This window comes from Paenibacillus sp. JT22N12, assembly GCF_056269365.1.
This window is the reverse complement of sequence record NZ_JBWDNU010000002.1, coordinates 1,207,841-1,264,568: the sequence shown is the minus strand read 5'-3', so window position 1 is coordinate 1,264,568 and position 56,728 is coordinate 1,207,841. Positions and strand designations below refer to the sequence as shown.

Sequence of the window (56,728 nt, the reverse complement as noted above, 5' to 3'; positions counted from 1 at the left end):
CTTCATACTCCTCCAAAACATGCTCCACGGAAGATATAAGTTTGGCGGTGCCTGTTCGGATAAGCATATTCGTGCCTCCGCTCTTTGGTGACGATATCGGCCCCGGCACGGCAAAAACCTCTCTGGACATATCAAAAGCCTGATCGGCCGTAATGAGTGAACCGCTCCTCTCGGCTGCTTCAATGACGATTGTTCCCAGCGACAAACCGGCAATGATCCTGTTGCGCAGCGGAAACAAGCCGGGATGAAAAGGTGTGCCAAGCGGTACTTCCGACACGATCAAGCCATTGCCTCCATATCCAATCTCGCGATATAGTGAACGGTTCTCGGCAGGATACACTTTATCAATAGGCGTGCCCAGCACAGCGATGGTGCCTCCTGGTGAAGGGAGCGCCCCTACGTGGGCAATGCTGTCTATGCCTCGAGCAAGGCCGCTGACAACGGTCAGCCCGCACCTTGATAACTGACCGGATATATCGGCTGCCGCCCGTCTACCATACGATGTAGGGCCTCTGGTGCCTACGATTGCCATCGTCGACCGGTACAACAGATCTATGTGCCCGATTAAATATAAGACCCATGGAGGCTGCGGTGTGTGCGCCAGAAGTGTCGGGTAGCCAGGGTCAAAGAAAGTCATAACCTTTATACCAAGCTTCTCGAAACGCTCTCTGCGGGTATTTTTGTCCAATTGCCGGAAGGCTTCTGTAATTTTCTTCGCCTGTTCCGGCTTCAGGCCAACCGACGAGCACCAGGCCTCCTCCGTAAATCGTTCGTAGCAGGACCAGGCGCCGTAAGAAGCCGCTTTTTGAATTGTATGCCAGCCAACACCCGGCGTTTCATGCAAGGTGATCAGAACTTCTCTTCGCATCTCTTCATTAAAGTTATCATTCAACATAATCGTTATCGCCCCTTGGTGAGGGGCTCACATCCTTACCCTATTTTGCTTGACATGGAATCAGAATGCAAGCCGCCCTGAATAATAGAAACAAAAAAAGCAACCTTTCGAGCCCGATACGGGCTGGCGAAAGGTTGCTTACCTTTAGGTTGAAGCTTATTTTAGCCAATCGAAAAGGTTACATTCGGTACCCTCTCCGCAATCATTGACGGATAAGCTTATTTATTGGTTGTGCATTTCTCCAGAAGTCCTTGCTCCTCCAGAACGCTTACCAAAGTTGATCCCATTTCAGAAGGCGTAGGCGCAACTTTGATGCCGCATTTCTCAAGAGTGGCAATTTTCTCGGCTGCCGTTCCCTTACCGCCGGAGATAATCGCGCCGGCATGGCCCATGCGTTTGCCTGGAGGCGCCGTTGCGCCCCCGATGAAACCAACGACAGGTTTCTTCATGTTGGCTTTGACCCACTCGGCCGCTTCTTCTTCTGCGGAACCGCCGATTTCACCGATCATGATCACGGCATAGGTGTCCGGATCGTTATTGAACATATCCAAAATATCGATAAACTCGGACCCTTTGACCGGGTCTCCGCCGATACCGACAGCAGATGACTGGCCGATACCGCGCGCAGTCAGCTGATGAACCGCTTCATAAGTAAGTGTTCCGCTTCGCGAAACGACGCCTACATGGCCTTTGGTGTGAATATAACCCGGCATAATACCGATTTTACATTCACCCGGAGTAATGACGCCTGGGCAGTTAGGACCGATCAGACGCGTTTTGCGTCCTTCAAGGTAACGGGTTACCTTGATCATGTCAATAACCGGAATGCCTTCCGTAATGCAGATGACCAAATCCAGTTCGGCGTCGATCGCTTCAAGGATGGAGTCTGCCGCAAATGCCGGCGGAACATAGATGACAGATGCCGTAGCGCCTGTTTTGGCAACCGCGTCAACAACGGTGTTGAAGACCGGCAGAGAAACGGTTTCGCCGTTCTCCAGCGTAATATCAACGTTCGTTCCGCCTTTGCCCGGCGTTACACCGCCAACCATCTGTGTGCCGTATTCAAGGGCGCCTTTCGCATGAAACAGCCCGGTAGCGCCTGTTATACCTTGGGTGATTACTTTTGTATTCTTGTCGACCAAAATACTCATCGAAACTCACATCCTCTAAAATGAATTCGTATGCCGCAATGCTTATGAAGAGAAAACGACTACTTCACCAGCGCGACGATTTTTTGTGCGCCGTCGGCCATGGAGTCTGCGGCCACGATGTTCAATCCGGATTCGTTCAACATTTTTTTGCCCAGCTCCACATTTGTTCCCTCAAGGCGAACAACGAGCGGACGATCCAGTCCAAGTTCTTTGGCAGCTGCAATAACGCCATCAGCAATGATGTCGCATTTCATGATTCCGCCAAAAATGTTAACGAAGATACCCTTCACTTTTTCATCGGAAAGAATGATTTTGAAGGCCTCCGTGACTTTCTCCTTCGTAGCACCGCCCCCTACATCGAGGAAGTTGGCCGGGTCTCCGCCATAATATTTGATAATGTCCATCGTCGCCATAGCAAGTCCCGCACCGTTGACCATACAGCCGATATTGCCGTCCAGGGCGATATAGCTAAGGTCGAATTTGGAAGCTTGAATTTCTTTGGCGTCCTCTTCATCCAGATCGCGGAGCTCAAGGATATCCTTGTGACGATAGAGCGCATTGGAGTCAAAGTTCAGTTTGGCGTCAAGCGCCATGACATTGCCGTCGCCTGTGACAACGAGTGGATTGATTTCCGCAATGGAGCAATCCTTGTCCACAAAAGCCGCATAAAGCGCAAGCATGAACTTGGCTGCTTTATTGACCAGCTCATTAGGAATGTTGATGGCGTAAGCCAGCTTCTTCGCCTGGAATGGCTGCAGCCCGATAGCCGGATCAATCACTTCTTTAAAGATTTTCTCCGGGGAGTGCTCGGCGACTTCTTCAATCTCAGTGCCGCCCTCTTCGGAAGCCATCATGACAATACGGCCTGTTCCACGGTCCACCACGACACCGACATAATATTCTTTCTTAATGTCGCAGCCTTGCTCGATCAGCAGGCGCTTCACTTCTTTACCTTCAGGACCTGTCTGGTGCGTTACCAGCACTTTACCCAGGATTTCGCCCGCATATGCGCGAACCTCGTCCAAATTTTTGGCTACCTTGACGCCGCCTGCTTTACCGCGTCCACCTGCGTGGATTTGGGCTTTTACCACAACAATCGGTGTTCCGAGCGCTTCGGCAGCTTCTACCGCTTCATCGACAGAAAATGCCACTTTACCCTCTGGAACGACGACCCCGTACTGTTTCAAAAGCGCTTTTCCTTGATACTCATGGATATTCATTACGAGAATCCTCCTATCCGCAGTCAAATCCTACGATCTCTAGACAAAAGAATAACAAGCAAAGTACAGCAGAAGCGGCAGATTCCAAGTGGAAAGGAAAGCCGGCCTCTTACGGACCTTACTTATATTTCTGTGGGGAAGAAAACTGCTCGAACATCATCAGATGCCAGTGCGGCTTTCCCTTGTCTTCGCTTAAAACCCTTACTATTGTAGCACGTTTAGGCAGGGCTTTCCTAATTATTTGTGATAAAGATCGAGCTTTTTTGATATTAGTTCCATCTCGAATCGAGATGGGATTTCAGGCAATTGACCTTAATATTGGACGGCTTGAACGTCTGATTCTCGTCCGCTATATTATGACCTATTGTCAGAAATATATCGGCCATGAATTGATATCCATTTGCCTCTTCACACAAAGGAGCTAATATTGACAACCATTTATGGTCTGGACTATTATGGGGAAATAGCAAGCTTGATACGGACACGTGAGGAAGCACCTTCATCCGATATGACGATGGGGGTGTTTTTTTGTATGTACGGAAGTATGTTCAGCGCCAGTGTGTACGGAGTTGAAGGCAGACTGATTACGGTTGAGGTGGATATCTCGAACGGCCTCCCGCAGGTAAATGTAGTGGGGCTCCCCGACCCGGCGGTACGCGAATCCATCGAGCGCGTCAGAGCCGCTGTCAAAAACTGCGGATTTAAATTTCCTATGGAGCGGATTACGGTCAATCTTGCCCCTGCGGATTTGCGCAAGGAAGGTACTGCCTTTGATCTGGCCATTGCCGCCGGCATCCTGTCCGCGAGCGGCCAGCTTCTGCCGGAGCTGTATCAGGGTACGCTTGTGCTGGGCGAGCTGTCCCTAAGCGGGGAAATCAGAACTGTTAACGGCGTGCTTGCCATGGTGGAGCAGGCAAGAACAGCCGGTATGGGGCGTGTTCTTCTGCCGGAGGAGAACGCTGCGGAAGCCGCTTGCATTGACGGTTTGGAATTGTTCGGTATCCGGCATTTACGCGAACTGGGGGATTCCCGGCAAAATGGAACAAAACTCGGCAATTGGGAAGCTCTCCGCTACGATCACAGAGCCGCATCGCGGCTTCGCCATCCGGATGGCGAAGCTGGCAAGCAGCAGTTTGAACAAGGCGACTACGGCGATGTCCTTGGTCAGCACCATGCCAAGCGAGCCATGCTCATTGCCGCTGTTGGCCAGCATAATGTGCTGCTGTCCGGTCCGCCGGGTACGGGCAAAACCATGCTTGCCCGCAGGCTCCCGGGCATTATGCCTCCTCTTGAGGAAGCGGAGGCACTCCAGGTGACCAAAATTTACAGCGCAGCCGGCAAGCTCGGACACGGACCGGCCTTGATGAGGGAGCGTCCATTCCGGACTCCCCATCATACGATATCGGCTGCAGGCCTTATCGGGGGAGGATCAGTTCCAAGACCCGGCGAGGTCACGCTTGCACATCGCGGCGTTCTGTTTCTGGACGAGCTGCCCGAGTTCTCGCGGACTGCTCTGGAGGTGCTCAGGCAGCCGCTTGAGGATCGGGAGGTTACAATCGCCAGATCCAGAGCCGTTTTCCGCTTTCCGGCTCATTTTCTGCTGGCAGCTTCCATGAATCCATGCGCATGCGGCTATTATGGGCATGAAACAGATGACCATCTATGCCAGTGCAGCCCCCAGCAGATCGCCCGCTACCGCACCAAAATTTCCGGACCTCTGCTCGACCGCATCGACATGCATATCGAGGTGCCTCGGCCGCCGACAACCGAAGGACTGAAAACCGGAATGAACTCATCACAAATGCGGGGTATCGTTCTGGAAGCATCCGCACGCCAGCAGGAGCGGATGAAAGGCTTGCGTCCAATCGCAGAGCTGGCAGGCGATTCGCTGAGGCGTGCCGTCGATTTGACACAGGAAGCCGACCGGATGCTCAAGCTGGCTTTTGATTCACTCGGCGTAAGTCTTCGCGCCCATGACCGGATATTGAAGCTTGCGCGGACAATCAGCGATATTGAGCAATCCGATCTGGTGGAGGCCGAGCATATCGCGGAAGCGGTTGGCTACCGCAGCCTCGACCGGAATTTGCTTACATTATAAAGAGCAGGCATAAATCATGAAAAGCACTCGTAAAGCTTCCGGGTCAGGAAGCTATACGAGTGCCTTTGTCAGTAATAGGAGAACGTATAAATTCCATTACACGCTGGATATTTTTTGTGGGAATGAAATCTGGATTGCCCCCAGAGGCAGGCAGCCGTTTCTTCCTGCAGCGTGCATTTTAGAACGCCGCTTCTATATGATTCAGTTCTACGACGCTGCCGCTGCCGCGGTCGACCATCACGGCAATTACATCGAAACGGACAGGCATCCCATGCGTCCCGGTTGCCTGCATATAAACCTCGGCAATGGTGCGTACCTGCCGCTGTTTGCGCGCATCCACCGATTCTGCCGCTGTTCCAAAGCGTCCGCCGCTTTTTCTTGTTCTAACCTCCACAAACACAAGCTCAGCACCCTGTCTGGCGATAATATCCAGCTCGCCGAAGCGGCAACGCCAATTGCGGTGCAGAATGGTGCAGCCTTCCTGAAGCAGCAGCTCCACAGCTGCTTCCTCACCCTGCCTGCCGGTAGCGCCTCTGTCGTCCGGCTTCAACGGATTGCGTCTGTTCCTGGAATTGTTCACTTCCCGATATCCCCCGCTCTTCGGTCCGAACGATAGACGAAGGACAAGATTTCTGCCACCAGCGTATACAGCTCAGGAGGTATTTCCTGATCGATATCGAGCTTAGACAGCACCTCGACAAGTGACGAATCATGCTGGACCGGGATGCCGTTTTCTGCCGCCTTGCTTAAAATCGATTCCGCAATCGTTCCGCTGCCCTTGGCGATAACGACAGGCGCACTGCGCTCGCCCGGTTCATATTTCAGGGCCACCGCTTTCTTGATCGTCCCTTTCTCTTTTGCCTGCCTCATGCGCGGAAGTCCACCCCTTTGTATGGCTTCATTGACCAAGCCGGAACAGCGGCAGCGGAGGAATCCTCCACCGATGACCCGTCTCCACCCTGCCGGCTTCTGTCGGGCATCGGCGTTGCACGCAGCGACAAAAGCTGGAAGCCCGCTTTCTGAAGCGACTCGTTCATCTCGGGTCTGGATGATTCAAGCAGCTCCGCAATTGCAGGATGATCATTCCATAGATTCAGACTGACTATTTTATTGACTACCTGTACATCAACAACTGTCTCTCCCAGCGTGTTCATGCGCAGATCAAATAAAAGCCGGCAGTTCTCCGCATCCAGCTCCCCCTTGCGCCCGCGGCGTGTCTGGATATGTACGGATGCGGTTTGGCTTCCATCCTGCCCCTGCATCGGAATGAACAGGGTGACATGCGAAAATAGCGAGGCGGTACGTTCAGGACTCAGCAGAAGCTGCTGTCCGGTAATATGCTGGACCAGCTGCTGTGCGGTATCTTTCAGCGCCTGCGGCACGTCATCCCCGGCAGCAAGCGTGATCAGCGCGCTCTTGAGGGTATCTGCAGCGGCTGGCTTATCAGCGGTTGATTGCGCAGGCCCTGGCAGAGCTCCTTCATCTGCGGCAGCATGAACCAGCAGCGAAGAGGAACCTGGCTGACGGGACATATCCGCCGGCGAAGGAATATTGGCGCCTTTCTGCTCAAGGGGAGCGTGGGTCTCTTGATGAGCAGCGGCAACAATCCGCGCAGGCTGCTGCTGGTTGTTCTCTGGCGGTTTGGATGCACGCGCCTCGTTTGCGGGCGGCTCCGCCACTGTCCCGTCTTTTGGGGACGACCCGGCGGAGGCAGCCAGCAGATGCTCGTGATCGACGCCAAGCCATTTGATAAGCTGGCCGACCCAGCCGCCTGCGCGCTGCGGGCTCCCCGCCGCAGCGGAATCTTCGGCCGCTGCGCTCGGAGCTTGCTGCGCCGGTCCTGCGGATGCTGGCTGCGCGGCTGGAGCGGGCTTGGCGCCTCCAGAGGCTGCAGAGGCGCCAGCCGCCTGCGCCCCCGCTGCTGCGCGCTCAGCGGGGGCCGCCCCGGCCGCGCTGCCGGGTACCGGCGCGGCCATTGCTGCGCTTCGCGCAGCTGAAGGAGCAGCAGCTTCGCCCGCTGCTCCCGCCTCGGGCGCGGCGGCTGTGCCCGCGCCCGGACCTGCGGCGGGCGGCTGCGCCCCGCCCGCGCCCTGCGCTGCGCGCATCAGCGCTGCCCCTTCGGGCAGCAGCGCCGCCAGCTTCGCTGCAGCCGCCTGCGCCGCAGTACGCGGCTGCGCGGGGTCGTCCGCGTTATCACCCGCGGATGCGCCGCTCCAGGCGGCCAGACCCTGCTCCAGCGCCTCCAGAAGAGCATGCGCCTGCGTACCGCTCAACACCTGCTGCAGCGAGCCGATCGTCGCTGCGGTCATCGGCAGGCCGCGCTTATAGCCAAGCGCAGCCGCCTGCATCCACAGCCTGGCGTCGCCGCCGGCAGGCATGGCGGCCTTGGCTTCTTGAAACTGCGCCGCTGCATCCTTAAAGGGAGCCGCGCCTTCCCGGCGCAAATCGCGAACCAGCGCAAGGGACCATTTCCGATCCGGAAGCCCCAGCGCCTTTACCCATTCCTTCAGACTGCCCTCCTGCAGATCAGCGGCCTGCTGGTCAACGGGCTTCAGCACCAAAGAGCCGCCGCCAGACTGGGGCTGCACCTGGAGCAGCGTGGACTGGCCCGGCTGCAGGGGCACCTCCAGCTTGGCGCGAACCTGAACGCCATTGATCTGCACCAGAGCATCCTGATTATCCAGCACCTGCAGCAGAACGCCGCGCACAATTTGTCCGATTTTCAGCTCCAGCGCCTTGCTGTCAACCGGCTGGGCATCGCCAATCAGCCCTCTCATCAATTGTCCGATATTCATTAACCGCCACTTCCTTCCCTTAGCCGCAGCTACGCAACCACCGCTTTATATGGCCCAATCATTCGCTGATATCCTTATCCTTTCAATATCGGCTGAATCCTCTATCTGCATTAACATATAGGTATATGGCGGACAAAAACCGCCCTCACGATGGCGGCAGTAAACCCCGATAAGGGCCTATTGCCGCCATAACAGGCGGTTTTGGTTTGGTTTGAATTATTGAAAAGCCGGTCCTTTAAAACAACACCTGCTGTTCCACGAACAGCTTGCCCAGGAAGGACTGCCGGTGCATGGGACTGGGGCCGTATTCCAGCAGTTTTTCCCGATGCTGCCTGGTTGCGTATCCTTTATGTATGGCAATACCGTAAGCGGGATATAAGGCATCCCATTCCTTGACGCACAGCCGGTCGCGGGTCACCTTGGCCAGGATGGAAGCTGCGGCAATGGACTGGCTTCTGGCATCCCCTTTAATAATGGCCAGCTGCGGAATATCGCAGTCTACCTTCTCAGCGTCGACCAGCAGATGGTTTGGCTGCACACAAAGCTGCGAGACCGCCTGCTTCATAGCAAGACGTGCCGCCTGCTTGATATTAATTTCATCCACGGTTGCCGCATCGACTCTGGATACAGCCCACGCGACGGCATGGTCGATAATGACAGAATAAAGCTCCTCGCGTTTCTTCTCTGAAAGTTTCTTGGAATCGTTAATGCCTTCGAGCACCAGCCCTTCCGGCAAAATAACGGCAGCTGCCACAACATCCCCAAACAGGCAGCCCCGTCCTACTTCATCGATCCCGGCAATATAAGGACAGCCCTGCTCCCACAAGGGCTGTTCAAATTCCAGCATCCGCTTCTCCCCGTTTCCCCTCTTTACGCAAAAGTGCCGAGCGCGAAAGATTAATTCCCCCATCTATGTATACAGTATCAATAGCTTGCCCGTTCAGGTTTTCCCTTGATTTTAGCACAAACGGCCGCCCTCATGAACAAGGCAGCCGTCATTGTTTCCTGAATCCGGTGGCCTTATTTCAGGTCATCCGGCGTTTCCAGCGAAATCCGGCCCAGGCTGCCTGAACGCAGCTCGCGCAATATAATGCCGGATACCTTCTCCAAATCGACGCGCCCGCCGCTGATGAGACAGCCCCGCTTGCGGCCGATATCCTCCATCACCCGGACGATTTCATCAGCATCGTCAAGATCCTTGGGAGGGTCGGTAATCCCAAACCGCTCCGAAGTCGGCCCCCAATAACGCTTGACCAATTCCTTAACGGCAAAGAAGGCGATATCCTCCACGTTAAGGATTTGCTCCCTGATCGCGCCGGTCATCGCAAGGCGGTATCCCACCAGAGCATCCTCGAATTTGGGCCACAGAATCCCCGGTGTATCGAGCAGCTCCATCTCCGTGCCGACCTTGATCCACTGCTGGCCCTTGGTGACGCCCGGCCGGTCTCCCGTGGCGGCGATATGCCGTCCGGCCAGACGGTTAATGAGCGTGGACTTCCCCACATTGGGTATGCCGACGATAAGCCCCCGCACCGCTCGGGGATTCACTCCCTTGGCGATTTGCCGCGCGATTTTCTCATGCAGCAGCTGCTTCGCGCGGACCGGGATTTCATTCACCCGCGTCCCCGTCGACGAATCCACCGCCAGAGCGGCATGTCCCGCTTTTGTAAAAAATGCGATCCATTGCTCCGTCGTACGGCTGTCCGCCAGATCTGCCTTGTTCAGCACAATAAGACGCGGCTTATCCTTGAGGATTTCATCAATCATGGGGTTACGGCTCGAAATCGGTACCCGGGCATCCAGCAATTCTATCGTTAAATCGATCAGTTTAAGCTTGTCTTGAATTTGTCTCCGGGCCTTCGTCATATGACCGGGAAACCATTGAATTGTCATGCAAACAGCCACCTCATCCGTGTTTCACAAACGTAATTTTGCTCATCGGCCAGAAAATCACATCTGCCCTGCCAATAATTTGCTTGTCCGATACATAGCCAATCATCCTGCTGTCCCGGCTGTTCCGGCGGTTATCTCCAAAGGCCAGAATCGTGCCGTCAGGCACAATATCCGTCTGGAAATTTTCATTCGGGAAGTTGCGGTCAGCACCCTGATTATTAAATATTTCGCCCTTTGCTATGGCCGCATCAATGGATTCCTTCAGATAAGGCTCTTCCACCTTCTCGCCGTTTATGTACAAATTATCGCCATCATATTTCACTTTGTCTCCGGGCACGCCGATAACCCGTTTAATGAAATCGCGATTTTCTTCCGGCACGTGGAAAACGACGACTTCACCATGCCTCGGCTGGCGGATATCGTAAATGATTTTGTTTACAATCAGACGCTCGCCTGTATAAAAGTTAGGTTCCATCGAAGGGCCGTCGACAATAAACGGGGCAAACAAAAAGTAGCGAATGACAACCACCAGTATCGCGGCAATCGCCAAAGCCTTGACCCATTCAAAAACTTCCTTTTGCGCCTTGCCGCCGCCTTGCTTGGCTGGTGGGGTTATCGTCTCCACCTCCTTATGCCCGGTAGTTGGGGTTTCATTTGATTTTGTCGTCATTTCATTCAACTGCTGACCATTCTCATCAAAATTATGCGGTTGATCCATGATTTACACCCTCTTCTGCAGCAAGTTCATTACGTCGTCCTGTACGTCCGATGCAAGTATCTTCCCTTTGAAATATCAGAAAAGTATTCAAACGAACCTTATGCTTTCTGATATATGAAAAAACGAAAAGGGACTTGTTTGAGCAAGCCCCTCTCCAGTCGTTACATTAACGAATTTCTTTAATTCTCGCAGCTTTACCGCGAAGATTGCGAAGATAATACAGTTTAGCACGGCGTACTTTACCGCGACGCATAACTTCGATCTTCTCGATTTTCGGCGAGTTAAGCGGAAAAGTTCTTTCCACGCCTACACCATACGAAATTTTACGCACGGTAAACGTTTCGCTGATGCCGCCGCCGCGACGTTTAATAACGACGCCTTCGAAAAGCTGGATCCGCTCACGAGTTCCCTCGATAACTTTAACGTGTACCTTCAGCGAATCGCCTGGGCGAAAGTTAGGAAGATCCTTACGTAAATTTTCTTGAGCAATCAGTTGTACAAGATTCATTGTAATCACTCCTTCCACCATAGACGTTCATATAAGCTCATCGGCCCCTCATATGGACCGGATCATCGCTTAGTAGCGGACCGTCCGACTATACAAAAGCAACACCAGAAATTTTACCACAATTGCTTGTATAAAACAATGACTTTATTCCCAGAATCCAAACGGGCGTCAATCGGATGACTCCCAATAACACCCTCAGCTGGAAATCAAGTCATTACAGCCTATTTCTGCGCTTTTCCGGTTTCCCGGTCAGCCATCAAACGGCGTAGCCACTCCCGTTCCTTCTTGCTTAATTCTACCTGCTCCAGGAGCTCGGGACGACGCTGCAGCGTGCGAAGGAGAGATTGTTCCCGTCTCCATGCCGCCACGTTCGCGTGATGGCCGGACAGGAGCACATCCGGAACCTCCATATCGCGGAAAACAGCCGGTCGCGTATAATGCGGATGCTCAAGCAGCCCTGTGCTGAAGGAATCGGTAACAGCCGAATTCTCATTGCCCAGAACGCCAGGCAGCAGCCGGACGACACTGTCAATGACAACCATCGCGGGCAGCTCCCCGCCGGTGAGCACATAATCGCCGATGGACAGCTCATCTGTCACCAGATGCTCGCGGATCCGCTCATCGTAGCCTTCATAGTGGCCGCACACAAATATAAGATGCTCGGCAGCCGACAGTTCTTCTGCTTTACGCTGCGAGAACGTCTCTCCCTGCGGGCACATCAGAATGATACGCGGGGGCGTGGAGCCTTCGGGCTTCAAATCTTCGACAGCTGCAAAAATCGGCTCAGGCTTAAGCACCATTCCGCCGCCTCCGCCATAAGGGTAATCATCCACCGTATTATGCTTATTATTGGCATATTCACGAAAGTTAATCGCCTGAAGACTGACCAGTCCCTTGTCACGCGCTTTCCCCAAAATGCTGGCTCCGAATACGCCATCGAACATTTCCGGGAACAGGGTTAACACGTCGATTCGCATCCCTTTAAATCAACCCTTCCATCAGGTGCACCGTGACCGTTTTCGTCTCAATATTGACATCCAGAAGCACATCATCGATCACCGGTATGAGAATTTGTCTGCCCTTGGGCTTTTGCTCCTGTACAACCCACACATCATTTGCGCCCGGCACGAGGATCTCTGTAATGATGCCAAGCTCCTCACCCTCATCCGTCACAACCCGGCAGCCGATAATCTGATATTGATAATACTCGCCTTCTTCAAGCTCAACCATGTCGTCCTTGGTTACAGCAAGCACCCAGCCTTTATATTTCTCCACATCATTAATGTTATCGAAGCCTTTCAGCTTCACGATAAACATATTTTTCTGCGGTCTGGCGGTCATGATTTCCACGATCAGCTTCTGCCCGGTCTCCTGATTCATCAGCGTCAGCTTGTTGCCTGCCGCAAAACGCTCCTCCGGAAAATCCGTCTGGGAATACACTTTCACTTCCCCGCGTATGCCATGCGTGTTGACCACCTTGCCAACCATCAGCCATCCTTGTTCCATCGCTGTTACCTTCCTCTTTCCATTTATCCGCTTATCGTATGCTTGTACCCCGTACAAGGCTAAAAAAAAGGGCTAGGACGTTGATCCTAACCCTCTCTTGATGTACGATCTATGAAATAATATCAACGATCACACGTTTTTGTGATTTCACGGCAGCCGATGTTACCACCGTCCGCAGCGCTTTCGCAATCCGTCCCTGCTTGCCGATTACTTTGCCGATATCGCTGGCATGAACCGACAGCATGTAGACCGTGCCGCGATCGTCTTCCTTCACATCGACGCGTACATCCTCCGGGTAATCCACTAAAGCCTTAGCTATGACAAGAATCAAATCTTTCATCATCAAGGCCCCCCGTAAAAGTGTCCTACTTCTGAAGTTTCAGCTCATGAAGCTTCGTCATAACACCAGCTTTGGAAAGCAGGTTACGAACGGTATCGGATGCTTGCGCTCCGTTTTGAAGCCATTTCAATGCCTTCTCTTCATCAATGTTCACCTGAGCCGGTTGGGAAACCGGATTGTATGTGCCGATCTCTTCAATAAAACGACCATCACGCGGGGAACGGGAATCGGAAACAACGACGCGATAAAAAGGCGCTTTGTGCGCTCCGATACGTTTCAAACGAATACGTACTGCCAAGAAAATCACCTCCTTCAAAAATTTACAAAAGTAAACGTTCAATATCGGGCTGGATACCTGCCGAAATCAATATTCAATGTAGAATCTGCTTCATGAATGACTTCGTAAACAATATTGAATTTGAATATCACTCAGAAAGGAAACTTCATGCCTTTGGGAAGCATCCCTTTAAGACCCTTCATTCCGCCTTTTGGTCCCTTAGGCCCCATCATCGAGGAGAACTGCTTCATCATTTTGCGCATATCGTCAAACTGCTTGATCAGCCGGTTCACATCGGCCACTGTCGTGCCGCTGCCTGCCGCTATGCGCTTGCGCCGGCTATGATTGAGAATCTCCGGTTTGCGCTTCTCATCCTTGTTCATCGATCTGACGATCGCTTCTACCCGGTTGATTTGCTTTTCATCCACCTTGAGATTTTTCATTTCTTTCATTTTGCCCATGCCGGGCATCATGTCCATCAGCTGGTCCAGCGGACCGAGCTTGCGGACCTGTTCCATCTGTTCCAGGAAGTCATCGAATGTAAATTCGGCCGTACGCATCTTCCGCTCCATCTCGGCGGCTTTATCCGCGTCGATGCTGGACTGCGCTTTCTCGATCAGGGACAGCATATCGCCCATGCCCAGGATACGGGAAGCCATCCGCTCCGGATGGAACGGCTCAAGCGGCTCGATCTTCTCGCCGGTAGCCACGAATTTGATGGGACAGCCCGTTACGGCCTTGACCGACAAAGCGGCACCGCCGCGCGTATCGCCATCAAGCTTGGTCAGTACAACGCCGGTCAATTCAAGCTGGCTGTGGAAGCTCTGTGCCACATTGACCGCTTCCTGCCCCGTCATCGCATCCACGACAAGCAGCACTTCATCGGGCTGCGTCACTTCATGCACCTGACGAAGCTCATCCATCAGGGCTTCATCAATGTGAAGCCGTCCGGCCGTGTCCAGAATGACATAATCCAGTCCGTTATCCTTGGCATGCTGAAGTCCGGAACGGGCAATTTCGACCGGAGAGGTCTGATCACCGAGCGTAAACACCGGCACTCCGATTTGCTCGCCAAGCACCTGAAGCTGCTTGATCGCAGCTGGACGGTAAATATCTGCCGCCACAAGGAGCGGCTTATGGTTGCTCTTCTGGAGCATCTTGGCAAGCTTCGCAGAGGAGGTTGTCTTACCGGCCCCTTGCAGACCCGCCATAAGAATAACGGTCGGCGGCTTGTTGGCTTTGGCAAGCTTGCTTTGGGTTCCGCCCATCAGTTCCGTCAACTCTTTGTTGACGATGTCGACAACAACCATGCCGGGAGTGAAGCTTTTTGCCATCTCCAGACCGATTGCCCGTTCCTTGACCTTGGCGATAAAATCTTTCACGACTTTGAAGTTAACGTCGGCTTCCAGCAGCGCCAGACGCACTTCACGCATTGCTTCGTTTACGTCTTCCTCCGACACCTTGCCCTTGCCCCGCAGCTTGCCGAACACATTCTGCAGCCGGTTGGATAACCCTTCAAACGCCATTTTCATCACCTCTAAAAGTTCTGCTTACATATCCCGGATGCCTTGAGCAATCCGCCTCAGCTCATCTGCCAGATCATCCATCCCGCTCAGACCGTCTGCGCAAGCTTCCAGCCTGCTCAGCCATTCCTTGCCGGCTTCATGCTTCTGCAGAAGATGCAGCTTGCTCTCGCAGCTCTCCAGAACGGACTCTGCCCGCTTAATATGCTCATATATAGCCTGGCGGCTGATTTCAAACTCCTCGGCAATTTCTCCAAGCGAATAATCATCGTGAAAGTAGTATTTAAGAAACGTCCGCTGCTTCTCGGTGAGCAGCAGCCCGTAGAAGTCAAACAGCATATTGATTCGATTTGTTTTGTTCAGGGCGTCAGGTTCAATTGCGGTCAACTCAGCCACCTCTTCCGTCAAGGGAAAAACCTTTACACCCTATCTGTCGTCGTCTATCATAGCCCAGCAGACCAGCGGCTGTCAAGTGCAATCCCTTGTCACCATGTAAACGGGTTTACTAGGCCGTTTCGTTCTCTTCCGACTTCTGGATCAGACCGGCAAACAGCGCGTGTACAAACTGCTCGGAATCGAATTCCTGCAGATCGCTCATTTTTTCCCCCAGCCCAACGAGCTTGACCGGCAAATTCAATTCATTGCGGATGGCAATGACGATGCCGCCCTTCGCCGTTCCATCCAGCTTCGTCAGCACAAGCCCCGTAACTCCGCTTTTTTCGCCGAAAAGCTTGGCCTGACTGAGCGCATTTTGCCCGGTCGTCGCATCAAGCACGAGCAGCACCTCATGCGGAGCGCTGGGTACTTCACGCTGGATTACGCGGTATATTTTATTGAGCTCATCCATCAGATTGGATTTGTTCTGCAGCCTTCCAGCCGTATCGCATAACAGCACATCGACATTACGCTGTTTGGCTGCCTGAACGGCGTCGAACATGACCGCGGCGGGATCCGCACCCGACTGCTGCTTGATTACATCCACGCCAACCCGTTGACCCCACACTTCCAGCTGCTCGATCGCCCCCGCGCGGAACGTGTCCCCCGCCGCCAGCAGCACTTTTTTTCCTTCGGATTTAAACTTATGGGCAAGCTTGCCGATTGTGGTTGTTTTGCCCACCCCATTGACACCGACAAACAAAATGACAGTCATTCCGGAAGGCGCCATCTGCAGACCGGTCTTCTCTTCGCTTTTGAGCAGATCGACCAGCTTCTCCGAGAGAATCGGCTGCAGATCGGCAGCATTTTCAATTTTGCGCTTCTTCACTTCAATCCGAAGTTCCTCGATCAGCTGCATCACGGTATTCACGCCAACATCGGCGCCGATCAGAATCTCCTCAAGCTCTTCGTAGAACTCCTCATCGATCTTCTTGCGGCGGGTGATCAGCTCCTCGACCTTCTCGACGAAAGCTGTTCTTGTCTTGGTCAGCCCTTCCTTGAATGCATTGGTGACCGCCTCGGTTTTGCTTGAGATACTTTCCTTCAGGCGTTTAAAAAAACTCATCGATTTTCCTCCATCTCCTTCATCTCATCAGGCAGAAACGGCTTCCTCGTCCTCCAGACGCACCGAGACAAGCTTGGACACGCCGCCTTCCTCCATCGTTACCCCGTACAGGACATCGGCTTCTTCCATCGTGCCTTTGCGGTGAGTAACCACAATAAACTGTGTAAGCTCCGAGAATTCGCGCAGGTATTGCGCAAATCGGGATACATTGGCTTCGTCCAATGCGGCCTCTACCTCGTCAAGCACGCAGAACGGCACAGGCTTAACCTGCAGAATGGCAAACAACAGGGCGATAGCCGTCAGCGCCCGCTCCCCCCCGGAGAGAAGCTGCAAATTCTGCAGCTTCTTGCCTGGAGGCTGCGCCACAATATCGATTCCGCTGTCAAGCACCCGTTCAGGTTCAACCATGATCAGATCCGCCCGCCCGCCGCCAAACAGCTTGGCAAAAACTATGACAAAATGCCCGCGAATCGCTTCGAAAGTGGTCCTGAAACGTTTGCTCATCTCTTCATCCATCTCACGGATGACGTGGTACAGCGTCGTCTTCGCTTCAATAAGATCATTCTTCTGATCGTTCAGGAAGGTAAAGCGCTCCTTCACTCTCTCATATTCTTCAATCGCCCCGAGATTGACCTCGCCAAGGGCAGATATCCGGCGCTTCAGCTCACGGACCTGATTCTGCGTCTCCTGGACATCCTCGGGTACCGGATAACGCTCTTTGGCCAATTCATAGCTAAGCTCATATTCCTCGCTCAGCTTGCGGAGCAGATTATCCAGCTCTACGTCCAGCCGGTTGGCTGCGATCTCCGTCTGCCTCAGCTGATCGTCGACCGAGCGCAGCTGCGAGCGCTGCTCCTTCGTTTCGCTTTCCCCCTCCTCAAGCTCCCGTATAAGCTCAGCCCGCTGCGAGCGCTTGATGTCCGTCTGCTCCGAACACGAATCCTTCTGCAGCTTCAGATGGTTGAGCTGCTCGAGCTGCCTGACGCTCTCCTCGCCATGCTGGACGGCGTCCTCTTCCTGACGTGTCAGCATATCGCGTAGTCCCGCAAGCTCCTGCTTGGCGCGTCCAATATCGGAGCGCACCCTGGCTGCCTGGTCCTCGAAGGAGTTTTTTTCCTGATCCGTCTTGGCGACAGCGATCTTGAGATCCGTCAATTGATCCTGCAGCTGCTCCTTGGCCGTCTCCCCTTCTTTGCGGCGGGTCTCGGCGATCCGGATAGCTTCCTGCAGCTTCGCTTCCTCAAGCGTCAGTTCAGCCAGACGTTCCCTGGCAGCCGCCTCCGATTTGGCGATATTCTCGCGTTCAGCCTGCTGACCGACATTATCGGCATCGAACAGCTGACGCTGTTCGACCAAATGCCGGTTCTCATTATCCAGCTGCTGGAGTTCGGCGCGGACATGCTGCTCTTCAATACGACGCTGCTCGCCCTGGGCGCGCAGGTCATCCACGTTCTGATTCCGTATCGACTGCTCCTTGCGCAGATCGCTTATTTTGTCGCGCAGCTTGGCTAATTGGTCGTCCGTCGCTTTGAGCTCCTCGCTCAGCTGCTCAATTTGACGCTGGCGGCCAAGCAGATTCGCGCCTTTCTTCTGCAAGCTTCCGCCCGTCATGGATCCGCCCGCATTCACCACATCGCCTTCCAGCGTAACGACCCGGAAGCGGTACTGGCATTTTGCCGCGATCCGGTTGGCATGCTCCAGCGTTTCGGCAAGAAGCACATTGCCAAGCAAATTATTGATAATCGAAGAATATCTCGGTTCGCAGGAGACAAGCTCTGCGGCCACTCCGACAAACCCTTCAATGCTCTCAATCATCCGTTTGTCATGGTCGGGAATATTACGTCCGCGAATGACATCAAGTGGCAGAAATGTCGCCCTCCCCAGCTGACGCTGCTTCAGGAAAGCAATCGCTGTCCGCGCGCTTTTCTCATCCTCCATCACGACATGCTGCAGTGCGCCGCCGAGGGCGGTTTCTACGGCCAGCTCCACCTTTTCCGGCACACGCACAAGCTCCGCTACTGCTCCATGCACGCCTTCCAGCCCGCCCGAGGTACGGCGGGAAGCCTTCAGCACCTCACGGACACCTTGCATAAAGCCGTCCAGATCGTCCTGCATTTCCTTCATTGTATCCCGACGCGAGCGGAGCGCTTCGAGCTTTTGTTCCCATTTTCGCGCTGAAGCCTGGGCTTCCTCCAGCAATTTCTGACCGGATTGCAGCTGCTCGCCTTCATGAATATAGCGGTTGCGGAGTGTGATTATTTCCGTCAGCGTCGCTTCCAGCTTTTGCTCCAGCTCCGCCTTGCGGACGGTGAGTTTCCCGTTCTGCTCGCGCCATTTGGCATGCTCCTCGCCGAGCCGCTCCATACGCCGCTGCAGCGCTTCCTCCTGCTGAACCGCATAGCGGATTTCGTTGCGCAGCTGGGCCATGGAGCTGAGCACATCAAGCAGCTCGCTTTTCAACGATTCTTCCGCATCTCCTGAAGCCGACGCTGCTGTTCCCAGCAGCCTGGCCTCCTCGCTTGCCAGCTTGGCGCGCAGAGTCTGAAGATCATTCTCAAGCGACGCAGCCTTGCCTCGAAACTCCGCTTCTTCCCTGGCCAGCTGCGAAATCCGCTCGTTCTGCGCGGTGATTGAAGCTTCCAGCTGAGAACGGTTTTGCTCCAGATTGCGTTTTCTCTCTTTGAGCACCTCGCCGTAGCCTTCGCATTTCTCGTAATCCTCGCTGTACTGCAGCATGGCCCCATGCAGTTGGTCAAGCGCTGCCTCCAGCTCGCGCAGCTTCTGCCGGTCCTTCTCCAGCAAGGCATCATGCTTGCTGACCACTGTTGACAAAGCCAGCTGTTCTTCCTGAAGCTTGGCCATCCGTACGCTTGCCTCGCTCCAGGAGGTGTGTACGGCTTGAATATTATGTACATACATGGAAATTTCCGATGTCTTGAGCTGTTCCTTAAACTGCTTGAAGGATATCGCTTTCTCTGATTGAACCCGAAGCGGTTCAACCTGGTCCTCGAGCTCCGAGACCAGATCATGAATGCGCAGCAAATTCTGCTCGGTATCATCGAGCTTCCTCTGCGCTTCACGTTTGCGTGACTTATATTTCACGATACCCGAGGCTTCCTCGAAGATTCCCCGGCGATCCTCTGAGCGTGTACTGAGAATTTCTTCAATACGGCCTTGACCGATAATGGAATAGGCTTCTTTGCCGATGCCCGTATCCATGAATAATTCCGTAATATCCTTGAGTCTGCAGGGCTGCTTGTTAATCATATATTCACTGTCGCCGCTGCGGTGAACCCTGCGCGTAACGGTAACTTCATTGAACTCCAGGGGAAGCGCGTTGTCCGCGTTATCCAGTGTCAGCGACACCTCGCTGAAATTTACCGCTTTGCGGGCATCGCTGCCGGCAAAAATGATATCTTCCATCTTGCCGCCGCGCAGACTTTTGGCGCTTTGCTCACCAAGCACCCAGCGGATGCTGTCGCTTATATTGCTTTTTCCGCTGCCATTGGGCCCGACAACAGCCGTAATGCCTTGAACGAATTCAAGCTCCGTCTTATCGGCAAATGATTTAAATCCTGCTAATTCAATCCTTTTCAGGAACATAGCTTAGCCTTCACCTCATCGACTATTGTATCATAAAAACATCCAGGCCCGCTCTGTCCAAGAAGAAACGGCTGCCCGCCGTCCTCTGGCGGCCAAGCCAAGTTTCTTCACTAACGAAAGCAAAGTATGATGGATATTCAAACTTTCCTACTTGAACAAAAATCCCGGTACGCTTAAGTCAGCGACCAGGATCTTTTCCACAGCTATTCAAGTAAAGGAGTTCAACCCGGCAGCTTGCGCCATGCTTCCGCAGCAGCCTGCTGCTCCGCTTCCTTCTTTGTTCGTCCGATTCCCGTTCCATACAGAACATCAGCAATGTAGACCTCAACGACAAACTCTCTGTCATGGGCAGGTCCGCGCTCTTCCGTAATCCGATACTCGATCAAACCCATGCCGCTATGCTGAGCCCGCTCCTGCAGCGTCGATTTATAATCCTTGACAAGCATGCCCCCATCGCTGTCGATATGGGGAAAGATGTGCCGGACAAGAAACGTCCGGACAGCCTCCAGCCCCTGGTCGAGATAAATCGCGCCGACGAACGACTCGAACAAATCAGCCAGCAAGGCAGGCCTGAGCCTGCCGCCAAGCTGTTCTTCCCCGCGCCCCAGCATAACATGGGCGCCAAGTCCGAGCATATCGGCGAATCTGGCAAGCGATGGCTCACAAACAATCGAAGCACGCATCCGGGTCAATTGACCCTCAGGACGCTCCGGAAAAGTCCGGTACAGAAACTCCGAAACCGTCAATTGAAGAACGGCGTCGCCCAAGAATTCAAGCCGCTCATTATGTTCAAGCACGCTTTGACGGTGTTCATTCACATATGAGGTGTGAGTGAACGCTTGTCTCAGCAGACGGGTCGTACGAAATCGAAGCTGCAGCCGCGATTGAAGCTCCTCAAACTTTTCAAGCTTCATATTTCTTCATCACGATCGTGGCGTTGTGACCGCCGAAACCGAACGAGTTGGACAATGCGATCTGCACATCCGCTTCACGGGACGTGTTCGGCACATAATCGAGATCGCACTCCGGATCCGGAGTTTCCAGGTTAATAGTGGGCGCAATCCTGCCATTCTGCAGCGTCAGGCCGAGAATGACGGCTTCGACGCCTCCGGCGGCTCCCAGAAGATGGCCGGTCATCGACTTCGTCGAGCTCACAGCCAACTTATAGGCATGTTCACCGAAAGCCTTCTTGATCGCAATCGTTTCCGAGCGGTCGCCAATTCCCGTTGAAGTGCCGTGGGCATTAATATAATCGATAGCCGACGGGTCAATAGCCGCATCTTTGAGCGCTTTCACCATGCATCGGGCAGCGCCGTCAGGATCGGGGTCCGTCATATGATGAGCGTCGCCGCTCATACCATAGCCAATAATTTCCGCATAAATCCGGGCTCCGCGCTTCTGTGCATGCTCCAATGATTCAAGAATCAGCACACCTGATCCCTCGCCCATAATAAATCCGTCGCGATTGAGATCAAACGGCCGGCTTGCTTTTGTCGGTTCGTCATTGCGCGTTGACATGGCGCGCATGGAGCAGAACCCTGCCATTCCGATAGGACGAATCGTCGCTTCCGCCCCGCCGCAAATCATCGCGTCGGCATCGCCCCGCTGAATGATTTTGAACGAGTCGCCGATGGAGTGTGTCCCGGTTGCACAAGCGGTCACGGCCGTGCTGTTGGGGCCTTTTGCTCCGGTTGTAATGGAAACCTGGCCTGATCCCATATTGGCGATCATCATCGGAATAAAAAATGGGCTGACCCGCTTGGGGCCTTTCTCCAGCAAAATATTGTGCTGGTCTTCCCATGTCCCAAGTCCGCCGATGCCTGATCCGATCGCAACGCCGATTCTCTCGGGATCCATATTCTCTCCAAGCGTAAGACCGGCGTCTTTGACGGCAAGCTGGCTGGCAACAACCGCAAATTGCACAAAACGGTCCATGCGGCGCGCTTCCTTTTTGCCCAATAATTCATCGGGCTGGAAATCCTTGATCTCAGCTGCGATCTGCGTTGTATATTCAGATACATCAAACGCCTCAATATGCGAAACGCCGGACTTGCCTTGTATCAGGTTCTCCCAAAACTGTTCCAAATCAGAACCGAGCGAGGTCATGACCCCCATGCCCGTAACGACCACTCTCTGTTTCATTCAACTCACCTCAGATGGACAACGATAATGGTTACCGTACCATATTTATAATAATCTATTAAAAACGCTTACCTGCGCTTACTCAATTTAGATAAATCCATGTGAAAGTCGAAAAGGAGAGAAGTCCCGCTGTGAACGGGACCCGTAATTTTACGTTTAGGTATGAGAAGATATGTACTTCACTACTTCTCCCACACTGGTAATTTTCTCTGCATCTTCATCAGAGATCTCCATATCGAATTCATCTTCCAGTTCCATGACTAGTTCGACGACATCTAAAGAGTCAGCGCCAAGGTCGTCTTTAAACGACGCTTCAAGCGATACTTCCGATTCGTCAACGCCAAGGCGGTCGACAACGATGCGTTTCACACGATCAAATACATCGGACATCCGGTTCACCTCCTCCATGGTATTATACGAGAATCTTGGACAAATTGCCATACGTCTGTCATCGGCCGGAAATAGCCTGAAACAGCAGGCTCCGGTTCATTTACATGTACATGCCGCCGTCCACATGAATCGTCTGTCCGGTCATGTAGGAAGCGGAATCGGACGCCAGGAACCGGACTGCTGACGCAATGTCTTCCGGTGCTCCAAGGCGTGCCAGTGGTATGTCCCCTAGCAGTTTGGTTCTCATCTCTTCCGGCAGCTTGTCGGTCATATCGGTTTCTATAAAACCCGGCGCCACACAGTTTACCGTAATGAAGCGTGATGCCAGCTCACGGGCTGACGCTTTCGTCAGGCCGATTACCCCTGCCTTGGCTGCTACGTAGTTAGCTTGCCCAGGATTGCCAAGTACGCCTACAACGGACGAAATATTAATAATCCGGCCTGAGCGCTGCTTCATCATGGGGCGCGTTACCGCTTTGATCCCGTTGAAGACGCCTTTGAGATTGGTCTCGATGACCTGGTCGAACTCGTCTTCCTTCATCCGCATAATGAGATTATCGCGCGTGATTCCTGCATTATTGACCAAAATATCGATGGTGCCAAACGTTTCGACAACCTGCTTGACCATCGCTTCGAACTCGTTTGACTTGCCGACGTTCGCCTGGATTGTGATGGCGCGGCGGCCCAGGGCCTCTACGGCCTGTGCGGTTTCGGCTGCTGCCGTTTCACTTCCCGCGTAATTGATCGCTACGTCCGCGCCGCCTTCCGCAAGAGCAATTGCGATGGCCCGGCCGATGCCGCGGGATGCGCCTGTGACGAGGGCGATTTTGCCTGTTAGGTTTGCAAACAAATGGTTTGGCTCCTTTCTGTTTGGACGATGGGGACTGGCTGGCCCCTCTGAGCGCCCCCTAAATCCCCCGGAGGGGGACCCCAAAGGGCCCCGGCCCTCTGGACTCCCGGATGGTTGCCCGCGTTGTTGCTGCGGCGCTCCCTTGTCCATCCGTGCCCTGTACCCGTTTTCGTCCCTGCGGGACACACTTTACTGCCAGTGCTCCTTAAGGTGCTTCGCACGGGGATTAACTAACGTGTATGCCATAGGGTCGCTTTGTTGAGTTTCTTCTTAACTATGAGTCTGCCTAGGACCTCAAATGAAGAATTAAATCACCGCGGCCTCGATGGATGATGCCGAGTTGATGGAAATGATTTTCAGGGATTTATCGATTTTTTTGATCAAGCCTGCCAGAACGGTGCCGGATCCGATTTCTATGAAGGTATCCACGCCCTGACCGATCAAATATCGGATGCTGTCTTCCCAAAGAACCGGTGAGTAAACCTGCTCGGCCAGCAAACGGCGGATCTCCGCTGCCTCCACTGCCGGGCCTGCTGTAACATTGGCTATAACCGGCACAGCCGCATCGCCTAATTGAATGTTGGCTAATACTTCAGCCAGTTTCTCGGCAGCCGGCTTCATTAAGGAGGAATGGAACGGTCCGCTCACTTCCAGCGGAATGACCCGCTTGGCGCCCGCTTCCTTGCCGCGCTCAACGATGGCTTGTACACCTGCCGATGTGCCGGATATAACGATTTGTCCCGGACAATTTATGTTGGCCAGTTCCACTGCGCCTGTCTCTGCAGAAACTGCTGCACACAGCGTCGCCAGATCATCGCGCTCTGCGCCAAGCACCGCTGCCATAGCCCCTTGTCCACTAGGCACGACCTGCTCCATGAATTCGCCGCGCGCTCTGACTGTGCGAACTGCGTCCTCGAACGACAGCACGCCTGAGGCAACAAGGGCGCTGTACTCGCCCAGACTGTGGCCTGCGGCATAATCCGCTGTGATTCCCTGCTTGCGAAAGGCTTCCAGAAGCGCAATGCTTACCGTCAGCAGTGCAGGCTGCGTATTCACTGTTTGTTTTAGCGCTTCGTCCGGACCGTTGAAGATCAATTCGCTCAGCTTGAAGCCAAGCGCCTCGTCCGCCCGCTCGAAGACGGCTCTTGAAGCGTCAATCGTATCGAAGGCGTCCTTGCCCATTCCTACCGCCTGCGCACCCTGACCGGGAAATACAAATGCTGTTTTACCCATGACGATGCACCTCCTTATTCAAATCATCAAACCTTTCGCCATTACCAGACCAATACGGATGCTCCCCATGTAAGCCCGCCGCCAAAGCCGACCATTACAAGACGATCTCCATCATGGACGCGGTCCTGCTCTACCGCTTCGGCAAGCGCAATCGGTATCGATGCCGCCGAGACATTGCCGTAGTTGTGAAGATTAATCATGCTTTTCTCTTCCGGAAGACTCAGCCGGTTCAATGCGGATTGAATAATACGGATATTGGCCTGGTGGGGGATTAAGAGATCAATATCCCCTTTGTCCATCCCGGCTTTGCGAAGCGCTTCCTCTGCGGCATTACCCATAATCCGGACAGCAAATTTGAATACCTCGCTGCCCGCCATATAAATAAAATGCTGTTTGTCGGCTATGGTTTGCGCCGTAGAAGGGTTGCGCGAACCGCCGCCGGAAATTTTAAGCAGATCGCCGCCGCCTCCATCCGCACCAAGCTCGAAGGATTTGAAGCCCCGTCCTTCTGGCACGGCCCCGACTACAACCGCTCCCGCCCCGTCTCCAAACAGGATGCAGGTGTTTCGGTCCGTGTAATCCGTAATCCGGGACAGACATTCTGCGCCGACTACCAGCACATGACGGTACAAGCCGGTTGAAATCATACTGGTTGCCGTTGCCAATCCATAGATAAAGCCGGAGCAGGCTGCCGACAAATCAAACGCGGCCGCCCGCTTCGCTCCCAGCTTCTCCTGCAGCAAGCAGGCGGTTGAAGGAAAAAACATATCCGGCGTAATCGTCGCCACAATAATAAGATCCAGCTCTTCAGCTGTTATGCCTGCTGCCTTAAGGGCAGCTGTCGAAGCATGGAATGCCAGATCCGATGTCGCCTGCTCCGGAGCGGCTATCCGGCGTTCGCGGATTCCGGTCCGGGAGACGATCCACTCGTCGTTGGTATCGACCATTTGCTCCAGTTCATGATTCGTTAAAATACGTTCAGGCACATATTTGCCCGTTCCAATAATGCCAACTGATGATTGCAGCATGATTCACTCTCACTTCCTGCCGATTTCAGCCGCGATTGAAGGAATCAGCTGGCTCTCTATCGCTATTTTGGCCTGGCGGATACCATTCTTCACCGCTTTGATATCTGATGATCCGTGACATTTGATAACAAGTCCGTTTACGCCCAGCAGCGGTGCGCCGCCATGCTCCTTGTAGTCCATTTTTTTGCGCAGCTTCTGCATGCTGGAGCGAAGAATCGATGCCGCGATTTTATTAATGAAAGAGCTGGTCAATGTATCCCTCAGGGTGCTGAACAACATCCCAGCCGTTCCTTCCATGGTCTTGAGCATAATGTTGCCGGCGAAGCCGTCGCAGACAAGCACATCGCAATTATGCGCCAGCACATCCCGCGATTCCACATTCCCGATAAAATTTATCGGTGCCGCTTCCAGCAAGCTGTAGGCAGCCTTGGACAATTCATTGCCTTTCATGGCTTCCGTTCCCACATTCAGCAGGCCAACGCGCGGGTTCTTCAGGCCCTGTACCTTGGTCCGGTAAATGCTGCCCATAATGGCATACTGCAGCAGATGCTCCGGCTTGGCATCCATATTCGCGCCCAGATCAAGCGCAAGCACGCCAACATCGTTCACGGTCGGCAGCATATAGACCAGCGCCGGCCGTTCAATGCCCTCAATTCTTCCCACAACGAGCAGTCCTGTGGTCATCAACGCACCGGTATTGCCGGCTGAGAGCATCGCCTCTGCCTCGCCTTCACGAACCAGTCTGCCCGCTACAACCATGGAAGCTTCCTTCTTCCGGCGCACGGCTTTCACCGGTTCTTCATCGGGACCGATAACATCCTCTGCATGAACGATTGTCACGTTGGACGGCAATGCCCCAGTAATATGCTCTTTAATCCGGACTGTGTCGCCGACGAGCAGCAGCTTCGTATCGGGCCATTCTAACGCTGCCTCCAGTGCTCCTTTGACGATGAGCTCAGGCGCATGGTCTCCTCCCATCGCATCAATTGCGATCCGCACTTAATTTCCTCCCTCGATGGCCGTCTCTCCCGCGGACCGGTAAATGACGAAGTGGCCCTGAAACACCATTTCATCTCCCACATAAGAAAACACTTCTACTTTCGCTTTGCTTTGCCTGCCCGATATGGACCGTACATAGGCCTTTGAAATACACTTCTCTCCCAGTTTCACTGAACGCAAAAAACGGATGTCCGCTGTAGCCGTCAGTGCGATCTCATCGTTAATAACAGCGACAGCCAGCGAATTGGCCTGCGCGAAAATATGATGTCCGCGGGCGATGCCGGTTCGGGAAAAAACATGTTCAGCCCGTATTTCAAATATGGAGATACCGCTCTTATCAAGCTGCAGATCAACAATATCCCCTATGACTTCATGCAGCGGCAGGGAGCGGACCGAATCATAGGAGCGTTCGGCCATCAGCTTAATGCGCTCCCGCAGCTCGGGAATGCCCAGCTCCATTCGGTCAAGCCTTACGGTCTGAATGCTTACTTTCAATTGACGTGTAAGCTCACGGTCCGTAATGAACGGGTTCTCCTCAATAAGCCGGGAGAGCTGCTGGTGCCGTTGTCTTTTCGGAAGACGCTCGATAATCCGCACCACCCTTTATCTATGATTTTGCATGGCCTTTTGCGGACTTTTTATATTTTTTCGTCCTTGTTAGCAGGTATCCATTTGAATCCAGCTATTATAACCTGGTCCTAACAAGTATATATAAGAATCCGATGGGAAGCAATGACAACACGGTTAAATTCATCAATTGATCCCATGCCGGATGAAGGAGACAAAAAAAATAGCACCTCACCGCGGGATGAAGTACTACTGGTCAATCGTACTATTGTTTGATGATTTCTCTCGTTTTGTAATATCCGCAAACTTTGCACACCCGGTGAGCCAATTTCAACTCTCCGCATTGCTCACATTTCACCATGCCCGGCACAGCCAGTTTGAAATGCGTGCGGCGTTTGTCACGACGGGTTTTCGATGTTCTTCGTTGTGGTACTGCCATATTTCCCACCTCCTTAACAGAATTCGCGTCAGACGCCTGCCCGTGAGCAGCCGCCCCTACTTTTCCTTGAACAAATCTTGCAACGCGGCCAAACGGGGATCAATAACATCCTTCGAGCATCCGCAATTTTCCACATTTAAGTTGGCGCCGCATGTGTGGCAGAGTCCCTTGCAGTCCTCTTCGCACAGCGGGATGAAAGGCAGGGAGAGAAGCATCGTTTCTTCGACGAAAGGCTCAAGATCCACCTTGTCCTCTTCTACCGCAATAATTTCTTCCGCATTCTCAAGATTCTCAGGATTCTCAATCTTGGCATTGGCAGGCTTGAAACGTTCGTCGAAGGAAGCCGTAATCTGTTCCTTCGTCGGTTCCAGACAGCGGGAGCATGCGAATTCGACTTCAACGGACAGCTTGCCCTCCACATGAGCAATACCGTCTGTCACGCTGGCCTTCATATCAACCTCAAGCGGACCTGCGCTGATAACGTCGCTGCGAACCTGCTGAAGCCAATCTGCGTTTAAACTCTCGCGAATCGGAATCGTTGCCCCTTTGGACAAAAATTCACGAAGCTGAATCTTCATAAGATCACCCCAAACAAACAAAGTTTATTATATCGATTCTTGAATCGTTTTGTCAACAATTTCACTCCATGATATAGTGAAAAAAATACCAGCACTATTCCGGAGGGTCATTGCGATGCGTACAGTCGGTCTAATCGTTGAATATAATCCGTTCCATAACGGACATTACTATCATTTACAACAATCTGTCAAAATAACGAACGCGGACGCGGTTATTGCCGTAATGAGCGGAAATTTCCTGCAGCGCGGCGAACCTGCGCTGCTGGATAAATGGACGCGGACCGAGATGGCGCTCCGCGGGGGCTGCGATCTGGTCATTGAACTGCCTGTCGCCTATTCCACCCAGGCGGCGGAATGGTTCGCCTACGGCGCCGTCGCGCTGCTCGGCGCGACCGGCGTCGTAGACGCCCTCTGCTTCGGCAGCGAGGCCGGAGATATCGGGCCGCTGCGCCGCATTGCCCGCACGCTCGCGCATGAGCCGGAGCCATTCGCCCGGCTGATGGCGGATACGCTTGGCGGCGGCGCCAGCTACCCTGCGGCTTACAGCGAAGCGGTGCGCCTCTACATGGCGCAGACGGGCGACCAGGAGGCTGCCGCCTTCCCCCTGGAGCAGCCCAACAATACGCTTGGGCTGCATTACCTGCTGGCGCTTGAGCGGCTGGACAGCCGCATCGAGCCATATACGCTCCGCCGCGAGAAAGCCGGGTACTCGCAGGCGGATATAACGGACCGGCGGATCGCCAGCGCCACGGCGATCCGCCAGCTGGTTTCGCAGCAGGGGACGCCCGATGAGGCGGCTCCCTATGTGCCCGGGTCCACAATGGATCTGCTGCAACGGGATTATGCAGCAGGCCGCGGCCCCATCAGCTGGTCTTCTTTTACGAAGCCGCTGTTTCACAAAATTATGACCGAATCGGCGGCATCGCTTGCCGAGTACCATGAAATGAGTGAAGGGCTTCAGCATAGGCTCAAGCATTCCGCAGCCGCGCTTGCTTCCCTGGAGGTCGATGCCCTGCTTGAAGCTCTCAAGACGCGCCGTTATACGCGGACGAAGCTGCAGCGTATGCTGCTTGCCGTTCTGCTCGGACACCGCAAGCGGGACATGACGCCGGAGCGGCTGAGAAACGGCCTCCAATACCTGCGGGTGCTTGGTTTTACCGGCAAAGGCCGCGAGCTGCTTCGAAGAATGAAAACGACGGCCAAGCTTCCGGTTCTGCACAGTGCCGCAAGGCCTCCGGAGCTCTTCCCTTACCTCGATCTCGATGTGCAGGCCACCGCCGCCTACACGCTGGCCAGGGGCAATGCCGCGGCACGCGATTGTTTTCGCGATTACTATGAGAAGCCGATTACGATTTAACAGGTCTAATATGGACAAGTCCAGCGTACAATGTAGTGGCTGTTTATGTCCAGCTACTATACTTGTAATGGAGTGAGTCCCAATGAAAAGAACGCTGCTGATCGCCTTTCTGTCCATTCTTTTGGTCGGAGCGATCATATATCGTCCCGATGACGCTTTTCAGGCTTCGCTGCAGGGCCTGACCATCTGGTGGAATATTGTTTTCCCGGGCCTGCTGCCTTTCCTGGCGCTGCTTGAGTTGATGCTTGCCTTCGGAGGGGTCCATTTCCTCGGAACCCTGCTCAATCCGCTGATGAGAAGGCTGTTCAGGCTGCCTGGCGAAGCGGGCTTCGCCATGGCGATGGGCTGGACGGCCGGCTCCCCGTCAGGTGCGGAAGCCGCCACCGCGCTCAGACGAAGCGGTCTGGTCTCCCGCACGGAGGGACAGCGCCTGCTCGCCCTCTCCCATATGCCAAGCCCCCTGTTCATGCTGCTTGTCGTCGGCGCCGGGTTCATGCACCGGCCGGAGCTGGGTATTGTAATCGCCGCTATCGTATGGCTGGTTGGGTTGGCCAGCGGTCTAGTCCATGCCAGAATCACAAATGCCGGCGATCAGAGCGCTCCCGCCGTAACCGATACCCGCCCTTTGTTTCGCCGGGCTGCGACCGCAATGGCGGATGCGCGCAAAGCCGATGGCCGCACCTTCGGCAAAACACTGGGCGACGCCGTCACTACATCGGTGTACAAGCTGATGGCAATCGGCGGGTTTATGATGATCTGCGCCGTCCTTGTCCGGCTGCTTGAACCGCTTATGCCAAGTCAGCTGCCTTCTTATATTTTGCCAGGACTTATTGAGAGCCATATAGGCGCGTATGCGGCCGCGGTTTCCGAACAATCAGGCGGACTTGCCTGGAATGCGGCAGCGATTGCAGCCGTGCTCAGCTGGGGGGGAATCAGTTCGCTCCTCCAGGCCGCAAGCTCCGTATCAGGAACCGATCTGTCGGTCCGGCCGCTCCTTCTGATGCGGCTGGCCCAATCGGCTCTCGCCTTCGCCGCAACAATCGCCTTATGGCGGCCGGTTACCGGTGCTCTCGCCGCATTCTTCCCCGCCTCCACCACGACGCTTGAACATATGGGCGGCAGCGTGCACCCGTTCACGCAAACCGTACAAGCCGGAGATTTGTTCAGCCTGTGGCCGTTCATGCCTCTGGTCCTGCTTCTGTTTGCCGGCGGAGTGCTTGTGCTCGCAATCGCCTCTGTCAGCGCCCCGCGGAAGTGGACGCGCTAAAAAACGCCGCGGCGCAGCGAATTTCCTTTTCGTTCAGGCAGCGGTCATGTTTCTTTGTTTTTATATTTCACAGCCAGCGCTTTTTCGACCTCAGGCGGAACCAGATCCTGCACTTTGCCATGGAATTTGGCGATTTCCTTGACAATGCTGGAGCTGAGATACGAGTACCGGGGGTTGGTCATCATAAAGATCGTTTCGATCTCACCGTCCAGCTGATGGTTGGTCGATGCCAGCTGAAGCTCGTATTCGAAATCCGTCACGGAGCGGATACCCCGGACAATCACGTCCGCATTGCGCGAGCGCATGAAATGAACCAGCAAGTCGCGGAAGCTGTCAATGGACACATTCGGCAGATCCCGGGTCACTTCCTTCAGAAGCACCTTGCGCTCCTCCACGGTAAAAAGCGGATTCTTGCTGGAATTATTCAGCACAGCCACAATCAGATGATCAAATTGCCTGGCGGCTCTGCGGATAATATCCATATGCCCGTATGTGACAGGATCGAAGCTGCCTGGATAGACAGCTACCCGCTGACCGGCGAGCGTTCCTTCCACCGGGATGAGCGGATTTATGGAAGGCGCTGCGCCTATTGAACCGGCTGCGGGATTAGATGAGAAAGGCATGCATTATTCCTCCATTTGTACAGTCGAACCGTCTGCATGACGGTAATAATAAATTGTAACTGCCGTGTCGCCGTATGTTGAATGTTTCGCCTGCTCAAAGCCGTCAATCGCTTCCGGATAAGTATGTCCGGCATCATGCTCGACGACAATAACCGCGCCGGGACTAAGCAGCCCAAGCCCGGAGAGCGACTGCATCATGACATCCATGTTCCTGATTTTATAAGGCGGATCCAGAAAAACGATACGAAATGCCGTCCCACGTTTGGCGAGGGCCTTCAATGCACGCAAGCTTTCATTGCGGTATATTTCGGCCTGCTCCGTGAACCCGGCAGCTTGTACATTCCGTTTGACCACATCGATGCTGCTCTGCTCCAAATCGACAAATACCGCATGCTCCGCCCCCCGGCTCAACGCCTCGATGCCAAGCCCGCCGGTACCGGCGAACAGATCAAGCGCCCATCCGCCTTCAAAATAGGGACCGATCATGCTGAAGATTGCTTCCTTGACTTTGTCGGTGGTCGGACGCGTATTCATTCCGGGAACTGCTTTTAAAGCACGGCCTTTAGCCGTACCTGCAATAACTCTCAACTTCTTGCCCTTCCCCTTTCGAAAGCTCTCGTTAAGACTGCTGCTATCTTAACATACTTCCCGGCAGTTGTTAAAGCGTTTGGGATGCTCTACATTCGCCCCGAAACGACCCTCGCCTGAAGAAATTGAAGCAAATAATCGGGTCCGCCGGCTTGGAGTCGGTTCCTTGGAAGACTGTTTTTGAATGATAAATAAGGTAAACGTTCATTATAAGCATGGACCATTCCCTTCAAACATTCTTTATCATTTTCTATAGCCTCATCCGTCTGCTTAATGGAAACTTATTATGCTTCGATCATTTTTTGTCATGTCATCGACGCATATGGTCTATATATAAGCATGACGGCCGGTAAAAATGACAGCTTGTGTGCGCGAAGGCGGCGAGCGGGAGTTTTTCGGCTATAGGCGTGAGGAGTGTGTTCGGATGGATATCGGAAACCGATTGTTCCGCTCGGCGCTGCTCGGTCTTGCCGGCAACCGTGCGGCACGGGCACTGTCACAACGATATGGGATGAAGCTGGGGGCCAGGCGCTTTGTCGCAGGCGAGACCATGGAAGAGGCAATCGTTCAGGCTAAACGGCTGAATGCGGAAGGCATTGCGGTTACGCTGGACTTTCTGGGGGAGAGCGTAAGCAGTCTGGAAGAGGCAAAAACAAGCGAGCTTGGATACCTGGAGCTGCTCAGGACAATTGAGCGGGAAGGCATCAACGGCAATATATCGCTCAAGCCGACTCAATTCGGCCTGGCGCTGGACCGGACCGCATGCGAAGAAGGAATCCGGACCGTTGTGAAGGAGGCCGCCAGTCTCGGGCTGTTCGTCCGGCTGGATATGGAGGACAGTCCATGGACCGATTCCACAATCGGTATCGTCCGGAAGCTGCATGAGGAAGGATATTCGAATGTCGGCACCGTTATTCAAGCCTATCTGTACCGGAGCGGTCGTGATGTTCAAGCCATGACGGCAAATAAAATGAATCTGCGGCTCGTAAAAGGCGCTTATAAGGAGTCCCGCCGCATTGCTTTCGAAACGAAGCGGGAAGTAGACGACAATATGCGGCGTTTGATCAAAGCGCGCCTGGACAGCGGCGTTTATACAGCGATTGCCACCCATGACCAAAGCATCATCCGGTGGGTGCAATCCTACACGCGCATGCGCGCAATTCCCCGAAGCCGCTTCGAATTCCAGATGCTCTACGGCATCCGGAATCCGCTTCAGCGGTCCCTGGCGAAGGAGGGCTACACGGTTCGCAGCTACGTTCCGTTCGGCCGCAGCTGGTATCCCTATTTCGTCCGGCGTCTGGCCGAACGGCCCGCTAATGTGATGTTCGTCGTGAAGAGCGTAGTGCTGCGCAAATAAAACTGCCAATTATGCACAGGGAGGCCAAAAGAATGAAACAACAGCGAATCGCCGTCCTCCCTGTTCCTTTTGACTGGGGAGCCAGCCGACGCGGAGCCGAAGGCGGCCCGCAAGCCGTTCTCATCGCGGGCCTTGAGGATAAGCTGCTGCAGCTAAAGCTGGATTATGTCATCCTGAAGGACTCCTATCTGCCTGATCCTGCGGCTGACGAACGGACCTCAGAGCGCATGAAACACTGGGGACGCGTTCTCGCCATGAGCAAGGCGGTCGCGTCCGAGGTATCGCGGCTGTCTGCCAGCGGCTCCTTCCCGCTGACGATCGGCGGCGATCACAGCATTGCCATCGGCACCATTGCCGGACTATGTCAGCATAAAAAAAAGCTTGGCGTTATCTGGATCGACGCACATGCTGATCTCAACACTCCTCTCACATCGCCTTCCGGCAATATGCACGGCATGAGTCTTGCTGCCGGCCTTGGGTATGGGGACCCTGGTTTTGTCCAGCTTTGCGGCAGCAGCCCCAAGCTTGAGCCCAGCCGCGTAGTGCTCGTTGGCGCCAGGCAGCTCGATGAAGGAGAGAAACAGCTCATCCAGGCGCTCGGAGTCACCTGCTTCACCATGCATGATATCGACAAACTTGGCATGGGCCGTATCATGGAGCAGGCGATTCGTATCGCCGCCAACGGTGCAGACGGCGTTCATGTCAGCTTCGATATCGACAGCGTTGACCCCGGTGAAGCTCCGGGAACCGGTACCCCTGTGAGGGGCGGCTTGAATTACCGGGAGGCTCATCTTGCCATGGAAATGCTGCATGATTGCGGCGTGGTAACCTCCGCCGATGTGGTTGAGGTCAATCCGCTGCTGGACAGCACGCATGGAACGGCCAAGCTTGCCGTCGAGCTTATCAGCTCTTTGCTCGGAGAGAAAATCCTGTAAAAAAAAGGCCGCTTGTCTTCTGCGCATGAAACATCGCAAAAGGCAAGCGGTCTTTGTATTGAAGCTGTTTCCTTTACCGAATGCTGTTTAGCCCGCTGGAGTCTCAGCAGCCGGATCTGCAGGAGGTGCATTTGGATCTGCAGGAGGTGCATTTGGATCTGCCGGCGCATCGGCTGCTGCCGGTTCTTCCAGTGTATTGGTGATTTTAGCTTTAGCCTTGATATCCTGAAGCCATGAAGAGGAAAGCTCAGAAACCTGCTGCGCAAGCAATTGGTCCTTGATTTTCGCTTTTTCCTCATCCAGGGTAGCCGTGTGGGCTGCTTTGCGGTCTGTGAACTTGATGATATGGAAGCCGTTGGCACCCTGTACTATCGGACTAAGCTCGTCCTTGGTTTTGAGAGCGAACGCCGCATCCTCGAACGGCTTGTCCATCACGCCGCGCGGGAAGAAGTTCAAATCTCCGCCATTATCCTTGCTGCCCGTGTCAATCGATTTCTCGGAAGCCAGCTTGGCGAAATCTGCTCCGCCTTGAAGCTCCTTCAGAATCGCTTCCGCTTCCGCTTTGGTTGCTACAAGAATATGGGAGACGCGGACCTGCTCCGGCGTATCGAAGGATGCTTTGTTTTGGTCAAAATACTGTTTGATCTGGTCGTCGGTAACCGTTGCCTTCGGTTCCAGCAATTTGCGGATACGAAGCTGAGTCGGCATTTCCTTGCGGAAATCCGCTTCTGTCATTCCGTTCTGCTGCAGCCATGCATTAAAGTCGTCCGCTGTAGGGAAACGTCCCTCCCAAAGCTTGACCTCGCTGTCAATATCGGCTTCTGTCGCCGTGATGCCCGCTTTATCGGCTTCCTGTTTGACCAGCTCTTCCTGAATCATCTGATCCAGCGTCGACTTGCCGCCCAGACTGATCATTTTGTCAAATAGGTTGTCCTGCGTGATTTTGACATCATTGACGGTTGCCACAACTTCATCACTGCCGCTTGCGCTGCCAAAAGGCGGCTTGATCAGCGCTACAACAAGCAGCAGTGCCAGTCCGATCGCGATGAACATCCAGGGCTTGCTGCTGTTGCCTCTGCGGCCTGCTTCCGGTGCTGACGGGCCCGCTCCAACCGGAACGGGCGTGAGCGACTCGTCTTGAGCACCATCGGTCTCTTCACGCTCATCTGCAAGTCCGGACTCTATGTCCCGGTCCGTATCATCCTCCGTCAAGTCCGAGGGCGTTTCCTTCTCGAGATTAAAGCCTCCCTTGGCGGGGGAATCAACGTCCGTTTCTCCGTCAAGCTCAGGGCTTGCTGAAGCTTCCTTTTCTTCCAGTTCAATCTCTTTATCTAGATCCTTGTCTTTCTCGTTCAATGCGTAAAACTCCCTTCTGAAAATGGATGCAGTTATTGTTTCTGCTGCAGTCAAATATACCAGATTAAAAATTAAAAAACCTTAAGAGAAGATAAAATGTCGGCAGTTTCTATAAAAGAAACCAATGAATCGGCAGCAGCAAAACCGGGGTAAACACAGCGCAGGCGGCCATGGAAAACCCGCTCACACCGCCCTCCTCCTGGGAATCGGCGAGCAGTCTCGCGGAGCCTATGCCGTGCGCAGCGGCGCCAATGGCGATAGAGGCGGCTACACGGTCATGTACGCCAACGAGCTTGAGCAGCACAGGGCCGGCCACACTGCCGAACAATCCCGTCATCACGGTAAGGGCTGCGGTGAATTCCGGCGATCCGCCCAGCCAGCGTGAAAGCTCGACCGAGACGGCCGCGGTAACTGATTTCGGAAGCGATGATCTCAGCAGCTCCTCGGTGCCGCCGAAAGCGATTACGCACAGGGCGTTCACGCCAATACCCAGCGCGCTCCCCACGAAGGCTCCAAGCAGGAGGGAGGGCAGAAGCGGCTTCAACCGGACGGCTTGTTTATAAAGCGGAATAGCCAGCGCTACCGTTGCTGGACCGAGAAAGAAAGTGACCATATCCCCGCCAACCTTGTAATTCGAATAATCAATGCGTCCAAGCTGCAGGAATCCATAAACAAGAACAGGTGCCGTGATAAGCGGATGCAGCCGCGGAACCCGTTTCCGGACAAGCAACGCGATTGCATACGCGACAACAGTGACACATACGCCAAAAAGCGGATCACTATAAAGACTGCTGCTGTTCATGCGGAATCTCCTTCCGCTTGTTCGTTAAAAGCTGCGTGACCAGACCAGTCAGAAGCGTAACAACGGCTGTACCTGCCGTCAAGCTGATCAATGCGGCAAGCCAGGATTCCTGAAGCAAGGGCAGGAAGGTCGACACGCCGGCAAGCAGCGGTACAAAAAACAGCATCATATGCCGCGTCAGCAACGTTGCGCTGGCTTCCACCCATTCCAATTTAATGACATTCAAAAACAAAGCCGCCGTCAGCAGCAGCAGCCCCAGCACATGAGAAGGAAGCGGCACACGGGCAATCGAATGCAGCAGCCACCCTAAACCGTCAAAACCGATAATAATGACAAATCCGCGCATCAAACTCTCCTCACTATCCATTTTCGCCTTATTTTCCTCGTTTATTCCCTTGCGCTCCCACGTTATTCCCGGTCCCCCTGGGACTTCATCCCTTCCGAATGCGCCGCACGGTAAGTGGGTCCGCAGGACGTAAACGGGCATTCCGCCACTAGCCATCAGGTGCGTCTCTGCACCTTCTGCGTTATCCCGGTCCCCTGGGACTTCATCCCTTCCGGATGCGCCGCATAGTAAGTGGGTCCGCAGGACGTAAACGGGCATTCCGCCCAATAGCCATCAGGTGCGTCTCTGCACCTTCTGCGTTATCCCGGTCCCCCTGGGACTCCATCCCTTCCGGGTGCGCCGCATGGCAAGTGGGTCCGCAGGACGTAAACGGGCATTCCGCCAACTGTTGTCAGGAGCGTCTCTGCATCTCCCTCGTTACACCATCCGGGTGTCCAGAGGGCCGGGGCCCTTGGGGCCCCCCTCCGGGGGATTTAGGGGGCTATCACCCCACCTGGTTCCTCACCGCACCATCCATAAATGATTGCAGATTCCCTGCAGCCAGGCTCATCAGGCTCTTTCTCGATTCAACGGTAGCCCAGCCCATATGCGGGGTCAAAAAGCAATTGGGCGCGGCAATTAACGGATGGTCAGCCGGAGGCGGCTCCACGGACAATACATCCAGACCTGCGCCGGCAATCGTGCCTGCCTGCAGAGCATCCAACAGATCCTGTTCCACGATATGACCGCCGCGAGCCGTATTAACGAGGAACGCCGTCGGTTTCATCAGACAAAGCGTCCGGCTGCTCACAATCCCCTTCGTTTGATCGGTTAGCGGGCAATGAAGAGAGATAAAATCAGACTCGCGGAACAGCTCGTCCTCCTCTACAAATCGAACATGCTCAAGGCCCTCAACCTGTTTGGCGGTCCGGGTATGGACCACCACATGCATGCCGAAGGCTGCTGCGATCTGAGCGACCTGCTGGCCGATTTGGCCAAAACCGATAATGCCCATCGTTTTATGAACCAATCCATGAAGCGGGGATAAGGAGAACGTAAAATCTTTAATGGCCGACCAGCGCCCGCCATGAACGGCATCGCTATGCTTTTGAACCTGATGGCAAAACTCCAGAATCAAGGAAAAAACCAGCTGCGAGACCGAGAACGAGCTGTAGTCAGGCACATTGGTGACCGTGATCCCCTGCAGTGCAGCGGCTTTGGTATCAACGATGTTATAGCCGGTAGCGAGAACACCGATATATTTCAGCCTGGGAAGCCTGGCGAGCGTTTCAGCCGACAACGGGGTTTTGTTGGACAGCACAACTTCGGCATCCTGTGCGCGCTGGACAATTTCTTTCTCTGTGGTGCGGTCGTATACCGTCAGCTTGCCCAGTCTGGATATTTCCTCCCAGCTCAAATCGCCCGGATTCAGGGTATAGCCATCCAAAACAACAATATTCATTGAAATTTAGCCCTCCATCATATTCTTATGCAAAACTATCCCTGTTGACGAAGCAAATCATACAGGGTAAACGTGACAATCCGCGCGGCTGCCGCGATATCCTGGAGCCGGACATGCTCATCCGCCCGATGACCGTTCGCTTCCTCCAGCGTGCGGGGACCTGCGCCGAACATGACCGTCGGGATACCCGCCTCGGTGAAATGCCGCGCATCGGCATAAAGCGGTACCCCCTGCACGGGTAGTTCCCCTTCTCCCATGACCTGTGTCCAGTTGGCGCGGAGCGCCTCCAGCAGCGGCCGGGTCCCTTCAACTTCCTTAAAGGGCAGTGCAAGCAAAATACGCCGGATTTGGAGTTCGATATCCGTGCAGCCCTGAACGGCCAATCCGATGACTGACGTCAGCTCCTGCTCGACCAACCCGGGATTCTCCTCCGGAATGATGCGCCGGTCCAGGCGTATAACACAGCGGTCCGGCACCACATTCGTGTTGATGCCCCCCTGAATAAGTCCCACGGACAAAGTCGGGGATTCAATGCCCTCGACTGCAGAATGGATGCCGGATAAATGATTGCGGTAATCATATAAAGCGCTCAGTACTTTGTTCATCGCTTCAAGGGCATCGACTCCGGTATCCGGGATAGCCGCATGAGCTGACCTTCCCTTGAGCGTAACTTCAAGATGCAGACAGCCATTGTGAGCGGTTACAGCCGAGTAAGTGAAACCTGCTACGACTGCGTAATCCGGTGCAATAAATCCTTCGCGAAGCAGCCGCTGCGGACCAATTTCGCCGCCCGTCTCTTCATCGAAGGTGATGGCCAGACAAAGCCTGCCGTCTGCCTCTACCCCGCACTCACGCAGCGCCATGACCGCATAGGTATAGACGGCGATATCGGACTTGGATACGGCGGCTCCTCTGCCATAAAGCTTTCCTTCCGCAATAATAGACCCGTAGGGGTCATATGTCCAGCCTTCTCCGGGCGGCACCACATCGCCATGTGCGTTAAGCGCAATTACGGGACCTGTACCGGTGCCAAATAGAGTATCGGCAACCACATTTCTCCCCTCTGCCATACCAGCTGCCAGCGTCTCTTCTTTCGGAACGACATCCATAAACGGTTCAAAGCCTCTGTCTGTCAGCTCCCTGACAACCACCTCAGCGATTGACGCGCAGTTCCCCGGCGGATTGTCGGAAGGGGTGGATACAAGTTTGCCTAGCAGGTCGATCATCCCGGATTCATGATTCTGCAGCCAAGCCGCAAGCTTTGCTTTATCGTCATTCATAAAATAAGTCCCCCTAATTAAAGAAACTCGAGATATTCCTGATACCCATGCGGCGTGATATCCACCTGTAATAATAAGAGTCTGACGATAGCGCTTGCATCATATTTAGTATTATTTTAGCACATAAAATGGGGGGTCAGGGGTCAGGCTGCAGGACAAAACATGGATTTTATTCGTTCAGGCTGGCCGCTCTTTTCTCATCATGGTCCTGTTTATCCCTCTCGGCCAGCTCTTCTTTAAACAAATTTGCCAGGTCTGCCTTATTGCCGTAAACATAAATGAGATCCCCGCTGCGCAGTTCGGTGGATAAACGCTCTTTACGAATGGTTTCTTTACCCCGCTTGATAAAAAGAAGATTAATATCATGCTGATCTGTCAGCAGCTCCTGAACGCTTTTGCCAACATGCCGGGAATTTGCAAAAAGAGGAATATCGATAAATTGATCATTCTCGCCCATCTCAAAGATTTCGGAAACCGGCAGTTCCTTCAGATCGAAGCTTTGCTGGAGCTCACCATGAAACCATTTTGTCAGAAAGGTGTGGACCGGCGTAAAACGCAATATCAGCAATAATAAACCAAGTACAGCAGCAGTCCAGACAAGCTGGGGTACGTGAAAGCTCTCCGTCATGATTGCACTGATGGACGAGATAATAACCGCTAGGGAAAACACACCGAACAAAATAAGAAACATACCGATGTTCCGCCGAACCGGATGCCTTAATATGAGCTCAGACTCTTTGGTCGTGAAGCCTGTCCCCGTCATCATGGAGATCACCTGGAACCGGGATATTTCACGCTTGAGTCCCGTACTGCGAAAGAGAATAACCGCAATCTCAAGCACCAGGAAAATAATGATGAAATAGATCAGGATAAACTTGAATCCCATGATGATCCCCGCCTTTGCTCGTTTCTCTCGATTACCATTACCCGAATTGTCTGAAAAAAATCGCGAGATGTATAAATCCCCACAAATCGGCAATCCTATCTGTATCGGCGTCGCGAGATGCCGTAGACAACCGCGGAGAAGACTTACGTTTCCCCATAAGCTCTTCGTCCGGTTTCTCCTCTCCCATGAAAAGGGGCTCTCGAAAGAGAGCCCCGGTTTTTTTATGTAAATCTTCGTTTCCGGAAGGAGACATTTGAAAGGCTTGCCTATTATCAAGCACATTTGGAGAGAAGGCTATGATGAACTTATTCTGGTATATTTGCCTTGCTGTAACCGGTGTCGGGATGCTCATCTTTACCTGGTTCAAGAAAAGGAATTTTGCTGATCTGGTCACATTTTTTTTATCCGTCTGCTTTTTTATTTTTTTATGTGAATATTTCGTACTCATTATATTTCAGGCTTACGTTTATAAACCTGGAATATTGGCAGATTCTTTTGCCGATAGCGTTGCTGGTCATTTGATTAGCAATATGTTTGTGTGGGGTGGATCAGCGGTCCTGATAGCGGCGTTCTCGCTGCGTTACCGCTGGATTTTCTTGTTTTCCATCGCTTTTATGTTAATAGAAGAATTCTTTAATAAACTGGGCATATACGAACAGAACTGGTGGAAAACTTATTTCACGGGCATCGGGGCTTTTCTTTGTTTATCCTTGATGAAGGTCTGGTATGCCAAACTGAGAGAAAACCGGCACGCGCTTCTGCGGAATGCCACTCTCTCATTAGCTGCCGGGTTTGTTATTACCATCCCTGTTACCATGCTGACGCTTTTGGGGAAATTATATTTCGTCCCCGGCTGGGTTGAAAATAAATACCGGGATGATTTTATGTTTTGCTATATTTATCATTCGTGTATGGCTGTTATTTTTGTGTTTTTTTTATGTATCCATCAAAAACCTGTCTGGAAAGCCGCTCCCGCTGCTTTCATTTTATTGAGCGACTTTATCCTCGTCAGCATGAACGTTCTGATTTTCGTAAATGGATGGAACTTTTTATTACTGACTATTGTTCGCATTGTAACGTACGTCATTTTTATTCTGCTGGCGAAATATTCGCTAAAAGGAAGCAAAAAGCAAAATAAATCGCTCACACTGTAATATCCAAGGATAAAAAGGATAAAGAAATCATCCTGTTGATTACAGATGGTAAAATGACTTTTGTTTTTACAGACTCCGAAAATGCAGATAATAAAAAAGCGTTTGAGGATGCCAAAAAGCGTTTTGAATAGGAGCGGAACAACTCCCGCCGGTCACATAGGCCGGCGGAAGTTTTGCGTACGGCTTGCATAGTAAATATATGGCCGATCAGCCCGATCAGATCAAGCCTTTGCGGTGCAATATCGTCAGCACCCGGTAGAAATCGTAGGAGCCGCCTGCTGTAGTATCGACAATGCCTGCTTTCTTCGCGGCGACTGCCGCCTCCATGGCCCATTCCGGAATCGTATCCATAAATTGTCTGCCCGCGAGCTCCGTTACTTTTGCTTTCAATTCTTCAAAGGCGGCTTTTTCTTCCTTGGTCATCTCTTCGTCCTCCTCCACAATTCCGGTCTCGTCGTATTGGATCAGTCCATTCAACTTAATAATGGAGATCAGCTTGGCTGCATAGTCCGGATCAGTCGCATACCCGCACATATAGAAAGCCCAGCACTGCCCGGCTGTTGTTGCCGCAGCTCTTACAGGGGCATAGCGGCTTCTGGCAAGCAACAGATCCTGATCCTTATAAAAGCTGTAGACGCTATCGTAAGCTCTGAAGGAAGCGACGACATTAACCGCCTTGCCCCGTATATCTCCCAGGTTCCTTTGCTTACCATTTCTCCCGTCCAATAAGCGTTTGGCGCGCCGCTGCCCACCTTGTAGCCGCCCAGGTTGTTCCAGCTGTTAAGGTTTCCTCCCGTTTCCAGCCAGCTTTGGGCAAGGCGCACCGAGGGCAATAGCGGCGACCCTTCCCGCCTGACCTGGAGAACGACAGGAGCCAGGAGTGCGAAGATATCCGCTTTTGTATATTTCATCGTGAATTCTCTCCTTGCGATAAGCTTGTCACGCTTGTCATACTGTATCGTATGCAAACGCACCCTCTTTAATCGCGGCATGTGTGGACATCATGTACATTTCATTTCCCGGAGTGTACAAGTCTGTCAATCGAAACTTGCGAGTTTCATTCTACCCGTCCGCCATACTCAAGTCTGTACTCAAAAAAGTGAGTATTTATTTCATCCGGAATATGTGCTGATCGGCAGATGGCTGAAGCCACGATCTATGGAATTTTAATGGGAATTTTCGGGAAATCATGCTACCATGAAGGAAAACCCGCCGCTTAGGGTGGATTGACGGGTAGGAAAATATAATATGATCTATTCAGCCATTATTGATCTTTTACTCGCCGCCATGATTTATTTCTACGGCCGCAAACACGAAGCGACCAAATGGGCGGTATTATTTCTATTTTTCGCTGGGCTGGGCAGTTTTTCGGATGTCGCTCAGGCCCCTGTATGGCACAGTTTCTTCTTCTTCATCCTCCAGGCCTGCACCCCTTACGGCTTCATCATGTTCTCGATCGTTTATTCCGAAACCGCGATTCCCCGGGTCAAAAACATATTCGCCTGCGCGCTTGCGCTGCCGATTATCCTGACGCTCCTTATTACGCCAATGAAGCCCGATATCCGGATGGATTTTCTCCTACTGCTCTTCTGGGCGGTTCCCTATTATCTGGCCGGATGTTTTCTCGTTATCTATGCTTATCTGAAAGAAAAGAACCCGCTTAAAAGAAGAAACCGACTCATAACCGTCTGTTTTATTGTTCCTCCCGTCATTATGATTGTTGTGGTGAATCACTTCGAAAGAGCTGTACATACGTTTGGCAGCTACCGGTACATCAGTTTGTTCGTCGTCATCGCTTTTGCCGTATTTATTGTGTCTGCGATCCGGTTCGGGGTGCTTGGCGTAAGAATCAAATTTGAAAAGCAGCTTCACGATCAGACGATAAAGGGAATTGCATCGGGGGCGGCCCTGCTTAACCATGCCATGAAAAATCACATCACAAACATTGATATGCTGACAGGCCGTATGAAGGAGCATGTACAGAACCGGCTGCATGAGCAAGCGGACGAGGATATTGCGGTTATTCAAGCGGAGACGAGACAGATGATGCATATGGTGAAAAGGATCAAGAAACATATAGAAGATATCGAAATTGTCGAAGGACCCGCAAGCTTGTCCGACATTGTCGCCCAGGCGCTGCTATCCAATCGCTATTTGCTTGAGCATAAAAGGATTTCCGTCCTGACGGACTATTCTTTGCCCTGCAATTTGATTTGCGACAAGCTCCACCTTCAGGAAGTATTCGCCAATCTGATCCGCAATGCGGTTGAAGCGGTGGAAATGGACAATGGCATGCTGGCAATAAAAATACATGAGAGCAAGAAAGACTTCCTGGTTGATTTCTCCAATAATGGCAGGGGAATTGACAAGGAGACCCGCGCGCAGCTTTTCGAGCCGTTTTTTTCCACCAAGCAGCATGAGGATAATTTTGGGCTGTGCCTGACTTACTGCTACCTGATCATGCAAAAGCATGGCGGAAGCATCGATGTGTCAAGTCAGCAGACAGGAGCTACCTTTTCCATTCATTTGCCGAAGACACGCCGGGCATAAATAAATGAAAAATGAAGGATAACGATGTGATTCAATGTCATTTGGCGCGGTTAATATTGTTACATGACCCCCCATTGATATAGTTTCATTTGGCCCGCGAAAGCTGCGGGCCACTTTTTTTGTTCCCTGATTGTCAATTTATATGAGATTTCCAAGTCAGAACTCCCCCAAATGTTGAGATATGCTGTAAAGTGTCGAGTTCAGCTTGTCTTTGGAAAGCCACCTTGCATCACCATAAAAACTTGCCGCATCATATTCAGCGAACGCCTATGGCACAAGCTGCATACAATGTATGACTTTTTACAGGCAAGAGAGGGTGATTCCAGGTGGAATTTCAGCTTGTCCCGCTGCATTGGGTTTATCTCGCCTTTATCGTCTTCATAATGGCTCTGCTCATCAAAAGGCGGGATACGACTTTAATTTGTGTGGTTGGTATTTTGGCGCTTGGTCTGTTGGCAACAGAAAGCCTCAGCGGATCAGTCAGCGGTATTTTCAACAGCTTTATCTATGCAACAAAAGAGCTGATCGGCACGATCTTTATTATTTCCATCATCGTCGCCATGAGCCGCATCTTGATCAAAACCGGCGTCAATGAGGTTATGGTAGCTCCGCTTACGCGGTTCTTAAGGACGCCTGCCCTCGCCTATTGGGGCATCGGTTTGATTATGATGTTTACGTCCTGGTTTTTCTGGCCTTCTCCCGGCGTTGCGCTTATCGGCGCTGTTCTGCTGCCGGTTGCCGTAAGAGTGGGGCTGCCGGCGCTCGGCGCGGCCATGGCCATGAACCTGTTCGGGCATGGGATTGCGCTTTCCGGAGATTATATCATTCAAGGCGCTCCGAAACTGACTGCCGATGCAGCCGGGCTGCCGGTCTCGGAAGTAATGGAGGCGAGCATTCCCCTTGTAATCGTCATGGGTCTCGTCACAACGGTAGCGGCATTCTGGATGATGAGGCGGGATATGAAGAAGGGAACGTGGAGAGACGGCCTTGTATCAGGGACAATCAGCGGGCACACGGCGAACCAAAGCGAAGGGCGCATCAGCCTGCCCCACAAACAAAAGCAGCTGCTCGCCGTGCTGATTCCCGTGCTTTTTGCCATCGACGTGGCTGCCATGTTCATTCTGAATCTGCAGGGCGGGGACGCCACGGCTCTCGTAGGCGGCACTGCCGTATTGATCCTCATCGGGGTCACGATGCTGGCTCACCGGAACCGGGGTCTGGAGGAAACCACCTCTTATTTGATCGAAGGTTTCCAATTCGGCTTCAAGGTGTTCGGGCCAGTCATTCCGATAGCGGCATTCTTCTATCTGGGAGACGCCGCTTTCACGGAAATGTTCGGCAATGTGCTGCCGGAGGGCTCTCACGGCATCGTAAATGATCTCGGCGTCGCGCTGGCCAACCATGTGCCGCTTAATCAGGCCATTGGTGCCGTAACGCTTACCGTGACCGGCGCGATTACGGGGCTGGACGGCTCCGGCTTCTCCGGACTATCACTGGCTGGTTCAATCGCCCAATTATTCGCATCTGCAATCGGAACCGGAGCGGCCACGTTGACGGCTCTCGGTCAGGTTGCCGCGATCTGGGTCGGCGGCGGGACCCTTATCCCCTGGGCGCTTATTCCGGCAGCCGCCATCTGCGGAGTTGATCCCTTCGAGCTGGCCCGCCGCAATTTGAAGCCGGTGCTGCTCGGCCTTGCTGTGACGACGCTCGTCGCGATGTTTATCATTTGAGGTTGGCGCTTGTTATGAACGGTGGGCCGTTATAAAACGCAATAAACCCGATAAAGAAGCAAAATCTGCCCCTTTATCGGGTTTATCCGTCTTTGGCAAAGGTAAAGCTTATGTCCGCTCTTTGCTGCGGCCGCGTAAGCCTACCAAACCGAGAAGTCCAAGCAAACCAAGCCAGCCCCAGTCCATATCATTGTTGTCATCAGCTGCATTGGCTCTTATGTTGTTGGCTGTAGTTGTCCCATACGTATTCATTCTAGGGTTTGTGCCAACACCTGCGGTATTGCTGGTTCTGTCAACCATTCCATTGTCCGTCCCCAGGTTTGTACCGGGATACGTTGTGCTGTTGTTCATATTGGAGCGGTTCATGTCATGAGCAGCAAAAGCTGGCACCAGCAGCATAACAGAAAGAACCGCACATACGAACAGGCTTGCGATCATCTTTTTCAAGAGAAGACCTCCATTTGGGGTACATGATTGTGTTCCCTCTTGTTTTCTCCTCTTGGCGATGCTTTTATGCAAAAATTTAATCCAAACTTATCCGCTCCGTTGGATTAGCTATAGAAATCCCGTGCATTATGAAGCAATATGGAAGCTGCCTCACCGGCAGGTAAATTTTTCAGAGATGCGATTGCCTTAGCCACGTCCCGTACCATGGCCGGCTTGGTGATTTGTCCGGCGAAAGGACCTTCGAACGGCCAGGGACCGTCCGTTTCCGTCATCATCAGTTCAATGGGATAAGCACTCACCATCTGCCGGATTTCTTCTTCATAAAGCACATCCGGTGTTACCGACAAAAAGTAACCGGCTGCACGCATCCGCTCCAAAGTGGCTTCGGAGCCTTTGAACCAATGGAAATGCGCACGCCGGACGCCGTGCTTCTCCAGAATATCGCAGGCTTTGTCTCCATCCTCGTAGACCGCGTGCAGAACGACCGGACGATCAAGTTCGGCAGCCAGAGCGGCAAATTGATCAAGCGCCAGCAGATAAGGACTCTCATCAAAGTCCACTCCCGCTTCACGGGCTTCCATACGCGAATAATAAGGCAGCCCAACCTCTCCGATTGCAAAAACCTCTTCGGCCTGATGGCGCTCCCTGATCCATTGTACAAGCTCCTGCAGCTGGCCCTCGCCAGGAAGATGCTGCTCGGGATGAATGCCATAAGCCGGAATCACTCTTCCCGGATGCCTTGCGGCAATTTCCCGGTTTATTTTGCAGGAATCCAGATGCATGGATACGGCAACGACTGCGGCAATTCCGTTGTGGAAAGCCCCATTCAGCAGACTCTCCCGTTCCTCCGGCGCATATAAATCCACATGCAAATGCGCATCGATATACAAGCCTTCGTTCAAGCCGGTATTCCCTTTCAATGCATAGCCTCCTCCTTGCGCTTGCTCTCAAACGTTCCATCCGGCTTGAGAAGCTCATAAATTTCCAGCTTCAAGGCATTGAATACCGGTTCATTCCACAGCTGCTCCCCGCTGCGCGGGCGCGGGAAAGGAACGGCAATTTCCCGGAGAACGACAGCCGGAGAAGCTGACAGCACTATGATGCGGTCCGAGAGCAGAAGCGCCTCTTCAATACTGTGAGTGACAAACAGGACAGACCGGCGGTGTTCCTCCCACAGGGACAGCAGCCAGGTTTGCATATGCAGTCTGGTCAGCGCATCGAGAGCACCGAAAGGCTCATCCAGACACATCAGGGGCTGAGGGGAAAGCAAAGCACGCAGGAAGGAAACGCGCTGCTGCATGCCTCCGGAGAGGACATGAGGATAAGAGTCAGCCAGTCCGCTTAGACCGACGCGTTCCAGCCATTCCTTTGCCAGGGTCCGTCCTTCTCTGCGGGGGAGGCCCGCTATGGATAAAGCAAGCTCAATATTGCCCGTTACGGTCAGCCAAGGCAGCAATGCAGCCTGCTGCGGCATATAAGCGATTCTGCCCCGCTCGCCGAGACTGATTCGGCCGTCAATCCGGATCTCACCTGAAGAAGGCCGCTCAAGTCCGCCAATAATTTGGAAGAGAGTCGTTTTCCCGCTGCCGGATGGTCCAATTAACGAGACGAATTCACCTTCCTTCACATGAAAGGTCACATCGGACAATACAAGCTTGGAAGAGTTTCCTTCATTAAAACGCTTGGATACAGCCTTCAGCTCAAGCGCATTCTGTGTCATTAGGCAATGTCACGCTCCTTTCTCGGGTTTGCGCCTGCCTCCGCGCACCAGTATTTGCTCAGCCAAACTGATAATTCCAAACAGAATGAGACTCAGAACGACAATGATCGCGATAGCGGAAAATACATTAGCCGTCTGCCAGCCCCGTTGGGACACCAGCATAAAGTTGCCCAATCCCTCGCTTCCGCCAATCGATTCGGCGTAGATTGCACTGATCACGCTGTAGGAAGCGGCGATTTTCAGGCCCGAAAACAGATAGGATACGGCGTTGGGAAGCTCCAGGCGCCAGAACAGCTGGCTCTTGGACGCACCGATCATCTTCATATAGTCGACCAGCTTGGGATCGCTTTGCGTAAGTCCCGTAAGCATGGCTACAACAACGGGAAAGAAACAGACGAGCATAATCAGTATGAGCCTGGGGAGTATGCCAAAGCCAAACCAGACCACCAGCAGCGATCCCAGTGCGATAACGGGCACATTCTGGGTCAGGACCAGCAGCGGGTAGAAACCGGCTTTGGCTCCCGGTATAAGATGCAGCAAAGCGGCGAGCACAAAGCCCGCCGCCGTTCCTGCCGTAAAGCCGAGCAGAGTCACACCCAGCGTTGACAGCGTATGATGAAACAGACGCGGCGCCTCCGAGACTGTGTTGGATGCAATCGCAAGCGGAGACGGGAGAATGTAGGGTTCGATATCAAAAACAGCCACCGCCGCCTGCCACAACACAATAAAAACAGCCAACACAATTACAGGAGGCCCATATTTGCGAAGCTTACTGACCATCTGGATATTTCTCCAGCAGCCTGCCCATGGACGCGCCGCTTTCGGGATTATAGTACACTTTGATTTGTGAGATTACGGATGGGCATCCCATCACGGTCATCGCATCATTCATCTCCTCGACGATAGACAGCAGATGATTCAATTCCCCTTCCATCGTCGTTTCAAGCGGCGCCACGCGGTAAGGCACGCCGGATGCTTTAATAATCTCGATGGCACGGTCCACATACGGAATGACGCTTTCCCCTCCAGGTGTATGCGGCAGTATTTGAATGCTTAATAAGGCGTTCGCCATGTCGTTTTCTTCCCCTTTTCCTATTTTGAGTTCCCTCCGGCCTTTATCGGCTATTCAGGCAAAAATTCGTTTGTGAAGGCTTTATCCGCCTCGAGTTTTTTATCCAGCAGCTTATGCTCAAACATCCAGTCGGCATAATTCGTCCATACTTCCGGATTTTGCTCTCCCCAGCGGGATGCATCATCCTGATAGCGCGGGCTGAGCCATTTCTGGCTGGCCCGGACCAGATCGGCGTTCAGATCCGGCTCCGCCTTGATCAGGATTTCCGCCGCATCCTCTGGATGATCGATCGCAAAGATATATCCTTCGGATGCTCCGGCCACGAATGCTTTTACAATGTCGCTGCGCTCGGCAATCATCTTCTCGTTCGTTTCCAGCACAGGCGTATAATAGTCCAGCTTGTCGCTGTAATCGGTCAAGTAAATCATGTTGATTTTATCCCCGCGAAGCTCGGCCTCCACGCCGGTCCAGGCATAATAGATCCAGGCAAAATCAATGTTTTTCTTCACAGCCGTAAAGAAATCAGCATCGCCGATGTTCACGATTTTCACTTTGCCCGCATCCGCCTTCTGCTCCTGCATCAAGGAATCGATGACGGCCTCCTCGGCCGGAGAGCCCCAGCCGCCATAGGTTTTACCCTCAAAATCGGTCGGCGTCTTGATATTCTTGTCCGCAGGCGAAGCGAAGCCCGAGGTGTTGTGCTGAATGACGGCGGCTATGGAAACCAGCGGCACACCCTGAATCCGCGCTTGTGTAATCCCTTCCTGATAACCTACTCCGAAATCCGCCGCGCCCGTGGCCACCATCGTGTCGGCACCGGCTTCGCCGGGTTGGATGATTTCCACATCAAGTCCATGGTTTTTGAAAAAACCGTTGTCCCGGGCTACATAAAGCCCTGTATGATTCGTATTCGGCGTCCAGTCCAGCACGACCTTCACCTTCGTTAAGGCAGCACTCTGTCCGGCATCCGTGTTGCCGGTTTCCTGGCTGGCTCCGTCCGCATCCGCACCGCTGCTGTTTGTACCCGCCGCGTTGTCTGCCTGACCCGTATTATTCTCTTTGGCTCCGCAGCCCGCAAGCGTGAGCAGCAGTACAAGCACCGCTATTCCCCATTTTGCCATTGTGAACCGTTTATTTACTGCCATGATCTTCGCTGCTCCTCCCCAATATCGTTCAAGATAAGCGACAACATCTTCCCATAACCCCGATTTGTCCATAAGAAAAAGCGCCCTCCCGATGGAAGACGCTTGTAAACGGCTTTGTAAAATCCGCCCTCCTGCTTTCACTTAAAACCATGAAAACGGGCTGGCTACAATGCAATTCCTACGCTGGCATTATCCAGATCAGGTCAAAGGGTCGGGATTGTATCGGTATCCCCTCTCAGCCGGCCTACTCCAGCTCCCCATGTCATATTCAGTTATGTCGCACCTCCTATTATAGCAAACAATGTGCAAAATACCACCTGAAAGTTGACATATAACAGGATGCTTGATCCGTTAAATATACGGGGACCTGGGGTGATTTTACAATCGTTTGCCTATGAGTCTCATAAAATCCGCAAATAGAGGCCATTCTTGGCCTACTCCATTACGGAGAACTTGGAATAGCATGTAAGATCTACGAGGAAAGGGGGAAATCAGCATGGGAACTTTTCTTGATCAACGCAGCTCGATGAATGCAAATGCTTCCGGCTCCATCAACGTTGCGCTTACAGCAGCTCCGGTATTGTTCGGTGTTGTTGGTCTGCAAACCCGCAGCGTCGCGAACCCGATTGTGGATCTGACAGGAACAATCGGATTTAGCGCTACTGCTCCAGGCTCGACCGTTGCTGTCCAGGTTGTTCGCGGAACCTTGATTACAGATACCATTATTTATTCCGCCATCTTCACAGCCGGTATTGCAGGCGCTAATACACGCAGCTTTACCGTACAAGACCTATTGGCACCCGCTGCTGCACAAACGACTTACTCAGCATTTATAAACAGTCTCGCCGTTGGTGTATCACGGATCGGCCCCGAAGTATTCTGGGGACTTGCCTCATCCACGGTCTAATTCTTCAAAGAAGCTATACGGCCTAGACCGTGTAGCTTCATTTTTTACCTATTTACGCACTGGAAAGGGTGGATTGAATTGATTTCGGTCAGTTTATGCATGATCGTGCGTAATGAAGAGAAGGTAATCGCACGATGTCTCGATTCGGTTGCGGATTTGATGGACGAAATTATTATCGTCGATACCGGATCGTCGGACCATACGAAAGAAATCGTATCCAGGTATACGAATCATATATACGACTTCGAATGGATTCACGATTTTGCCGCCGCGCGCAATTTTTCCTTCAGCCATGCTACCAAAGATTATATTTGCTGGCTTGATGCGGATGATGTTTTGCTGGAGAAGGACCGGCAGGCGTTCCTGAAATTGAAAAACGACCTGACTTCCGATTACGACACGGTCCTGATGGATTACGTCCTGTCCCGGGACTTTCAGGGAAATGCCCAGCTGTTCACACGCCGCAACCGGCTGGTTAAACGTCGGCGAAGTTTTCAATGGGTCAACCCAGTGCATGAAGTGCTCGTTGTCGACGGCAGGGCGCTGTCTTCCGGCATTGAAGTTACCCACGCGCCTATGCGCGAGCATAAAGACCCGCTTCGGAATATTTCGATACTGGAAGAAACGATCCGCAAAGAACAGGGGAACATGAGCGCCCGGGTCCATTTCTATTATTCTAATGAGCTCATGGATCACAAACGCTGGGATGAGGCGATTGACAGCTATGAATCCTTCTTAAGGAGAGAAGTCGATTATTTTGAAGACCACCACGCAGCCTGCGGACAGCTTGCGCATTGTTATCATGCAAAAGGCGATGCGAAGAAGGAACTGCAGAGCCTGCTCAAATCCTTCGAGTATGACCTCCCCCGCGCGGATATTTGCTGCAGAATTGCCTATTGGCACGAGGAGCACAGCGATTATGAGAAGGCCATATTTTGGTATGAGATGGCGCTCGCACGGGAAATGCCCCCGAACCATTTCGGATTAATGAACAAAATATGCTGGACCTGGGCGCCGCACGTGCAGCTGGCAATCTGTTACGGGAAGCTCGGTCAGCTGGACAAAGCCTGCGAACATACTGAAAAAGCCCTTGAATACTTGCCCGGCGATGCGAATCTGCTTGCCAACAAAAGCCAGTTGGAAGGTGCTCTCCGGTCACTGGAAGCCGCAGAAACCAAGGCTGCGGCAGAAACAGCGGCAATTAAAGATAAAAACGAAGGAGGCGGATGATCCCCGTGAAGACGAGCATCATAGTCCTGACATGTAACGGACTTCCTTATACACAGAAGTGCATAGAAAGCATTCAGGCATATACGCCGCCGGATGCTTATGAACTGATTGTGGTCGATAACGGCTCGTACGACGGAACCGTGAAGTGGCTTCAAGATCAACCGGACCTTAAGGTCGTCTATAATCAAGAAAATCTCGGTTTTCCGAAAGGCTGCAACCAAGGGATGGAGCTGGCCACAGGAGAGAATCTGCTCCTGCTCAACAATGATACGGTCCTTACGCCAAGATGGCTCGACCAGCTTCTCGCCTGCCTTTACAGCCGCGGAGAAATCGGCGCGGTTGGTCCCGTCACCAACGCTGCGGCTTATTATTCCGCCCTGGAAGTGCCTTACAGCTCGTTGGATGAAATGATCCCGTTCGCCGAACAATATAATCGTTCTGATCCTTCAAAATGGGAGGAACGCCTCAAGCTGATCGGCTTTTGCCTGCTGATGAAGCGGGAGGTTTACGATGCAGTCGGCTTCCTGGATGAGCAGTTCACGCCAGGCAATTACGAGGATGACGACTATTGTCTTCGTATCCGCAATGCCGGCTACCGGCTTATGATTTGCACGGATACATTCATCCATCACGAAGGCAGCGCCTCATTCAAGGGTGACCCGCAGGCTTATATCGGGCTTATGCAAACTAATAGCCAGAAGTTTAATGAGAAATGGGGCTTCAGCCCGGAATATTCCCTGCTTATCCGTCATGAAATTTTACAGCTTCTCGACGAGCCTTCAGCGGAGCCGCTTCGGGTGCTTGAAATCGGCTGTGCCTGCGGAGCTACGCTGCTCGAGCTTAAAAATTGGTATCCGAATGCCGAGCTGCACGGGATTGAGTTGAATTCGAATGCAGCTGATATTGCTTCCGGATTTGCAAAGGTCCGCACCGGAAATATCGAAACGATGGACATCGAATATCCCGGGCTTTATTTTGACTATATCATCTGTGCGGATGTCCTTGAGCATTTAATGGAACCCTGGAATATTGTCCAGAAGGTACTTCCGCTTCTGAAAGAAGAAGGCAAACTGCTGGCCAGCATTCCCAATGTCGGCCATTATTCAGTTATCCGCGATCTGCTGAAGGGTCAATGGAATTATACGGACAGAGGCCTTCTGGACGTGACGCATCTTCGATTCTTTACCCGCACCGGCATCGAGCGCTTATTCGCCGGAACCGGTTATGCCTACTTGCAGTTCCGCCGCAACATCATCCAGCCTTCGGAGGAAGACGAGACATGGATGGAGAACATGGCGGGTCTATTGGGCAGCGAGATGCAAGAAGAATGGCGCACGTATCAATATTTGGTGAAGGCCTATAAGAAACAGCCGCTAATCACAACAGCACGGACTGAAGCCAATGAGAGGCTGAAATCCATAGTCCGCCGGATCGAATGGGATATTGAAATGGAAGAAAGTCGTAAGGCACTGGTTGAAATGTTCCGGCAGCATGATGTAAGCGAACAGGATTTGGCCGAAGTTGTCGGACAGGATCTTGTCTTTCCCGCGAAAACCGCTTCTATCGTCGCTGACATTCTGGTCGACAACGGGATATTTGATTCCAAGGAGGAGCTCCTCCAAAAACTGTTGAAGGGAACCGGCTGATATGAACGGTAAGGACCCTCGGAAAATTGCCGTCATCAGCTGTGTTAATAATGAAGCCAAATATGCGGAATGTCTGACATTCATTACGGCACTGAAGGTTCCGTCCGGGTTCACAGTCGAACCGATTGCCGTGAGGCAAGCCGAAGGTATGGCCGCCGGCTATAATCAGGCAATGAGCAGTACCGATGCCAAGTATAAAATCTATCTTCACCTGGATGTGCTCATTTTGCACCGGAATTTTTTTATCGACCTGATCAATTTGTTTGAAAATAACCCGGATATCGGGCTTCTTGGCGTTGTCGGCGCAAAAACGCTTCCTGTAAGCGGCGTCTGGTGGGGAACAAGCGAGAAGGTCGGGAAAATCTATGACTCCATAAGCGGAAAAGCGGTGTTATCCGATTGGGGAGGGGTTGATGGAGGCTTAACCAGGGTCCAGGCGGTGGACGGTCTGCTGATGGCAACGCAATACGATATCCGGTGGCGCGAGGATCTATTCGGCGGCTGGCATTTCTATGATACATCGCAATGCATGGAGTTTCTCCGTGCCGGTTATCATGTCGCCGTTCCTTATCAACAAGAACCATGGTGCTGGCATGATTGCGACATCACGCCGCTCGGTGAATCCTATCGTCAAGACAGGAGAACATTTTGCCTGAATTATTTCCGCCCGGAAACGCGAACATGACGACACTGCATGACAAACGACGAAGCCGGTCTCCTTCATGGATAAACCGGCTTCGTCGTTATGGGCAGACAGCTTAACTTTCTCTGAAGATGTAGGACAGCTTGGATTTCACAATCTGTTTGGAGTCAAACTTTGTCTTGATTTTATGGGACCCGCTTATTCCAATCCTCAATGCCTCCCCTAAGTTCGCCTTAATCCATAGGAGCGCATCGACAAAGGCTTGCCCGCTTGGCGCCACTTCGATAAAATCCACGCCGGCTTCGAGGTTGAACCGGTCATTCCGGGGATTAGTCGAAACAAGAATGCAGCCGGTCGACATCGCATCGACAGCCGCCGTCGTGGGAAACCCGTCCAAGGCAAACTGATCGACCGTACTGCAGTTCAGAAACACATGCGTTTTCTCGTAAACGGATTTTAATTCTTCCGGACTTAATACCCCATAGCAGGTATAGCCCGTATTCTTCAGCAAATGCAAATGATCGTACCAGTCGCCGACCAGATTCAAATGAAACCCATCCGGAAGCCCATTGAAGGCCTCGGCTAATAAGGGAAATCCTTTTCTTACGGAATTATAGGCGCAGAAAGTTAATTGTATCGGGGAGCTGATCGATTTCTCCGAATAGTTATACAAATCGGTATTAATGACAACCGGATGGTACAGACTCCCCGGAACAGCCTTCAGCACTTCCTCTATATTTGTAAACACCGTCGAACTATGCCGGGCGGCGATGCGCAGATACTCCGCTTGCGTCCACGGGACAAACCCTCCCCCGGGATATATCGTCGTATGGAGCCTGATTTTCCGCTCATCCATAAACGGCTTGATGTTCCAATACGGATTCGAGCCAGGCATGTAGCTTCCATCCGGCAGAAAGCACTTGCCCAACAAGCTTAATGTAAGGTTTAGAAAAACACAATAAACATCGGTAATGCCCTCCGATGCCGCAATCCGGGTAAATTCGGAAAAGGGATGCACAGGGGCGGGAAAGCTGTCATCAAACGGTTCAGCTGCAAAGAAAAGCGTATCCGGTTTTTGGCTGAACAGCTCCATGCTTTCCCAATAACGGAACCCGCTCAATTTCCAGGGGAATCTGGTATCGATCACAGCCAGACGGCGCGAAGAGGATAGGTAAGAAGAATCCTGCCCTTCTGCTGTCATGGAGCGCTCACCTCCAATCCGGGAGATACCGCAAAGAGGACCGTCTCCTGCGCATAGATCGTATAATGTCCCAAATAAAAGCGATAGCCTAATTGCAAGTCGTCAATATATTGTGCAATATCCTCGAAATCGCTTATTTGATGATAAATGGTGATGGCCAGCTTTGGACTGAACGCCTCCAACGTCTTCCTGGCTCCCTTCAAGGCGTTCAATTCGGCGCCTTCGACATCCATTTTGATAAAATCCACCTTTTGAATACTTCTTTCCAGGACCAGATCGTCGATTGATAGAGTCAACGTCTCTTCACATGCCTCCGGAATTCTGTTAAACGAAACAAAACTGGCCGGTCCCTGATCCGCATAGTACAGCAATTGTTCCGAATGGCTCCAGACAGGACGCTCCACGATTGAAATACAATCTTGAAGCTGTGCATTCATGGACAGGTTGCGTTCCATAATCATCAAATTGCTCGGTATGAACTCAATTGTATAGACATGACCCTCAGGCCCGACTTCATGCGCGAAATAAAGCGCCGTGTCTCCGAAACACCCGCCGGCGTCAATCACAATATCGCCAGGGTCAGCTTTGATTCGAAAAGGCGGATTTGCATATTCATACTGTTTCTCGGCGAACGTGGCGCTCAAGCCGACCGATAAACCATACAGCTCAAGCTCATAGCCCAATGGACGCAGATCAAACCGCTGCAAATCCCATTGATGATAAGGGGTCCTGATTGTGTCCTCGGCCATGCCCAATTCCCTTACAAATTGTCTGCTGCTCCAATACTCGGG

Annotated in this window: 58 protein-coding genes and 1 riboswitch (2 of these 59 cut by a window edge); of the genes, 12 read left to right on the top strand and 46 right to left on the bottom strand. The window is 52.8% G+C overall.

Annotated elements, in window-relative coordinates:
- The 3 genes from dprA to sucC all read right to left on the bottom strand — a co-directional run.
- On the bottom strand, positions 1-895 hold the 5' portion of the coding sequence (gene dprA, locus AC0YOA_RS11175; protein ID WP_475786584.1) for a DNA-processing protein DprA. It extends 242 nt beyond the left edge of the window; 895 of the gene's 1,137 nt are visible here — the first part of the coding sequence; its start codon is at positions 893-895; its stop codon lies off the left edge, out of view.
- Positions 896-1,113: 218 nt separating this feature from the next.
- On the bottom strand, positions 1,114-2,046 hold the full coding sequence (sucD, locus tag AC0YOA_RS11170) for a succinate--CoA ligase subunit alpha (protein WP_210041231.1): 933 nt from the start codon (positions 2,044-2,046) through the stop codon (positions 1,114-1,116).
- Between the two features lie 59 nt (positions 2,047-2,105).
- Positions 2,106-3,266, bottom strand: coding sequence for an ADP-forming succinate--CoA ligase subunit beta (gene sucC / locus AC0YOA_RS11165; RefSeq protein WP_210041234.1), 1,161 nt, complete (start codon positions 3,264-3,266; stop codon positions 2,106-2,108).
- A 532-nt stretch (positions 3,267-3,798) separates the two neighbouring features.
- Between sucC and AC0YOA_RS11160 the strand changes: the two genes are divergently transcribed.
- Positions 3,799-5,364: a YifB family Mg chelatase-like AAA ATPase gene (locus AC0YOA_RS11160; protein ID WP_475786657.1), complete on the top strand. Its 1,566-nt coding sequence runs from the start codon at positions 3,799-3,801 to the stop codon at positions 5,362-5,364.
- A 178-nt stretch (positions 5,365-5,542) separates the two neighbouring features.
- On the opposite strand, the gene AC0YOA_RS11155 is transcribed toward AC0YOA_RS11160, so the two are convergent.
- The 25 genes from AC0YOA_RS11155 to AC0YOA_RS11035 all read right to left on the bottom strand — a co-directional run bounded on the left by AC0YOA_RS11155 (position 5,543) and on the right by AC0YOA_RS11035 (position 28,254).
- Complete coding sequence (locus AC0YOA_RS11155) at positions 5,543-5,944, bottom strand: YraN family protein (protein ID WP_475786583.1); 402 nt, start codon at positions 5,942-5,944, stop codon at positions 5,543-5,545.
- Positions 5,941-6,234, bottom strand: a complete 294-nt coding sequence (locus AC0YOA_RS11150) for an EscU/YscU/HrcU family type III secretion system export apparatus switch protein (RefSeq protein ID WP_475786582.1) — start codon at positions 6,232-6,234, stop codon at positions 5,941-5,943. Before AC0YOA_RS11150 ends, AC0YOA_RS11155 begins: the two co-directional genes overlap by 4 nt.
- On the bottom strand, positions 6,231-8,159 hold the full coding sequence (fliK, locus tag AC0YOA_RS11145; protein WP_475786581.1) for a flagellar hook-length control protein FliK: 1,929 nt from the start codon (positions 8,157-8,159) through the stop codon (positions 6,231-6,233). The genes AC0YOA_RS11150 and fliK overlap by 4 nt, the downstream gene beginning before the upstream one ends.
- 235 nt (positions 8,160-8,394) lie before the next feature.
- Entirely contained in the window at positions 8,395-9,006 is a 612-nt protein-coding gene (locus AC0YOA_RS11140; protein ID WP_210041242.1) for a ribonuclease HII, read from the bottom strand.
- Between the two features lie 173 nt (positions 9,007-9,179).
- Positions 9,180-10,052 carry a ribosome biogenesis GTPase YlqF gene (ylqF, locus tag AC0YOA_RS11135; RefSeq protein WP_475786580.1) on the bottom strand — a complete coding sequence of 291 codons (873 nt, stop codon included), beginning with the start codon at positions 10,050-10,052 and terminating at the stop codon, positions 9,180-9,182.
- 13 nt (positions 10,053-10,065) lie between these two features.
- A complete protein-coding gene (lepB, locus tag AC0YOA_RS11130; protein ID WP_475786579.1) occupies positions 10,066-10,770 on the bottom strand; it encodes a signal peptidase I in 705 nt (234 codons plus the stop codon).
- 166 nt (positions 10,771-10,936) lie between these two features.
- Entirely contained in the window at positions 10,937-11,278 is a 342-nt protein-coding gene (gene rplS, locus AC0YOA_RS11125) for a 50S ribosomal protein L19 (protein WP_210041246.1), read from the bottom strand.
- Between the two features lie 221 nt (positions 11,279-11,499).
- The gene (trmD, locus tag AC0YOA_RS11120) at positions 11,500-12,255 is read right to left on the bottom strand and encodes a tRNA (guanosine(37)-N1)-methyltransferase TrmD (protein WP_475786578.1); all 756 of its coding nucleotides are present in this window, start codon (positions 12,253-12,255) and stop codon (positions 11,500-11,502) included.
- 4 nt (positions 12,256-12,259) lie between these two features.
- Entirely contained in the window at positions 12,260-12,784 is a 525-nt protein-coding gene (gene rimM, locus AC0YOA_RS11115; RefSeq protein ID WP_210041250.1) for a ribosome maturation factor RimM, read from the bottom strand.
- A 109-nt stretch (positions 12,785-12,893) separates the two neighbouring features.
- The gene (locus AC0YOA_RS11110) at positions 12,894-13,124 is read right to left on the bottom strand and encodes a KH domain-containing protein (RefSeq protein WP_210042239.1); all 231 of its coding nucleotides are present in this window, start codon (positions 13,122-13,124) and stop codon (positions 12,894-12,896) included.
- A 25-nt stretch (positions 13,125-13,149) separates the two neighbouring features.
- Positions 13,150-13,422 (bottom strand): 30S ribosomal protein S16, encoded by a 273-nt coding sequence (gene rpsP / locus AC0YOA_RS11105; protein ID WP_188992563.1) that lies wholly within the window; start codon positions 13,420-13,422, stop codon positions 13,150-13,152.
- A gap of 131 nt (positions 13,423-13,553) precedes the next feature.
- Entirely contained in the window at positions 13,554-14,927 is a 1,374-nt protein-coding gene (ffh, locus tag AC0YOA_RS11100; RefSeq protein ID WP_475786656.1) for a signal recognition particle protein, read from the bottom strand.
- Between the two features lie 24 nt (positions 14,928-14,951).
- On the bottom strand, positions 14,952-15,263 hold the full coding sequence (gene ylxM / locus AC0YOA_RS11095; RefSeq protein WP_379112716.1) for a YlxM family DNA-binding protein: 312 nt from the start codon (positions 15,261-15,263) through the stop codon (positions 14,952-14,954).
- A gap of 166 nt (positions 15,264-15,429) precedes the next feature.
- Positions 15,430-16,425 (bottom strand): signal recognition particle-docking protein FtsY, encoded by a 996-nt coding sequence (gene ftsY / locus AC0YOA_RS11090; protein ID WP_210041254.1) that lies wholly within the window; start codon positions 16,423-16,425, stop codon positions 15,430-15,432.
- Positions 16,426-16,452: 27 nt separating this feature from the next.
- Positions 16,453-20,028, bottom strand: a complete 3,576-nt coding sequence (gene smc, locus AC0YOA_RS11085) for a chromosome segregation protein SMC (RefSeq protein WP_475786577.1) — start codon at positions 20,026-20,028, stop codon at positions 16,453-16,455.
- A 221-nt stretch (positions 20,029-20,249) separates the two neighbouring features.
- Positions 20,250-20,942 (bottom strand): ribonuclease III, encoded by a 693-nt coding sequence (gene rnc / locus AC0YOA_RS11080; RefSeq protein WP_210041258.1) that lies wholly within the window; start codon positions 20,940-20,942, stop codon positions 20,250-20,252.
- A complete protein-coding gene (gene fabF / locus AC0YOA_RS11075) occupies positions 20,932-22,170 on the bottom strand; it encodes a beta-ketoacyl-ACP synthase II (protein WP_475767777.1) in 1,239 nt (412 codons plus the stop codon). Before fabF ends, rnc begins: the two co-directional genes overlap by 11 nt.
- A 156-nt stretch (positions 22,171-22,326) precedes the next feature.
- Positions 22,327-22,560 (bottom strand): acyl carrier protein, encoded by a 234-nt coding sequence (gene acpP / locus AC0YOA_RS11070; RefSeq protein WP_188992569.1) that lies wholly within the window; start codon positions 22,558-22,560, stop codon positions 22,327-22,329.
- A gap of 100 nt (positions 22,561-22,660) precedes the next feature.
- Positions 22,661-23,410 (bottom strand): 3-oxoacyl-[acyl-carrier-protein] reductase, encoded by a 750-nt coding sequence (gene fabG / locus AC0YOA_RS11065; RefSeq protein WP_475786576.1) that lies wholly within the window; start codon positions 23,408-23,410, stop codon positions 22,661-22,663.
- A gap of 306 nt (positions 23,411-23,716) precedes the next feature.
- Positions 23,717-24,643 (bottom strand): ACP S-malonyltransferase, encoded by a 927-nt coding sequence (gene fabD, locus AC0YOA_RS11060; RefSeq protein WP_475786575.1) that lies wholly within the window; start codon positions 24,641-24,643, stop codon positions 23,717-23,719.
- A 41-nt stretch (positions 24,644-24,684) separates the two neighbouring features.
- Positions 24,685-25,671, bottom strand: coding sequence for a beta-ketoacyl-ACP synthase III (locus AC0YOA_RS11055; RefSeq protein WP_475786574.1), 987 nt, complete (start codon positions 25,669-25,671; stop codon positions 24,685-24,687).
- A 9-nt stretch (positions 25,672-25,680) separates the two neighbouring features.
- The gene (gene plsX, locus AC0YOA_RS11050; RefSeq protein ID WP_475786573.1) at positions 25,681-26,670 is read right to left on the bottom strand and encodes a phosphate acyltransferase PlsX; all 990 of its coding nucleotides are present in this window, start codon (positions 26,668-26,670) and stop codon (positions 25,681-25,683) included.
- Positions 26,671-27,270: a transcription factor FapR gene (fapR, locus tag AC0YOA_RS11045; protein ID WP_210041269.1), complete on the bottom strand. Its 600-nt coding sequence runs from the start codon at positions 27,268-27,270 to the stop codon at positions 26,671-26,673.
- A 232-nt stretch (positions 27,271-27,502) separates the two neighbouring features.
- Positions 27,503-27,676, bottom strand: a complete 174-nt coding sequence (gene rpmF, locus AC0YOA_RS11040; protein ID WP_188992574.1) for a 50S ribosomal protein L32 — start codon at positions 27,674-27,676, stop codon at positions 27,503-27,505.
- A 56-nt stretch (positions 27,677-27,732) separates the two neighbouring features.
- Entirely contained in the window at positions 27,733-28,254 is a 522-nt protein-coding gene (locus tag AC0YOA_RS11035) for a YceD family protein (RefSeq protein ID WP_475786572.1), read from the bottom strand.
- Between the two features lie 115 nt (positions 28,255-28,369).
- Here AC0YOA_RS11035 and AC0YOA_RS11030 point away from each other — a divergent pair, with 115 nt between their 5' ends.
- Both AC0YOA_RS11030 and AC0YOA_RS11025 read left to right on the top strand, forming a co-directional pair.
- Positions 28,370-29,611, top strand: a complete 1,242-nt coding sequence (locus AC0YOA_RS11030; RefSeq protein ID WP_475786571.1) for a nucleotidyltransferase — start codon at positions 28,370-28,372, stop codon at positions 29,609-29,611.
- An 82-nt stretch (positions 29,612-29,693) separates the two neighbouring features.
- A complete protein-coding gene (locus AC0YOA_RS11025; RefSeq protein ID WP_475786570.1) occupies positions 29,694-30,878 on the top strand; it encodes a nucleoside recognition domain-containing protein in 1,185 nt (394 codons plus the stop codon).
- A 44-nt stretch (positions 30,879-30,922) separates the two neighbouring features.
- Here AC0YOA_RS11025 and coaD read toward each other — a convergent pair whose 3' ends face one another.
- Positions 30,923-31,501 (bottom strand): pantetheine-phosphate adenylyltransferase, encoded by a 579-nt coding sequence (gene coaD, locus AC0YOA_RS11020; RefSeq protein ID WP_210041277.1) that lies wholly within the window; start codon positions 31,499-31,501, stop codon positions 30,923-30,925.
- A 3-nt stretch (positions 31,502-31,504) separates the two neighbouring features.
- Positions 31,505-32,089 (bottom strand): 16S rRNA (guanine(966)-N(2))-methyltransferase RsmD, encoded by a 585-nt coding sequence (gene rsmD / locus AC0YOA_RS11015; RefSeq protein ID WP_475786569.1) that lies wholly within the window; start codon positions 32,087-32,089, stop codon positions 31,505-31,507.
- Positions 32,090-32,513: 424 nt separating this feature from the next.
- Here rsmD and AC0YOA_RS11010 point away from each other — a divergent pair, with 424 nt between their 5' ends.
- Both AC0YOA_RS11010 and rocF read left to right on the top strand, forming a co-directional pair.
- Positions 32,514-33,446, top strand: coding sequence for a proline dehydrogenase family protein (locus AC0YOA_RS11010; protein ID WP_475767796.1), 933 nt, complete (start codon positions 32,514-32,516; stop codon positions 33,444-33,446).
- 32 nt (positions 33,447-33,478) lie between these two features.
- Positions 33,479-34,381: an arginase gene (rocF, locus tag AC0YOA_RS11005; RefSeq protein WP_475786568.1), complete on the top strand. Its 903-nt coding sequence runs from the start codon at positions 33,479-33,481 to the stop codon at positions 34,379-34,381.
- 87 nt (positions 34,382-34,468) lie between these two features.
- Here the strand turns inward: rocF and AC0YOA_RS11000 are convergent, their stop codons facing one another.
- From AC0YOA_RS11000 to AC0YOA_RS10975, 6 genes are all read right to left on the bottom strand, one after another.
- Positions 34,469-35,737, bottom strand: a complete 1,269-nt coding sequence (locus AC0YOA_RS11000) for a peptidyl-prolyl cis-trans isomerase (protein WP_475786567.1) — start codon at positions 35,735-35,737, stop codon at positions 34,469-34,471.
- A 109-nt stretch (positions 35,738-35,846) separates the two neighbouring features.
- On the bottom strand, positions 35,847-36,539 hold the full coding sequence (locus AC0YOA_RS10995; protein WP_475786566.1) for an LrgB family protein: 693 nt from the start codon (positions 36,537-36,539) through the stop codon (positions 35,847-35,849).
- Positions 36,517-36,885, bottom strand: a complete 369-nt coding sequence (locus AC0YOA_RS10990) for a CidA/LrgA family protein (protein WP_475786565.1) — start codon at positions 36,883-36,885, stop codon at positions 36,517-36,519. The genes AC0YOA_RS10995 and AC0YOA_RS10990 overlap by 23 nt, the downstream gene beginning before the upstream one ends.
- Positions 36,886-37,369: 484 nt before the next feature.
- Positions 37,370-38,326, bottom strand: coding sequence for a D-2-hydroxyacid dehydrogenase (locus AC0YOA_RS10985; RefSeq protein ID WP_475786564.1), 957 nt, complete (start codon positions 38,324-38,326; stop codon positions 37,370-37,372).
- A 35-nt stretch (positions 38,327-38,361) separates the two neighbouring features.
- Complete coding sequence (locus AC0YOA_RS10980) at positions 38,362-39,606, bottom strand: ArgE/DapE family deacylase (RefSeq protein WP_475786563.1); 1,245 nt, start codon at positions 39,604-39,606, stop codon at positions 38,362-38,364.
- A 169-nt stretch (positions 39,607-39,775) separates the two neighbouring features.
- On the bottom strand, positions 39,776-40,492 hold the full coding sequence (locus AC0YOA_RS10975) for a TrkA C-terminal domain-containing protein (RefSeq protein WP_475786562.1): 717 nt from the start codon (positions 40,490-40,492) through the stop codon (positions 39,776-39,778).
- Positions 40,493-40,788: 296 nt separating this feature from the next.
- On the opposite strand from AC0YOA_RS10975, the gene AC0YOA_RS10970 reads away from it, so the two are divergent.
- Positions 40,789-41,646 carry a hypothetical protein gene (locus AC0YOA_RS10970; protein ID WP_475786561.1) on the top strand — a complete coding sequence of 286 codons (858 nt, stop codon included), beginning with the start codon at positions 40,789-40,791 and terminating at the stop codon, positions 41,644-41,646.
- A 216-nt stretch (positions 41,647-41,862) separates the two neighbouring features.
- Here AC0YOA_RS10970 and AC0YOA_RS10965 read toward each other — a convergent pair whose 3' ends face one another.
- Both AC0YOA_RS10965 and AC0YOA_RS10960 read right to left on the bottom strand, forming a co-directional pair.
- Positions 41,863-42,333: a glucosaminidase domain-containing protein gene (locus tag AC0YOA_RS10965; RefSeq protein ID WP_475786655.1), complete on the bottom strand. Its 471-nt coding sequence runs from the start codon at positions 42,331-42,333 to the stop codon at positions 41,863-41,865.
- A complete protein-coding gene (locus AC0YOA_RS10960; protein ID WP_475786658.1) occupies positions 42,222-42,557 on the bottom strand; it encodes a hypothetical protein in 336 nt (111 codons plus the stop codon). The genes AC0YOA_RS10965 and AC0YOA_RS10960 overlap by 112 nt, the downstream gene beginning before the upstream one ends.
- Before the next feature lie 337 nt (positions 42,558-42,894).
- Between AC0YOA_RS10960 and AC0YOA_RS10955 the strand changes: the two genes are divergently transcribed.
- Both AC0YOA_RS10955 and AC0YOA_RS10950 read left to right on the top strand, forming a co-directional pair.
- A complete protein-coding gene (locus AC0YOA_RS10955; protein ID WP_475786560.1) occupies positions 42,895-44,196 on the top strand; it encodes a sensor histidine kinase in 1,302 nt (433 codons plus the stop codon).
- Positions 44,197-44,579: 383 nt separating this feature from the next.
- Positions 44,580-45,926, top strand: a complete 1,347-nt coding sequence (locus AC0YOA_RS10950) for a hypothetical protein (RefSeq protein WP_475786654.1) — start codon at positions 44,580-44,582, stop codon at positions 45,924-45,926.
- 108 nt (positions 45,927-46,034) lie between these two features.
- Here AC0YOA_RS10950 and AC0YOA_RS10945 read toward each other — a convergent pair whose 3' ends face one another.
- From AC0YOA_RS10945 to AC0YOA_RS10920, 6 genes are all read right to left on the bottom strand, one after another.
- Positions 46,035-46,364: a WGxxGxxG family protein gene (locus AC0YOA_RS10945; protein WP_475786653.1), complete on the bottom strand. Its 330-nt coding sequence runs from the start codon at positions 46,362-46,364 to the stop codon at positions 46,035-46,037.
- 113 nt (positions 46,365-46,477) lie between these two features.
- Positions 46,478-47,293, bottom strand: coding sequence for a TatD family hydrolase (locus AC0YOA_RS10940; protein ID WP_475786559.1), 816 nt, complete (start codon positions 47,291-47,293; stop codon positions 46,478-46,480).
- Positions 47,290-48,093, bottom strand: coding sequence for an ABC transporter ATP-binding protein (locus AC0YOA_RS10935; protein WP_475786558.1), 804 nt, complete (start codon positions 48,091-48,093; stop codon positions 47,290-47,292). The genes AC0YOA_RS10940 and AC0YOA_RS10935 overlap by 4 nt, the downstream gene beginning before the upstream one ends.
- Positions 48,094-48,102: 9 nt before the next feature.
- Positions 48,103-48,873 (bottom strand): ABC transporter permease, encoded by a 771-nt coding sequence (locus AC0YOA_RS10930; protein WP_210041307.1) that lies wholly within the window; start codon positions 48,871-48,873, stop codon positions 48,103-48,105.
- A complete protein-coding gene (locus tag AC0YOA_RS10925) occupies positions 48,863-49,165 on the bottom strand; it encodes a thiamine-binding protein (protein WP_475786557.1) in 303 nt (100 codons plus the stop codon). Before AC0YOA_RS10925 ends, AC0YOA_RS10930 begins: the two co-directional genes overlap by 11 nt.
- Before the next feature lie 50 nt (positions 49,166-49,215).
- Entirely contained in the window at positions 49,216-50,286 is a 1,071-nt protein-coding gene (locus AC0YOA_RS10920; RefSeq protein ID WP_475786652.1) for an ABC transporter substrate-binding protein, read from the bottom strand.
- Between the two features lie 182 nt (positions 50,287-50,468).
- Positions 50,469-50,580, bottom strand: a riboswitch (TPP riboswitch).
- Between the two features lie 226 nt (positions 50,581-50,806).
- On the opposite strand from AC0YOA_RS10920, the gene AC0YOA_RS10915 reads away from it, so the two are divergent.
- The 4 genes from AC0YOA_RS10915 (at position 50,807) to AC0YOA_RS10900 (ending at position 54,778) form a co-directional block, all read left to right on the top strand.
- Positions 50,807-51,217 carry a hypothetical protein gene (locus tag AC0YOA_RS10915; RefSeq protein WP_475786556.1) on the top strand — a complete coding sequence of 137 codons (411 nt, stop codon included), beginning with the start codon at positions 50,807-50,809 and terminating at the stop codon, positions 51,215-51,217.
- Between the two features lie 78 nt (positions 51,218-51,295).
- Complete coding sequence (locus tag AC0YOA_RS10910) at positions 51,296-52,447, top strand: glycosyltransferase (protein ID WP_475786555.1); 1,152 nt, start codon at positions 51,296-51,298, stop codon at positions 52,445-52,447.
- Between the two features lie 5 nt (positions 52,448-52,452).
- On the top strand, positions 52,453-54,093 hold the full coding sequence (locus AC0YOA_RS10905) for a glycosyltransferase (RefSeq protein WP_475786554.1): 1,641 nt from the start codon (positions 52,453-52,455) through the stop codon (positions 54,091-54,093).
- Between the two features lies 1 nt (position 54,094).
- Positions 54,095-54,778: a glycosyltransferase family protein gene (locus tag AC0YOA_RS10900; protein ID WP_475786553.1), complete on the top strand. Its 684-nt coding sequence runs from the start codon at positions 54,095-54,097 to the stop codon at positions 54,776-54,778.
- A 73-nt stretch (positions 54,779-54,851) separates the two neighbouring features.
- Here AC0YOA_RS10900 and AC0YOA_RS10895 read toward each other — a convergent pair whose 3' ends face one another.
- Positions 54,852-55,937 (bottom strand): glycosyltransferase, encoded by a 1,086-nt coding sequence (locus AC0YOA_RS10895; protein ID WP_475786552.1) that lies wholly within the window; start codon positions 55,935-55,937, stop codon positions 54,852-54,854.
- Positions 55,934-56,728: the 3' portion of an FkbM family methyltransferase gene (locus AC0YOA_RS10890; RefSeq protein ID WP_475786551.1), read on the bottom strand. Its footprint extends 462 nt past the window's final position; 795 of the gene's 1,257 nt are visible here — the last part of the coding sequence; its start codon lies off the right edge, out of view; it ends in the stop codon at positions 55,934-55,936. The genes AC0YOA_RS10895 and AC0YOA_RS10890 overlap by 4 nt, the downstream gene beginning before the upstream one ends.

What these genes read in the sequence shown, in the direction of transcription:
- AC0YOA_RS10985 (WP_475786564.1), bottom strand. Translation starts at nt 38,326, where the DNA reads ATGAATATTGTTGTTTTGGATGGCTATACCCTGAATCCGGGCGATTTG.
- AC0YOA_RS10990 (WP_475786565.1), bottom strand. Translation starts at nt 36,885, where the DNA reads ATGCGCGGATTTGTCATTATTATCGGTTTTGACGGTTTAGGGTGGCTG.
- AC0YOA_RS11025 (WP_475786570.1), top strand. Translation starts at nt 29,694, where the DNA reads ATGAAAAGAACGCTGCTGATCGCCTTTCTGTCCATTCTTTTGGTCGGA.
- fabF (WP_475767777.1), bottom strand. Translation starts at nt 22,170, where the DNA reads ATGAAACAGAGAGTGGTCGTTACGGGCATGGGGGTCATGACCTCGCTC.
- sucD (WP_210041231.1), bottom strand. Translation starts at nt 2,046, where the DNA reads ATGAGTATTTTGGTCGACAAGAATACAAAAGTAATCACCCAAGGTATA.
- ftsY (WP_210041254.1), bottom strand. Translation starts at nt 16,425, where the DNA reads ATGAGTTTTTTTAAACGCCTGAAGGAAAGTATCTCAAGCAAAACCGAG.
- lepB (WP_475786579.1), bottom strand. Translation starts at nt 10,770, where the DNA reads ATGGATCAACCGCATAATTTTGATGAGAATGGTCAGCAGTTGAATGAA.
- AC0YOA_RS11150 (WP_475786582.1), bottom strand. Translation starts at nt 6,234, where the DNA reads ATGAGGCAGGCAAAAGAGAAAGGGACGATCAAGAAAGCGGTGGCCCTG.
- AC0YOA_RS10900 (WP_475786553.1), top strand. Translation starts at nt 54,095, where the DNA reads ATGAACGGTAAGGACCCTCGGAAAATTGCCGTCATCAGCTGTGTTAAT.
- rnc (WP_210041258.1), bottom strand. Translation starts at nt 20,942, where the DNA reads ATGAAGCTTGAAAAGTTTGAGGAGCTTCAATCGCGGCTGCAGCTTCGA.
- AC0YOA_RS10970 (WP_475786561.1), top strand. Translation starts at nt 40,789, where the DNA reads ATGATGAACTTATTCTGGTATATTTGCCTTGCTGTAACCGGTGTCGGG.
- AC0YOA_RS10960 (WP_475786658.1), bottom strand. Translation starts at nt 42,557, where the DNA reads ATGAAATATACAAAAGCGGATATCTTCGCACTCCTGGCTCCTGTCGTT.
- AC0YOA_RS10950 (WP_475786654.1), top strand. Translation starts at nt 44,580, where the DNA reads ATGGCTCTGCTCATCAAAAGGCGGGATACGACTTTAATTTGTGTGGTT.
- trmD (WP_475786578.1), bottom strand. Translation starts at nt 12,255, where the DNA reads ATGCGAATCGACGTGTTAACCCTGTTCCCGGAAATGTTCGATGGCGTA.
- rplS (WP_210041246.1), bottom strand. Translation starts at nt 11,278, where the DNA reads ATGAATCTTGTACAACTGATTGCTCAAGAAAATTTACGTAAGGATCTT.
- acpP (WP_188992569.1), bottom strand. Translation starts at nt 22,560, where the DNA reads ATGTCCGATGTATTTGATCGTGTGAAACGCATCGTTGTCGACCGCCTT.
- ylxM (WP_379112716.1), bottom strand. Translation starts at nt 15,263, where the DNA reads ATGCTGTTTGACTTCTACGGGCTGCTGCTCACCGAGAAGCAGCGGACG.
- AC0YOA_RS10945 (WP_475786653.1), bottom strand. Translation starts at nt 46,364, where the DNA reads ATGATCGCAAGCCTGTTCGTATGTGCGGTTCTTTCTGTTATGCTGCTG.
- ylqF (WP_475786580.1), bottom strand. Translation starts at nt 10,052, where the DNA reads ATGACAATTCAATGGTTTCCCGGTCATATGACGAAGGCCCGGAGACAA.
- AC0YOA_RS10935 (WP_475786558.1), bottom strand. Translation starts at nt 48,093, where the DNA reads ATGACACAGAATGCGCTTGAGCTGAAGGCTGTATCCAAGCGTTTTAAT.
- AC0YOA_RS11140 (WP_210041242.1), bottom strand. Translation starts at nt 9,006, where the DNA reads ATGCTGGAATTTGAACAGCCCTTGTGGGAGCAGGGCTGTCCTTATATT.
- ffh (WP_475786656.1), bottom strand. Translation starts at nt 14,927, where the DNA reads ATGGCGTTTGAAGGGTTATCCAACCGGCTGCAGAATGTGTTCGGCAAG.
- fabD (WP_475786575.1), bottom strand. Translation starts at nt 24,643, where the DNA reads ATGGGTAAAACAGCATTTGTATTTCCCGGTCAGGGTGCGCAGGCGGTA.
- rpmF (WP_188992574.1), bottom strand. Translation starts at nt 27,676, where the DNA reads ATGGCAGTACCACAACGAAGAACATCGAAAACCCGTCGTGACAAACGC.
- AC0YOA_RS10930 (WP_210041307.1), bottom strand. Translation starts at nt 48,873, where the DNA reads ATGGTCAGTAAGCTTCGCAAATATGGGCCTCCTGTAATTGTGTTGGCT.
- AC0YOA_RS10955 (WP_475786560.1), top strand. Translation starts at nt 42,895, where the DNA reads ATGATCTATTCAGCCATTATTGATCTTTTACTCGCCGCCATGATTTAT.
- fliK (WP_475786581.1), bottom strand. Translation starts at nt 8,159, where the DNA reads ATGAATATCGGACAATTGATGAGAGGGCTGATTGGCGATGCCCAGCCG.
- AC0YOA_RS10975 (WP_475786562.1), bottom strand. Translation starts at nt 40,492, where the DNA reads ATGGGATTCAAGTTTATCCTGATCTATTTCATCATTATTTTCCTGGTG.
- smc (WP_475786577.1), bottom strand. Translation starts at nt 20,028, where the DNA reads ATGTTCCTGAAAAGGATTGAATTAGCAGGATTTAAATCATTTGCCGAT.
- sucC (WP_210041234.1), bottom strand. Translation starts at nt 3,266, where the DNA reads ATGAATATCCATGAGTATCAAGGAAAAGCGCTTTTGAAACAGTACGGG.
- AC0YOA_RS11110 (WP_210042239.1), bottom strand. Translation starts at nt 13,124, where the DNA reads ATGAAAGATTTGATTCTTGTCATAGCTAAGGCTTTAGTGGATTACCCG.
- AC0YOA_RS10920 (WP_475786652.1), bottom strand. Translation starts at nt 50,286, where the DNA reads ATGGCAAAATGGGGAATAGCGGTGCTTGTACTGCTGCTCACGCTTGCG.
- AC0YOA_RS10915 (WP_475786556.1), top strand. Translation starts at nt 50,807, where the DNA reads ATGGGAACTTTTCTTGATCAACGCAGCTCGATGAATGCAAATGCTTCC.
- AC0YOA_RS11010 (WP_475767796.1), top strand. Translation starts at nt 32,514, where the DNA reads ATGGATATCGGAAACCGATTGTTCCGCTCGGCGCTGCTCGGTCTTGCC.
- rimM (WP_210041250.1), bottom strand. Translation starts at nt 12,784, where the DNA reads ATGGAACAAGGATGGCTGATGGTTGGCAAGGTGGTCAACACGCATGGC.
- rocF (WP_475786568.1), top strand. Translation starts at nt 33,479, where the DNA reads ATGAAACAACAGCGAATCGCCGTCCTCCCTGTTCCTTTTGACTGGGGA.
- AC0YOA_RS10895 (WP_475786552.1), bottom strand. Translation starts at nt 55,937, where the DNA reads ATGACAGCAGAAGGGCAGGATTCTTCTTACCTATCCTCTTCGCGCCGT.
- AC0YOA_RS11030 (WP_475786571.1), top strand. Translation starts at nt 28,370, where the DNA reads ATGCGTACAGTCGGTCTAATCGTTGAATATAATCCGTTCCATAACGGA.
- AC0YOA_RS10980 (WP_475786563.1), bottom strand. Translation starts at nt 39,606, where the DNA reads ATGAATGACGATAAAGCAAAGCTTGCGGCTTGGCTGCAGAATCATGAA.
- AC0YOA_RS10925 (WP_475786557.1), bottom strand. Translation starts at nt 49,165, where the DNA reads ATGGCGAACGCCTTATTAAGCATTCAAATACTGCCGCATACACCTGGA.
- AC0YOA_RS10995 (WP_475786566.1), bottom strand. Translation starts at nt 36,539, where the DNA reads ATGAACAGCAGCAGTCTTTATAGTGATCCGCTTTTTGGCGTATGTGTC.
- AC0YOA_RS11160 (WP_475786657.1), top strand. Translation starts at nt 3,799, where the DNA reads ATGTACGGAAGTATGTTCAGCGCCAGTGTGTACGGAGTTGAAGGCAGA.
- AC0YOA_RS11035 (WP_475786572.1), bottom strand. Translation starts at nt 28,254, where the DNA reads ATGAAGATTCAGCTTCGTGAATTTTTGTCCAAAGGGGCAACGATTCCG.
- AC0YOA_RS11055 (WP_475786574.1), bottom strand. Translation starts at nt 25,671, where the DNA reads ATGCTGCAATCATCAGTTGGCATTATTGGAACGGGCAAATATGTGCCT.
- coaD (WP_210041277.1), bottom strand. Translation starts at nt 31,501, where the DNA reads ATGCCTTTCTCATCTAATCCCGCAGCCGGTTCAATAGGCGCAGCGCCT.